54 protein-coding genes (2 of these 54 cut by a window edge) are annotated in these 57,038 nt (G+C 66.2%); 31 read left to right on the forward strand and 23 right to left on the reverse strand.

Features of this window, described 5'->3' with window-relative positions; translation table 11 throughout:
* A protein-coding gene (locus tag FBY28_RS19270; RefSeq protein WP_019510201.1) for a WhiB family transcriptional regulator crosses the window boundary here: on the reverse strand, positions 1-95 show its 5' portion. Its footprint begins 196 nt before the window's first position; only the first 95 of its 291 coding nucleotides appear in the window; the start codon lies at positions 93-95; its stop codon lies off the left edge, out of view.
* A 400-nt stretch (positions 96-495) separates the two neighbouring features.
* On the opposite strand from FBY28_RS19270, the gene FBY28_RS19275 reads away from it, so the two are divergent.
* From FBY28_RS19275 to FBY28_RS19285, 3 genes are all read left to right on the forward strand, one after another.
* The gene (locus FBY28_RS19275) at positions 496-1,278 is read left to right on the forward strand and encodes a hypothetical protein (RefSeq protein WP_216847821.1); all 783 of its coding nucleotides are present in this window, start codon (positions 496-498) and stop codon (positions 1,276-1,278) included.
* A gap of 88 nt (positions 1,279-1,366) precedes the next feature.
* Complete coding sequence (locus FBY28_RS19280) at positions 1,367-1,945, forward strand: sigma-70 family RNA polymerase sigma factor (RefSeq protein ID WP_141868950.1); 579 nt, start codon at positions 1,367-1,369, stop codon at positions 1,943-1,945.
* Positions 1,938-3,161: an anti-sigma-D factor RsdA gene (locus tag FBY28_RS19285; RefSeq protein ID WP_141868951.1), complete on the forward strand. Its 1,224-nt coding sequence runs from the start codon at positions 1,938-1,940 to the stop codon at positions 3,159-3,161. Before FBY28_RS19280 ends, FBY28_RS19285 begins: the two co-directional genes overlap by 8 nt.
* Before the next feature lie 7 nt (positions 3,162-3,168).
* On the opposite strand, the gene FBY28_RS19290 is transcribed toward FBY28_RS19285, so the two are convergent.
* On the reverse strand, positions 3,169-3,573 hold the full coding sequence (locus FBY28_RS19290; RefSeq protein ID WP_023985376.1) for a DUF5319 domain-containing protein: 405 nt from the start codon (positions 3,571-3,573) through the stop codon (positions 3,169-3,171).
* 134 nt (positions 3,574-3,707) lie between these two features.
* On the opposite strand from FBY28_RS19290, the gene guaB reads away from it, so the two are divergent.
* The 3 genes from guaB to FBY28_RS19305 all read left to right on the forward strand — a co-directional run bounded on the left by guaB (position 3,708) and on the right by FBY28_RS19305 (position 8,319).
* Entirely contained in the window at positions 3,708-5,249 is a 1,542-nt protein-coding gene (guaB, locus tag FBY28_RS19295; protein WP_141868952.1) for an IMP dehydrogenase, read from the forward strand.
* A gap of 33 nt (positions 5,250-5,282) precedes the next feature.
* The gene (locus FBY28_RS19300) at positions 5,283-6,431 is read left to right on the forward strand and encodes a GuaB3 family IMP dehydrogenase-related protein (RefSeq protein WP_141868953.1); all 1,149 of its coding nucleotides are present in this window, start codon (positions 5,283-5,285) and stop codon (positions 6,429-6,431) included.
* Between the two features lie 142 nt (positions 6,432-6,573).
* Entirely contained in the window at positions 6,574-8,319 is a 1,746-nt protein-coding gene (locus tag FBY28_RS19305) for an FAD-dependent oxidoreductase (RefSeq protein WP_141868954.1), read from the forward strand.
* Between the two features lie 80 nt (positions 8,320-8,399).
* On the opposite strand, the gene FBY28_RS19310 is transcribed toward FBY28_RS19305, so the two are convergent.
* A complete protein-coding gene (locus FBY28_RS19310) occupies positions 8,400-9,866 on the reverse strand; it encodes a catalase (protein WP_141868955.1) in 1,467 nt (488 codons plus the stop codon).
* Between the two features lie 182 nt (positions 9,867-10,048).
* Between FBY28_RS19310 and FBY28_RS19315 the strand changes: the two genes are divergently transcribed.
* From FBY28_RS19315 to FBY28_RS19335, 5 genes are read left to right on the forward strand one after another with little or no spacing between them, the layout of a single operon-like run.
* Positions 10,049-11,299: a GTP cyclohydrolase II gene (locus tag FBY28_RS19315; protein ID WP_141868956.1), complete on the forward strand. Its 1,251-nt coding sequence runs from the start codon at positions 10,049-10,051 to the stop codon at positions 11,297-11,299.
* Positions 11,296-12,492, forward strand: a complete 1,197-nt coding sequence (locus FBY28_RS19320) for a URC4/urg3 family protein (protein WP_141868957.1) — start codon at positions 11,296-11,298, stop codon at positions 12,490-12,492. The genes FBY28_RS19315 and FBY28_RS19320 overlap by 4 nt, the downstream gene beginning before the upstream one ends.
* 19 nt (positions 12,493-12,511) lie before the next feature.
* Positions 12,512-13,147 (forward strand): uracil phosphoribosyltransferase, encoded by a 636-nt coding sequence (upp, locus tag FBY28_RS19325; protein WP_036459869.1) that lies wholly within the window; start codon positions 12,512-12,514, stop codon positions 13,145-13,147.
* 16 nt (positions 13,148-13,163) lie between these two features.
* A complete protein-coding gene (gene guaA / locus FBY28_RS19330) occupies positions 13,164-14,723 on the forward strand; it encodes a glutamine-hydrolyzing GMP synthase (RefSeq protein WP_036459871.1) in 1,560 nt (519 codons plus the stop codon).
* 57 nt (positions 14,724-14,780) lie between these two features.
* The gene (locus FBY28_RS19335) at positions 14,781-15,596 is read left to right on the forward strand and encodes a hypothetical protein (RefSeq protein WP_141868958.1); all 816 of its coding nucleotides are present in this window, start codon (positions 14,781-14,783) and stop codon (positions 15,594-15,596) included.
* Position 15,597: 1 nt separating this feature from the next.
* Here FBY28_RS19335 and FBY28_RS19340 read toward each other — a convergent pair whose 3' ends face one another.
* From FBY28_RS19340 to FBY28_RS19360, 5 genes are all read right to left on the reverse strand, one after another.
* A complete protein-coding gene (locus FBY28_RS19340) occupies positions 15,598-16,530 on the reverse strand; it encodes a MerR family transcriptional regulator (RefSeq protein WP_036459874.1) in 933 nt (310 codons plus the stop codon).
* Positions 16,531-16,584: 54 nt separating this feature from the next.
* Complete coding sequence (locus tag FBY28_RS19345) at positions 16,585-17,568, reverse strand: alpha/beta hydrolase (protein WP_141868959.1); 984 nt, start codon at positions 17,566-17,568, stop codon at positions 16,585-16,587.
* An 83-nt stretch (positions 17,569-17,651) separates the two neighbouring features.
* Positions 17,652-19,583, reverse strand: a complete 1,932-nt coding sequence (locus tag FBY28_RS19350) for a DUF2339 domain-containing protein (RefSeq protein WP_216847822.1) — start codon at positions 19,581-19,583, stop codon at positions 17,652-17,654.
* Positions 19,583-21,208 (reverse strand): S53 family peptidase, encoded by a 1,626-nt coding sequence (locus tag FBY28_RS19355; protein ID WP_141868960.1) that lies wholly within the window; start codon positions 21,206-21,208, stop codon positions 19,583-19,585. Before FBY28_RS19355 ends, FBY28_RS19350 begins: the two co-directional genes overlap by 1 nt.
* 83 nt (positions 21,209-21,291) lie before the next feature.
* Positions 21,292-21,540 (reverse strand): hypothetical protein, encoded by a 249-nt coding sequence (locus tag FBY28_RS19360; protein ID WP_030134623.1) that lies wholly within the window; start codon positions 21,538-21,540, stop codon positions 21,292-21,294.
* A 443-nt stretch (positions 21,541-21,983) separates the two neighbouring features.
* Between FBY28_RS19360 and imuA' the strand changes: the two genes are divergently transcribed.
* Together imuA' and FBY28_RS19370 are read left to right on the forward strand one after the other, a co-directional pair.
* Positions 21,984-22,544 carry a DnaE2-dependent mutagenesis accessory factor ImuA' gene (imuA', locus tag FBY28_RS19365; RefSeq protein WP_216847823.1) on the forward strand — a complete coding sequence of 187 codons (561 nt, stop codon included), beginning with the start codon at positions 21,984-21,986 and terminating at the stop codon, positions 22,542-22,544.
* Between the two features lies 1 nt (position 22,545).
* Positions 22,546-24,105 (forward strand): DNA polymerase Y family protein, encoded by a 1,560-nt coding sequence (locus FBY28_RS19370; RefSeq protein WP_216847824.1) that lies wholly within the window; start codon positions 22,546-22,548, stop codon positions 24,103-24,105.
* On the opposite strand, the gene FBY28_RS19375 is transcribed toward FBY28_RS19370, so the two are convergent.
* Positions 24,096-25,148 (reverse strand): nucleoside hydrolase, encoded by a 1,053-nt coding sequence (locus FBY28_RS19375; RefSeq protein ID WP_286178269.1) that lies wholly within the window; start codon positions 25,146-25,148, stop codon positions 24,096-24,098. The two genes, FBY28_RS19370 and FBY28_RS19375, sit on opposite strands and share 10 nt — an antisense overlap.
* A 23-nt stretch (positions 25,149-25,171) precedes the next feature.
* Entirely contained in the window at positions 25,172-27,175 is a 2,004-nt protein-coding gene (locus FBY28_RS19380; RefSeq protein WP_216847825.1) for an SDR family oxidoreductase, read from the reverse strand.
* Between the two features lie 216 nt (positions 27,176-27,391).
* Here FBY28_RS19380 and FBY28_RS19385 point away from each other — a divergent pair, with 216 nt between their 5' ends.
* From FBY28_RS19385 to FBY28_RS19395, 3 genes are all read left to right on the forward strand, one after another.
* Positions 27,392-28,006 (forward strand): LysE family translocator, encoded by a 615-nt coding sequence (locus FBY28_RS19385; RefSeq protein WP_141868961.1) that lies wholly within the window; start codon positions 27,392-27,394, stop codon positions 28,004-28,006.
* 434 nt (positions 28,007-28,440) lie between these two features.
* On the forward strand, positions 28,441-28,917 hold the full coding sequence (locus FBY28_RS19390) for a putative immunity protein (protein ID WP_216847826.1): 477 nt from the start codon (positions 28,441-28,443) through the stop codon (positions 28,915-28,917).
* A gap of 273 nt (positions 28,918-29,190) precedes the next feature.
* The gene (locus FBY28_RS19395; RefSeq protein ID WP_174241681.1) at positions 29,191-29,946 is read left to right on the forward strand and encodes an alpha/beta fold hydrolase; all 756 of its coding nucleotides are present in this window, start codon (positions 29,191-29,193) and stop codon (positions 29,944-29,946) included.
* A 202-nt stretch (positions 29,947-30,148) separates the two neighbouring features.
* On the opposite strand, the gene FBY28_RS19400 is transcribed toward FBY28_RS19395, so the two are convergent.
* Together FBY28_RS19400 and FBY28_RS19405 are read right to left on the reverse strand one after the other, a co-directional pair.
* The gene (locus FBY28_RS19400) at positions 30,149-30,763 is read right to left on the reverse strand and encodes a class I SAM-dependent DNA methyltransferase (protein WP_141868962.1); all 615 of its coding nucleotides are present in this window, start codon (positions 30,761-30,763) and stop codon (positions 30,149-30,151) included.
* A 572-nt stretch (positions 30,764-31,335) separates the two neighbouring features.
* Positions 31,336-32,115: a MerR family transcriptional regulator gene (locus FBY28_RS19405; RefSeq protein ID WP_286178270.1), complete on the reverse strand. Its 780-nt coding sequence runs from the start codon at positions 32,113-32,115 to the stop codon at positions 31,336-31,338.
* Positions 32,116-32,276: 161 nt separating this feature from the next.
* Here FBY28_RS19405 and FBY28_RS19410 point away from each other — a divergent pair, with 161 nt between their 5' ends.
* The 6 genes from FBY28_RS19410 to FBY28_RS19435 all read left to right on the forward strand — a co-directional run bounded on the left by FBY28_RS19410 (position 32,277) and on the right by FBY28_RS19435 (position 38,117).
* A complete protein-coding gene (locus FBY28_RS19410) occupies positions 32,277-33,323 on the forward strand; it encodes an ABC transporter substrate-binding protein (RefSeq protein WP_141868963.1) in 1,047 nt (348 codons plus the stop codon).
* Positions 33,324-33,334: 11 nt separating this feature from the next.
* The gene (locus FBY28_RS19415) at positions 33,335-34,378 is read left to right on the forward strand and encodes a FecCD family ABC transporter permease (RefSeq protein WP_141868964.1); all 1,044 of its coding nucleotides are present in this window, start codon (positions 33,335-33,337) and stop codon (positions 34,376-34,378) included.
* Positions 34,375-35,151, forward strand: coding sequence for an ABC transporter ATP-binding protein (locus FBY28_RS19420; RefSeq protein ID WP_141868965.1), 777 nt, complete (start codon positions 34,375-34,377; stop codon positions 35,149-35,151). Before FBY28_RS19415 ends, FBY28_RS19420 begins: the two co-directional genes overlap by 4 nt.
* Entirely contained in the window at positions 35,148-36,407 is a 1,260-nt protein-coding gene (locus FBY28_RS19425; RefSeq protein WP_141868966.1) for an MFS transporter, read from the forward strand. Before FBY28_RS19420 ends, FBY28_RS19425 begins: the two co-directional genes overlap by 4 nt.
* Positions 36,408-36,501: 94 nt before the next feature.
* Positions 36,502-37,596, forward strand: a complete 1,095-nt coding sequence (locus FBY28_RS19430; RefSeq protein WP_141868967.1) for a catalase family peroxidase — start codon at positions 36,502-36,504, stop codon at positions 37,594-37,596.
* On the forward strand, positions 37,593-38,117 hold the full coding sequence (locus FBY28_RS19435; protein ID WP_141868968.1) for a cytochrome b: 525 nt from the start codon (positions 37,593-37,595) through the stop codon (positions 38,115-38,117). The genes FBY28_RS19430 and FBY28_RS19435 overlap by 4 nt, the downstream gene beginning before the upstream one ends.
* Before the next feature lie 31 nt (positions 38,118-38,148).
* Here FBY28_RS19435 and FBY28_RS19440 read toward each other — a convergent pair whose 3' ends face one another.
* Complete coding sequence (locus FBY28_RS19440) at positions 38,149-38,766, reverse strand: TetR/AcrR family transcriptional regulator (protein WP_160145510.1); 618 nt, start codon at positions 38,764-38,766, stop codon at positions 38,149-38,151.
* A 68-nt stretch (positions 38,767-38,834) separates the two neighbouring features.
* On the opposite strand from FBY28_RS19440, the gene FBY28_RS19445 reads away from it, so the two are divergent.
* From FBY28_RS19445 to FBY28_RS19455, 3 genes are read left to right on the forward strand one after another with little or no spacing between them, the layout of a single operon-like run.
* A complete protein-coding gene (locus tag FBY28_RS19445; RefSeq protein WP_216847827.1) occupies positions 38,835-41,000 on the forward strand; it encodes a molybdopterin-containing oxidoreductase family protein in 2,166 nt (721 codons plus the stop codon).
* Complete coding sequence (locus FBY28_RS19450) at positions 41,000-42,670, forward strand: 4Fe-4S binding protein (RefSeq protein WP_141868971.1); 1,671 nt, start codon at positions 41,000-41,002, stop codon at positions 42,668-42,670. The genes FBY28_RS19445 and FBY28_RS19450 overlap by 1 nt, the downstream gene beginning before the upstream one ends.
* Positions 42,667-43,431: an acetoacetate decarboxylase family protein gene (locus tag FBY28_RS19455; RefSeq protein WP_141868972.1), complete on the forward strand. Its 765-nt coding sequence runs from the start codon at positions 42,667-42,669 to the stop codon at positions 43,429-43,431. The genes FBY28_RS19450 and FBY28_RS19455 overlap by 4 nt, the downstream gene beginning before the upstream one ends.
* Before the next feature lie 67 nt (positions 43,432-43,498).
* Here the strand turns inward: FBY28_RS19455 and FBY28_RS19460 are convergent, their stop codons facing one another.
* From FBY28_RS19460 to FBY28_RS26480, 5 genes are all read right to left on the reverse strand, one after another.
* Complete coding sequence (locus FBY28_RS19460) at positions 43,499-44,281, reverse strand: sulfite exporter TauE/SafE family protein (protein ID WP_141868973.1); 783 nt, start codon at positions 44,279-44,281, stop codon at positions 43,499-43,501.
* A 66-nt stretch (positions 44,282-44,347) separates the two neighbouring features.
* A complete protein-coding gene (locus FBY28_RS19465) occupies positions 44,348-45,541 on the reverse strand; it encodes an NAD(P)/FAD-dependent oxidoreductase (RefSeq protein ID WP_141868974.1) in 1,194 nt (397 codons plus the stop codon).
* Positions 45,542-45,562: 21 nt separating this feature from the next.
* Positions 45,563-46,942, reverse strand: coding sequence for an MBL fold metallo-hydrolase (locus FBY28_RS19470; protein WP_141868975.1), 1,380 nt, complete (start codon positions 46,940-46,942; stop codon positions 45,563-45,565).
* Positions 46,943-47,053: 111 nt separating this feature from the next.
* Entirely contained in the window at positions 47,054-47,413 is a 360-nt protein-coding gene (locus FBY28_RS19475) for a rhodanese-like domain-containing protein (RefSeq protein WP_141868976.1), read from the reverse strand.
* Between the two features lie 13 nt (positions 47,414-47,426).
* Entirely contained in the window at positions 47,427-47,885 is a 459-nt protein-coding gene (locus FBY28_RS26480; RefSeq protein WP_524912026.1) for a DUF8730 family Cys-rich protein, read from the reverse strand.
* On the opposite strand from FBY28_RS26480, the gene FBY28_RS26440 reads away from it, so the two are divergent.
* Entirely contained in the window at positions 47,806-48,687 is an 882-nt protein-coding gene (locus tag FBY28_RS26440) for a YeeE/YedE thiosulfate transporter family protein (RefSeq protein WP_353618557.1), read from the forward strand. The genes FBY28_RS26480 and FBY28_RS26440 overlap by 80 nt on opposite strands.
* Here the strand turns inward: FBY28_RS26440 and FBY28_RS19485 are convergent.
* Genes FBY28_RS19485 through FBY28_RS19495 form a run of 3 tightly spaced genes read right to left on the reverse strand, consistent with a single transcriptional unit; the run spans position 48,578 to position 52,232 of the window.
* Positions 48,578-48,847, reverse strand: coding sequence for a metal-sensitive transcriptional regulator (locus tag FBY28_RS19485; protein ID WP_019510149.1), 270 nt, complete (start codon positions 48,845-48,847; stop codon positions 48,578-48,580). The genes FBY28_RS26440 and FBY28_RS19485 overlap by 110 nt on opposite strands.
* A gap of 17 nt (positions 48,848-48,864) precedes the next feature.
* Complete coding sequence (locus tag FBY28_RS19490; RefSeq protein ID WP_216847828.1) at positions 48,865-51,705, reverse strand: MMPL/RND family transporter; 2,841 nt, start codon at positions 51,703-51,705, stop codon at positions 48,865-48,867.
* Positions 51,702-52,232 (reverse strand): MmpS family transport accessory protein, encoded by a 531-nt coding sequence (locus FBY28_RS19495; RefSeq protein WP_216847829.1) that lies wholly within the window; start codon positions 52,230-52,232, stop codon positions 51,702-51,704. Before FBY28_RS19495 ends, FBY28_RS19490 begins: the two co-directional genes overlap by 4 nt.
* 142 nt (positions 52,233-52,374) lie before the next feature.
* Between FBY28_RS19495 and FBY28_RS19500 the strand changes: the two genes are divergently transcribed.
* The 4 genes from FBY28_RS19500 to FBY28_RS19515 are packed head-to-tail and all read left to right on the forward strand — an operon-like array spanning position 52,375 to position 55,794.
* The gene (locus tag FBY28_RS19500; protein ID WP_160145511.1) at positions 52,375-52,575 is read left to right on the forward strand and encodes a hypothetical protein; all 201 of its coding nucleotides are present in this window, start codon (positions 52,375-52,377) and stop codon (positions 52,573-52,575) included.
* 7 nt (positions 52,576-52,582) lie between these two features.
* Positions 52,583-53,890: an alpha/beta hydrolase gene (locus FBY28_RS19505; RefSeq protein WP_141868980.1), complete on the forward strand. Its 1,308-nt coding sequence runs from the start codon at positions 52,583-52,585 to the stop codon at positions 53,888-53,890.
* A 4-nt stretch (positions 53,891-53,894) separates the two neighbouring features.
* The gene (locus FBY28_RS19510) at positions 53,895-54,695 is read left to right on the forward strand and encodes a response regulator (protein ID WP_286178272.1); all 801 of its coding nucleotides are present in this window, start codon (positions 53,895-53,897) and stop codon (positions 54,693-54,695) included.
* Positions 54,685-55,794 (forward strand): sensor histidine kinase, encoded by a 1,110-nt coding sequence (locus tag FBY28_RS19515; protein WP_141868981.1) that lies wholly within the window; start codon positions 54,685-54,687, stop codon positions 55,792-55,794. Before FBY28_RS19510 ends, FBY28_RS19515 begins: the two co-directional genes overlap by 11 nt.
* 39 nt (positions 55,795-55,833) lie before the next feature.
* On the opposite strand, the gene FBY28_RS19520 is transcribed toward FBY28_RS19515, so the two are convergent.
* Both FBY28_RS19520 and FBY28_RS19525 read right to left on the reverse strand, forming a co-directional pair.
* Complete coding sequence (locus FBY28_RS19520; RefSeq protein ID WP_141868982.1) at positions 55,834-56,187, reverse strand: hypothetical protein; 354 nt, start codon at positions 56,185-56,187, stop codon at positions 55,834-55,836.
* Between the two features lie 101 nt (positions 56,188-56,288).
* Positions 56,289-56,864: a TetR/AcrR family transcriptional regulator gene (locus tag FBY28_RS19525; protein WP_160145512.1), complete on the reverse strand. Its 576-nt coding sequence runs from the start codon at positions 56,862-56,864 to the stop codon at positions 56,289-56,291.
* Positions 56,865-56,940: 76 nt separating this feature from the next.
* Here FBY28_RS19525 and FBY28_RS19530 point away from each other — a divergent pair, with 76 nt between their 5' ends.
* Positions 56,941-57,038 carry the 5' end (the start) of an ABC transporter ATP-binding protein gene (locus tag FBY28_RS19530; RefSeq protein ID WP_141868984.1) on the forward strand. The gene runs 1,729 nt beyond the window's last position, so 98 of the gene's 1,827 nt are visible here — the first part of the coding sequence; the start codon lies at positions 56,941-56,943; its stop codon lies off the right edge, out of view.

The raw sequence follows: 57,038 nt of genomic DNA on the forward strand, positions 1-57,038 counted from the left end.
AAGAACATCGAGGAATCGACGCCTCGGCAGTGGCCCTTCATCTGCCAATCCCAGATGTCGGCGTTGGGTCCGGGCAGTTGCTGCGGCTGTGGCATGTCAAAACCTCTCTCTTCGAACCCATTTCGCGAGACCACCTGAGTGCGTGATCCGCGGAACTGAACCGAGTCCGTGTCGCCGATGACTGCTCGTGAACACAAGGTAGAAGCGCGGGAGAAAAATCGTCAATAGGCGACCTCACCGCGCAAACGCATAACTGCAGGGTGCGAATTTACGTCACGTTCATCATGTTCACTTGCGAGAAATCCGAAGAGTGCTTCGCGTCGGGGTGTCTGGCGCCCAACGCCTCGGTTTTCCCTGCTCGCGTCGATACGGCCGGTTTGCCACATCGTGCCCGGTTGATCTGTTCGTAACGTGGCGACCATCAAGTGTTAACCAAGGTCGAATTGGTCACGTTTTTGCCCGCATTGATAGCGTCCGAAGGCGATGGCGACCCCGATGATCACCCCTTCCGCCCTGCTGATGGACGCAGCCTTCGGCGCCCAACCGCAGCTCTGGCCGCTTCCGCAGGCGCACGATCCACAGCAGCGATGGCTGCGCGCGGTCGCCGCCGGCGGCCAGGGCCACTACGGGACCGCCTTCGCCGAACTCGACGAGATCATCCGGCAGCGCTGTGACGAGCCGACCACCGCATTGGCCTACAGCACGAGGGCGTCCTTCCTGCGACAGCTCGGGGGGCATCGCACGGCGCGCCGGTGGGACGGTCACGCGCTGGTGTCGGCCGGAACCGACCCGCAGGCGCGCGCCGACGCGCTCGTCGGGCTGGCGGCCGATGCGCTCGGAATCGGCAGGTTGGCCGCCGCTGCCCGGCTGCTGCAGCGCGCCACCGGTGAGCCCGGCGAACCCCGGCAATCCGTGCGCAGGCACTGGGTATCGGCCGAGTTGGCGATGGCGGGCGCCGACGGGCCGGCGGCGATCGGTCATGCCGAACAGGCGGTGCAGGAAGCCGACACGCTCGGGTCGGTGCGACACCGCGCCAAATCGCAGGTGGTGCTGGCCGCCGCCCTGTGCTGCACCGGTGACCTGAACGCGGCGCGTCGCGTCGCGGACGCCGCCTACACACTCACTGCCGAGTTCGGGCTGGTCCCGCTGCATTGGGCGGTCGGTTGCCTGCTCGCCGACATCGGCAGCGCCGTCGGATCGGCAGCCGCCATCGCGGCCGCGCGGGACCTGGCCGCCGAGACCATCAGAAACCGCGGCGGCGTGTGGTCGCGCCACTGAACCGTTCCACCCGGTTGCGATCGTTAATGTTTGTGTGGCGCACCCGCCCGGTTGCGTCCCATCCGTAACGCTGGAGAGATCACCCACGATGACCATTTCGGGAGAACGTCTCGATGAAGTCGTCGCTGATGCTGTGGCGGGGGACAGGGACGCTCTCAGGGTGGTCTTGGAGACCATCCGCCCGATCATCGTCCGGTACTGCCGGGCACGGATCGGGTCCGCTGAACGAAGTGGTCTGTCCGCAGACGACATTGCGCAGGAGGTGTGCTTGGCCGCCATCACGGCGTTGCCGCGTTACAGAGATCAGGGACGACCGTTCCTGGCCTTTGTGTACGGCATTGCTGCGCACAAGCTCGCCGACGCGCACCGGGCGTCGGCACGCAATCGCGCCGAGCCGACCGACAACGTGCCGGAGCGACTCTCCGGTGAGGCCGGGCCCGAACAGCTCGCGCTCGACGCCGACGCTTCGGCTCGGATGGAGAAGCTGTTGGCCATTCTGCCCGAGAAACAGCGCGAGATCCTGATCCTGCGTGTGGTGGTCGGGATGAGCGCGGAGGAGACCGCCGAGGCGGTCGGCTCCACACCCGGTGCGGTGCGGGTCGCCCAGCACCGCGCACTGGCCAAACTCAAGACACAGATTTCGGGAGGAGGGGAAGAATATGCCTGATTTCGGTCGCTGGACCGCCAACGGCGGTGACCCCTCACTCAACGACATCAACCGCGCCGATCGGTTCCTGGACGCGCTCGCGGGCGAACAACCCGTGTACTCCACCGACCGCGGCGACGCCGAACTGGCCGCCCTGCTGTCCGGCTGGCGCGACGAGGTCCGGCACGTCCCGATGGACCATGTCGTCTCGCCCTCGCAGGCCACCGCCGCACTGGTCGACGCCACCAACCGGCCGACGACCCGAAACCGCTTCGGGCTGGCCGTCGTCGGCTCCGCGGCGGCCGCCGTGCTCTGTCTCGGCGGGTTCGGCACCGCGGTGTTCGCCGCAGGCCCCGGTGACGGGCTGTACGGCATCCGCACCATGATCTTCGGCGAAGAGCGCGCCACCCGCGACGATGCCGTGGTGCTGGCCGCCCAGACCGAGCTGGCGCAAGTGCAGCAGCTCGTCGACAAAGGCCAGTGGGACCAGGCCCAGGAGAAGCTCGCCGCGCTGTCGTCGACGGTGCAGAGCGTGGGCCCGGTCGAACAGAAGCAGGACCTGATCCAGCAGTGGAATGCGTTGACCTACAAGGTCGTCGAGCAGAATCCTGCCGCGACGCTGCCGCCCCCCGGTGAGCCGATGCCGGTCCTGCCGCCGTCGCCGCTGACCCTGCTCCCGGTACCGGTGATCGAGGAGACCCTCACCACCACGCCGGGTCCCGAGGTGCCGGCCACGACGACGACCACCGAGACCACCGGGCCGTCGACCACCGCGACGACCACCGAGACCAGCCCGTCCGGTACCAGCTCCACCGAGACGAGCCCGGCCACGACGAGTCCATCCGAGGGGAGCACGTCCGAGCCTGCGACCAGCACGCCGGACGCCGCCACCACGTCGCCGGCACCGTCGAGTGCACCGACCACCACCGCGCCGGCCACGTCCTCGACGACGTCGGCACCCGCTGCGACGACGACCACTGCACCGTCGGCGGCGACGACGACCACTGCACCGGCGGCGACGACGACGGTGGCACCGACCACCAGCACCAGGACGACGGTCACCACCACCAGCACCACGGTGGCACCGCCGGCGACGAGCGCCGCACCGGAGCCGCAGCAGGAGGCGCCCGCTCAGACACCGGCGACCACGGCGCCGGCGGTCACCACCGAACTCGAGCAATCAACGTCGACGGTCGTGACGACCACCACAACGGTGCCGGCCGGCGAGGGCGGATAACCGCCGGTCAGCGGAAGCCGTCGTGCTCCGTCGTCGCCTCGTTCAGCGATGCGTCGGCGTAGCCGCGGCAGTAATCCCAGGTGACGTAGGCGTCGGGCTCGGGATCGTAGGCAGGCTCGTGCGGGCGGACCGTGCCGTCGACCAGCAGCTGCAGCAAGTTGGCCCGCAGCATGTCCCAGTCGTGATAGTGATCCTGCTGGCAATCGTCGCAGCAGACGACCAGACCGCGAATGCCCTTGTGCGCCAACAGTGCTTCATACACCGCCAGATCGGCCAGATCAGCTTCGACGGCGCTGCGCTCCTGCGGGTCGAGTGGGAGACCGGGCTCGATCGCATCAAGAGCCGCCGAAGGATCGGACGGGTCATCGGCGAACGGGTCAGGTGGCAGGCCCGGCGGGAGGTCATCACGCACGGATCTAGCCTACGCAGCCGCGCTGGCTTCGCGCCACCGGTTGCGCGGCGTGCCGCGCCCGGGCCGAGCCTGGAGGTCATTGCCGATAGGATGGCCTCTTAGATTCACGACTGTTGCTAGTGGAGGCTCCACCCATGTCGATCGCTGAAAGCAGCGTCCCGCTCGCCTTACCGGTCCCTACCGGCGGTGACGATCCGACCAAGATCGCAATGCTGGGCCTCACCTTCGATGACGTGCTGCTGTTACCGGCCGCGTCCGATGTCGTGCCCGCCAACGTCGACACGTCCAGTCAGCTCACCAAGCGCATCCGGTTGCGGGTGCCGCTGGTCAGCTCGGCAATGGACACCGTCACCGAGTCGCGGATGGCCATCGCGATGGCTCGCGCCGGCGGTATGGGCGTGTTGCATCGCAATCTGTCGATCGCCGAGCAGGCCGGACAGGTCGAGACCGTCAAGCGGTCCGAGGCCGGCATGGTCACCGACCCGGTGACCTGCTCGCCGGACAACACCCTCGCCGAGGTCGACGCCATGTGCGCGCGCTTCCGCATCTCCGGTCTGCCCGTGGTCGATTCGGCGGGCGCACTGGTCGGGATCATCACCAACCGGGACATGCGCTTCGAGGTGGACCAGTCCAAGCCGGTCTCGGAGGTGATGACCAAGGCGCCGCTGATCACCGCCCACGCCGGGGTCTCGGCCGAGGCCGCGCTGGGGCTGCTGCGCAGACACAAGATCGAGAAGCTGCCGATCGTCGACGGCAACGGCAAGCTGACCGGACTGATCACGGTCAAGGATTTCGTCAAGACCGAGCAGTTCCCGCTTTCGACCAAGGACCGCGACGGGCGGCTGCTCGTCGGCGCCGCCGTCGGTATCGGCGACGACGCCTGGACGCGCGCCATGACTCTGGCCGACGCCGGTGTCGATGTGCTGATCGTCGACACCGCGCACGCGCACAACCGGCTGGTGCTCGATATGGTGAGCCGGCTCAAGGCCGCCGTGGGTGAGCGGGTCGACGTGGTCGGCGGCAACGTCGCGACACGCGCCGCCGCAGCCGCGTTGTGCGATGCGGGCGCCGACGCGGTCAAGGTCGGCGTCGGCCCCGGCTCGATCTGCACCACACGCGTCGTCGCCGGTGTCGGAGCGCCCCAGATCACCGCCATCCTGGAAGCCGTCGCCGCCTGCTCGCGCAAGGGCGTGCCCGTCATCGCCGACGGTGGCCTGCAGTACTCCGGTGATATCGCCAAAGCGCTGGCCGCCGGCGCCTCCACCGCCATGCTCGGATCCCTGCTCGCGGGCACGGCGGAATCCCCGGGCGATCTGATCTTCGTCAACGGCAAGCAGTTCAAGAGCTACCGCGGGATGGGCTCGCTGGGTGCCATGCAGACCCGCGGACCGCAGAAGAGCTTCTCCAAGGACCGCTACTTCCAGGACGATGTGCTCTCCGAGGACAAGCTGGTGCCCGAGGGCATCGAGGGCCGGGTGCCGTTCCGCGGACCGCTGTCCACGGTGATCCATCAGCTGACCGGCGGGTTGCGTGCCGCGATGGGCTACACGGGTTCGGACACCATCGAGCATCTTCAGCAGGCGCAGTTCGTGCAGATCACCGCGGCCGGGCTCAAGGAGAGCCACCCGCATGACATCACGATGACTGTCGAAGCCCCGAACTACTACGCCAGATAAGGCGCCCGATCAGGCCCGAAAGGGGCTTTCCACATGCGTGACATGGTCGAAATCGGCATGGGCAGAACCGCCCGCCGCACCTACGAACTCGACGACATCAACATCGTCCCGTCCCGGCGCACCCGGTCGTCCAAGGACGTCTCGACGGGCTGGCAACTCGACGCCTATCGGTTCGAGATCCCGGTCGTCGCACACCCCACCGACGCGCTGGTGTCGGTCGAGTTCGCCATCGAGATGGGCAAGCAGGGTGGGCTCGGTGTGCTCAACGGTGAGGGCCTGATCGGTCGGCACGCCGATGTCGAGGCCAAGATCGCCCAGGTCACCGATGTTGCGGCCGGGGCGTCCGATGAATCCGCCGCGATCCGGCTGCTGCAGGAACTGCACGCCGCACCATTGGACCCCGAACTGTTGGGGGCCGCGGTCGCGCGCATCCGGGAGTCCGGGGTGACCACGGCGGTGCGGGTTAGTCCGCAGAACGCCGCCGCGCTGACGCCCTCGCTGGTGGCGGCCGGGCTGGACCTGCTGGTCATCCAGGGCACCATCATCTCGGCCGAGCGCGTCGCCAAGGACCACGACGACGCGGGCGAGCCACTCAACCTCAAGACCTTCATCTCCGAGCTCGACGTGCCGGTGGTGGCCGGTGGCGTACTCGATCACCGCACCGCACTGCACCTGATGCGCACCGGAGCCGCCGGCGTCATCGTCGGGTACGGGTCCACCTCGGGGGTCACCACCTCCGACGAGGTGCTGGGCATCAGCGTGCCGATGGCCACCGCGATCGCGGATGCCGCGGCAGCCCGGCGCGAGTATCTCGACGAGACCGGCGGCCGCTATGTGCACGTACTGGCCGACGGAGATATCCATACCTCCGGCGACCTGGCCAAGGCGATCGCCTGCGGCGCCGACGCGGTGGTGCTGGGCACGCCGTTGGCGGTGGCCGAAGAGGCCCAGGGCGGTGGCTGGTTCTGGCCTTCGGCCGCGGCGCATCCGTCCTTGCCGCGCGGCGCACTCCTGCAGGTCGGCCTGGGGGAGCGCCCGCCGCTGTCGAAGGTGCTCAACGGTCCCTCCGATGATCCGTTCGGTTCGCTGAACCTCGTCGGCGGGCTCCGCCGCTCGATGGCCAAGGCGGGCTACTGCGATCTCAAGGAATTCCAGAAGGTCGGTCTGACCGTCGACGCGTAGTCGGTCGGGCGGCCGGCGGACGGGATCGCGCAACCACATCGCGCAACCACATCGCGCAACCACGAGTCTTTACAAGTGAGGTCTTTACAAGTTAGGCCTCCCTGTCTAGCTAGTTACCCGTCGGTAGTCCCATAATGGTCGGATGAAGCCTGACTATGACGTCTTGATCATCGGTTCGGGATTCGGCGGCAGCGTCAGCGCGCTGCGCCTCACCGAAAAGGGCTATCGGGTCGGCGTACTCGAAGCCGGCCGGCGATTCGCCGATGAGGACTTCGCGAAGACCTCGTGGAACCTGCGCAAATTCCTGTGGGCGCCGCAGTTCGGTATGTACGGCATCCAACGCATCCACCTGCTGCGCAACGTCATGATCCTGGCGGGTGCGGGTGTCGGCGGCGGATCGCTGAACTACGCCAACACTCTCTATGTCCCGCCGGCGCCGTTCTTCAACGATCCGCAGTGGAAGGACATCACCGACTGGCAGGCCGAGTTGATGCCGCATTACGACCAGGCCAAGCGGATGCTCGGTGTGGTCACCAACCCCACCTTCACCGATGCCGACCGGATCATGAAGGAGGTCGCCGAGGACATGGGCGTCGGGCATACCTTCGTGCCCACCCCGGTCGGGGTGTTCTTCGGTCCGGACGGTGAGAAGACGCCCGGCAAGACCGTGCCCGACCCGTACTTCGGTGGGGTCGGTCCGGCCCGCACCGGCTGCATCGAGTGCGGTGAGTGCATGACGGGCTGCCGGCACGGCGCCAAGAACACCCTGCTGAAGAACTATCTCGGGCTGGCCGAGCGGGCCGGCGCGCAGGTGCACCCCCTCACCTCGGTGCGGGAGTTCTCGCAGCGGCCCGACGGCGTCTGGGAGGTGCACACCGTGCGCACCGGGGGCAAGCTGCGGCGCCGGAAGAAGACCTTCACCGCCAACCACCTGATCCTCGCGGCAGGCACCTACGGCACCCAGAAGCTGCTGTTCCGGATGAAGGACCGGGGGAAGCTGCCCGGCTTGTCCGACCGGCTCGGCGTGCTCACCCGGACCAACTCCGAATCCATCGTCGGCGCCGGGCGACTCACCGTCGGTGACGACCTGAACCTCACCCACGGGGTGGCGATCACCTCGTCGATCCACCCGACGGCCGACACGCACGTCGAACCCTGCCGATACGGCAAGGGCTCGAACGCGATGGGTCTGCTGCAGACGCTGATGACCGATGGCACCGGGCCGGAGGGCACCGACGTGCCGCGCTGGAAGCAACTGCTGGAAACCGCGCGCAACGACCGTCGCGGCACCCTGCGCCTGCTCAACCCGCGCAGGTGGAGCGAACGCACCATGATTGCGCTGGTCATGCAGCACCTGGACAACTCCATCACCACGTTCAGCCGCAAGACCTGGTTCGGCTACCGCATGCTCGACAGCAAGCAGGGCCATGGTCTACCCAATCCGACCTGGATCCCGGCAGGTAACGAGGTGACCCGACGGATCGCCGAGAAGATCGACGGGGTCGCCGGCGGCACCTGGGGCGAGCTGTTCAACATTCCGCTGACCGCCCACTTCCTCGGTGGTGCAGCCATCGGCGACAGCCCGGAGCACGGCGTCATCGACCCCTACCAACGGGTCTACAACTATCCGACGCTCTACGTCGCCGACGGTGCGGCCATCTCGGCGAACCTCGGGGTCAACCCGTCACTGTCGATCACCGCGCAGGCCGAGCGGGCCGCCGCGTTGTGGCCCAACAAGGGTGAGGCCGACCTGCGGCCCGCCCAGGGCGAGCCCTACCGACGGCTGGACCCCATCGAGCCGGTCAAGCCCGTCGTCCCGGTGGAGGCGCCCGCCGGACTGCGCCGGCTGCCCATCGAACCGGTGTCCAAGCTGTCGCCCTCGGCGTAAGCGGTGCGCGACGGTGCGCTCAGATCGACATCCTTGCGGGTTTCTCGACCTGAGCGCACCGTCGCGGCTGTGTGCGGTGGCTACTTGACGGCCGCCTCGACGCGGTCGCCGAGGTCCTTGTCGACATTGCGCCAGTATTCGAATGCGCGCTGCAGCACCGGCTCGGACACCCCGTCGGACAGATGCCCGGCGATGTTGGACACCAGCCGATCCCGGGCCGCGGCATCGAGCACATCGCGCACGAGCGTCCCGGCCTGGCCCCAGTCGTCGTCCTCGGCGTGCAGGCTGTACGCCGCCCGCACCATATCGCCGTCGGCATGCCAGAGCGCTTCGGCAGTGCGGGCCGGATCGGCCGCCGGACCGCCGTAGGAGTTCGGCGCGTACACCGGGTCGGTGACGTTGGTGACCCGCATCGCGCCGTCCTTGGAGTAGCTGTGCACCGCGGTCTTCGGCGAGTTGACCGGGATCTGCTTGTAGTTCACCCCGAGCCGATGCCGGTGGGCATCGGCATAGGCGAAGTCCCGCGCGAGCAGCATCTTGTCCGGGCTCAGTCCGGTGCCCGGCACCGCATTGTTGGGCTCGAATGCCGCCTGCTCGATCTCGGTGTGGTAGTCGGTGACGTTACGGTTGAGCGAGAGCTTTCCGACGTCGATCAAGGGATAGTCGGCGTGCGGCCACACCTTGGTCAGGTCGAACGGGTTGAACCGATAGTCCTTGGCATCCTCGAACGGCATGATCTGCACCTTGAGTGTCCAACTGGGGAACTCGCCGCGCTCGATCGCGTCGAAGAGGTCGCGTTGGTGGACATCGCCGTCCTTGCCCGCCATCTCGTCGCCCTCGTCCTGGGTGTAGAACTCGATGCCCTGATCGGACTTGAAGTGGTATTTGACCCAGAAGATCTCGCCATCGGCGTTGATCCAGCTGTAGGTGTGGCTGGAGTACCCGTTCATGTGCCGCCAGGTGCGCGGAATGCCGCGGTCACCCATCAGCCAGGTCACCTGATGCGCGGATTCCGGTGAGAGGGTCCAGAAATCCCACTGCATGTCGTGATCGCGCAGATTGTTGGCGGCGCGACGCTTCTGCGACCGGATGAAGTGCTGGAACTTGAGCGGGTCGCGGATGAAGAACACCGGGGTGTTGTTGCCGACCATGTCGAAGTTGCCGTCCTGGGTGTAGAACTTCACGGCGAATCCGCGCGGGTCGCGCCAGGTGTCCGGGCTGCCGCGCTCGCCCGCGACGGTCGAGAACCGGGCCAGCGTCTCGGTCTTCACGCCGGGTTGCAGGAAGGCGGCCTTGGTGTAGGCGCTGACATCGTTGGTGACCTCGAAGCTGCCGAACGCGCCGCCGCCCTTGGCATGGGGCTGGCGCTCCGGGATGCGTTCGCGGTTGAAGTTGGCCATCTGCTCGATCAGGTAGTGGTCCTGGAGCAGGATCGGTCCATCTCTGCCGATGGTGAGCGAATGCTCGTCGCTGGGTACGGGAATTCCGGCATCGGTGGTCGTGGGCTTGGGCTGGGTGTTGGTCACCGGGCTGTTCCTTTCGCGCATGGCTGCAGGCGTCAGGGTCGGGTACCCCACCCCGGCGGAATTGACACAGGCGTTCGTGGATCGTCGAATACCGTTCTCGGACTGAAATATTCGCGTACCCTGTGCGTCTTCCATCTCGCTGATACGATGCGAGGGACAAAGCAGTCTCTGGTTGCGCGATGGTGTTCTGCTAAGGAGTCGACGTGGGAACGGATCGCACCGACGCGCGCCACATCCGGTTGACATCGCACAGCGGTGGACCGCTGGCGCCACCCATCAGGTGGGGGGCGCCCACGGCTGCCGAGCGCGGACCGATCGTCGGTACCACCGGTAACCGCGCACATCGCAACGTGATCGGCACCCACAGCGGGTCGTACGGTGTCTACCGTGCCCTGGCCGTGGCCGCCGGGGCGTTGTCCCCGCAGCACCGCGCCGATCTCACCAACACCATGCCGACCGATGTCATCGGTCCCCACCCGCAGTGGCAGAACTCCGAGGCGATCGTCAGCCTCGATCCCTGGGGTGCGGCGGTGGCCGATGTGTTCGCCGACCAGCTGGCCGCCGATCACGACATCCGGCCGACGATCGCTGTCACCAAGGCCCACGTGATGCTGCCCGAGGTCGCCGAGGCGATGCAGAAGGGCAGGCTCGTCCCGGACGGGACGGTGCTGCTCGACGGGGGTGCCGCGGTGGTGACGAAGGTGGCCGTCGAACCGGTCTGGTATCTGCCGGGGGTTGCCGCCCGGTTCGGGTGCACCGAGGCCGCGCTGCGGCGGGCGTTGTTCGAGGAGACCGGCGGGATGTATCCCGAACTGGTCACCCGTGGCGACCTGGAGGTGTTCCTTCCCCCGATCGGCGGTCAGACGGTCTACATCTTCGGCGACCCGCGACACCTCGCCGATCCGACGGTCGAGCTGACCGCCCGGGTACACGACGAATGCAACGGTTCCGACGTGTTCGGCTCGGATATCTGCACATGTCGGCCCTACCTCACCCACGCCATCGAGGAGTGCATCGCGGGAACGCAGCGCGGCGGCGTCGGGTTGGTCGCCTACTCGCGCAAGGAAGGCCGCGCCCTCGGTGAGGTCACCAAGTTCCTGGTCTACAACGCCCGCAAACGTCAGGAGGGCGGCGACACCGCAGACCAGTACTTTGCGCGCACCGAATGCGTTGCGGGCGTGCAGGATATGCGCTTCCAGGAGCTGATGCCCGACGTCCTGCATTGGCTGGGCGTCACCCGCATCCACCGCCTGGTCTCGATGAGCAACATGAAGTACGACGCGATCACCGGATCGGGGATCAGTGTGGGGGAGCGGGTCAACATTCCCGATGAGCTGATCCCGGCCGACGCCCGTGTCGAGATCGACGCCAAGATGGCCGCCGGCTACTTCACCCCCGGCCCGGTGCCCGATGCCGACGACCTGAAGAGGACGATCGGTCGGGGGTTGGTGTGAATCCGGCGCAGACCCTGCGCAGCACCACCGAGATCCGCGCCAGGGCCGGTCATCTGCTGGCCCGCGCCCGCGCCGGTGACTCCGCGTGGTTCACCGTGCATGACGATGCGCTGCCCGGCGCGGCCGCCGAGGTTGCCGATCTGACCCTGCGCCGCTTTCCCGACCTGGACATCCCGTTCCACAGCCGGTGGCGGCACTTCGAGGCCGGCGGAGTTCGGCGAACCCTGGATCTCGACGGCCTCGACGCGGCGGGACGCGCCCGCGCGATGATCGATCTGGCGGTGGTCAGCGTCCTGCTCGACGCCGGTGCCGGGCCCGACTGGCGCTATCGGGAGGACGGCCGGGTGTTCAGCCGGTCCGAGGGGCTGGGCGTCGCCAGCTGGCACGCCTTCACCGCCGGGGTGTTCTCCTCGGACCCGGACCGGCCGCTACAGGCCGACGCGGCAGGTCTGCTCGGCCTGGACACCGCGGAACTGGCCACCGCGATGCAGGTGGGCCCGGCCAATCCGCTGGTCGGCTTCGACGGCAGGGTCGACGTGCTGCGCCGCCTCGGTGCGGCCCTGGCCGAGAGGCCCGACGCGTTCGGCGAGCCCGGTCGCCCCGGCGGACTGTACGACCTGCTGATCACCGATCCGGCGGCACCGACGATCGCCGCGCACGACATCCTTGCCGTGCTGCTTGCCACACTGTCGCCGATCTGGCCCGCTGACAACACCATCGACGGCGAACCGCTCGGGGACTGTTGGCGTCACGGTGCGGTTCCCGGCCTCGGGGCGACCGCCGGCTGGATGCCCTTCCACAAACTGTCCCAATGGCTGACCTACTCGCTGCTGGAACCGTTCACCTGGGCGGGGGTGCAGGTGACCGGCATCGACGCCCTGACCGGGTTGCCGGAGTACCGCAACGGCGGCCTGTTGCTCGACACCGGTGTGTTGACGCTGCGCGATGCGGGCTGGGCATCGCAGACCTGGGCACCGGCGGATGAGTTGGTGGTCGAATGGCGGGCCCTGACCGTCGCGTTGCTCGACGAGGTGGCCGACCTGGTGCGCGCCCGGCTGGGACTCGGGGCGGACCGGCTGCCGCTGGCCTGCGTACTGGAGGGCGGAACCTGGGCCGCAGGCCGCGAGCTGGCGCAACGGTTACGCGGCGGGCTGCCACCGTTGACCGTCAGCAGTGACGGCACCGTCTTCTGAGAATCCGAAAGGAGCGTCGATGTCCCTGCCCTCCCAGGTGCATGTGATCGACCACCCGCTGGTCACCCACAAACTGAACACCCTGCGCCAGAAGGACGTCTCCACCAACAGTTTCCGACGATTGGTCAGCGAGGTGTCGGCGCTGATGGCCTACGAGGTGTTGCGTGACATCCCGCTGCACACCGAGCAGATCGAGACGCCGCTGGAGAGCATGACCGCGAGCGTGATCGACGGCAAGAAGTTGGTGTTCGTCTCCATCCTGCGCGCCGGCGGCGGAATTCTGGACGGCATGCTGAGCCTGGTACCGAGCGCCCGGGTCGGCCATATCGGCCTCTACCGTGACCCGAAGACTCACGTCGCCGTCGAGTACTACTTCAAGGTCCCCGATGACCTTCGCGAACGCGATGTCGTCGTGGTCGATCCGATGCTGGCCACCGGACACACCGCGATCGCCGCGATAGACCGGATCAAGGAGCACAGCCCGCGTTCGGTCAAGTTCGTGTGCCTGCTCACCTGCCCGGAAGGGCTGGCCGCCCTGCACGGAGCGCACCCCGACATTCCCGTCTACACCGCGGCCATCGACCGTCAACTCGACGAACACGGCTATATCGTTCCGGGCCTCGGCGATGCCGGGGACCGGCTGTTCGGGACCTGAGCACTAGACTGTCCGGGTGGAATCAGCCTCAGTACGTCCGGTGCTTGTCATCGACTTCGGTGCGCAGTATGCCCAGCTGATCGCGCGACGGGTCCGCGAGGCGCGGGTGTTCTCCGAGGTGATCCCGCATACCGCGACCGTCGAGGAGATCAAGGCGCGCAACCCGCAGGCGATCGTGCTCTCCGGCGGGCCCGCCAGCGTCTATGCCGATGGCGCGCCACGGTTGGACCCCGCGCTGTTCGATCTGGACCTGCCGGTCTTCGGTATCTGCTACGGCTTCCAGGCCATGGCCCAGGCGCTCGGCGGCACGGTGGCCCACACCGGCACCAGCGAGTACGGCCGCACGGAGCTCAAAGTCACTGGCGGGGAACTGCATTCCGAACTCCCCGGGATCCAGCCGGTCTGGATGAGCCACGGTGACGCCGTCACCGAGGCGCCGGAGGGATTCGACGTGGTGGCGGCCAGCTCGGGAGCTCCGGTCGCGGCCTTCGAGAATCGGGCGCGGCGGCTTGCGGGCGTCCAGTACCACCCCGAGGTGCTGCATTCGCCGCACGGACAGCAGGTCCTGAGCCGGTTCCTGCACGAGTTCGCCGGAATCGGGGCCAGCTGGACCCCGGCCAATATCGCCGACCAGCTCGTGGCGCAGGTGCGCGAGCAGGTCGGCGACGGCCGCGCCATCTGTGGTCTGTCCGGTGGGGTGGACTCCGCCGTCGCCGCCGCGCTGGTGCAGCGGGCCATCGGTGACCGCTTGACCTGTGTGTTCGTCGATCACGGACTGCTGCGTTCCGGGGAGCGGGCGCAGGTGCAGCGTGACTTCGTGGCTGCCACCGGCGCCAAGCTGGTCACCGTCGACGTCGCCGACCGGTTCCTGGAGGCGTTGAGCGGGGTGACCAACCCCGAGGGCAAGCGCAAGATCATCGGCCGCGAGTTCATCAGGGCGTTCGAGGGTGCGGTCCGCGATGCCGTCGACGTATCCGGTGGCGAGGTCGACTTCCTGGTGCAGGGCACGCTCTATCCCGATGTCGTCGAGTCCGGCGGCGGCTCCGGCACCGCGAACATCAAGAGCCATCACAATGTCGGCGGACTGCCCGACGACCTGAAGTTCACCCTCGTCGAGCCGCTGCGGCTGCTGTTCAAGGACGAGGTGCGCGCGGTCGGTCGTGAGCTGGGTCTGCCCGAGGACATCGTTGCGCGGCAACCCTTCCCGGGGCCGGGACTCGGAATCCGCATCGTCGGGGAGGTGACCGCCGAGCGGCTGGACACGTTGCGACGGGCCGATGCCATCGCCCGCGAGGAGCTGACCTCGGCCGGACTGGATCACCAGATCTGGCAGTGCCCGGTGGTGCTGCTCGCCGATGTGCGGTCGGTCGGGGTGCAGGGTGACGGGCGCACCTACGGTCACCCGATCGTGTTGCGGCCGGTCTCCAGCGAGGACGCCATGACCGCGGATTGGACGCGGGTGCCCTACGAAGTGCTGGAACGCATTTCGACGCGGATCACCAACGAGGTACCCGAGGTCAACCGGGTGGTGCTCGATGTCACGAGCAAGCCGCCGGGCACCATCGAGTGGGAGTGATCGCGCTGCGCTCCTGAAACGTCCCGGCTGACGAACGGGATCTGCTAATTTGCCGTCATGGTCAATAAGTCGGTTCGTCGAGGTGTGCTCACTCTTGCCGTGTTGGCACTGCTTGGGGCCGGTTGCTCGAAGAAGGCCGCCGAGCCGACCGCCGAGCCGACCGCCGCGCCTGCCAGTTCGGTTGCGGCGGAATCGCATTCGGGCTGCAGTACGCGCGCAACGCGTCCGGTGCAGGTGCGTGTCAAGCAACAGGAGCAGGCGCCGGAACCGGAGGCCAAACCCGAACCGCCGGACGGTGTCTACGGAGACCCGGAGGCCGCGAGCCGCTACTGGGTCCAGCAGTCCCAGGGTGATTGTGGGCTGATGGCCACCCGGATGGTCATCGGCGAGGTCAACGGCAACCCACCCTCGGAGCGGGAGATGATCGATCTGGCGGCGGCCACACCCAGTGAGTGCAGTCCCGGCGAGCCCGTCTACGACGAGAGTTTCGATCCGAGCGACGGCGGCATCGGGCACGGCACCTGCACGACCGACCTGCTGCTTCTGCTCGATCACTTCGGGATCGAGGCCGACTACACCAACGATTCGGTCGCTTCCGAGGGCGGACTGGACACCGGGATGGACGCGCTGCTGGATTATCTCAACGATGACCGGCAGGCCATCGTGTGCGTCAACTCGAAGATCATCTGGGACACCGAGGGGGATCGGACCGGTTGTGGTCACCTGATCACCGTTGCGGCAGTGGATGTTCCGAACGATATCGTCTATCTGGGCGACAGTGGCGGTGATGACACGCGCGGCGAACAGGTCAGTACGGAAGTGTTCGAGCAGGCGTGGAGCGCAGGCGACCACGAGCTGTTGGTCACCGGTTGAGCTAGTCGGATTGCTGCTCGGCCTCTTTCTCGATCAGGTCGCCGAGAATCTGGCCGACCGCCGACTCGATCGTCGACTCGATGGAGAACGAGAGCGTCGAGGAGACCGCGGAGACGGCCTGGGTGCGAAACCGTACCAGCGTGGTCAGCAGTTCGGCGATCTCGGTGTCCGGCGGCAGTGCCGCACCGGGGTTGATGCGGTGCAGCACCTCCTCGATCCCCGCCTGAACCAGGATCGCGCTGATCTGGTCCACCAGCGGGGCGATCTGCTCGTGGAGACCGATGAGCTTCTCGGGTGCCACGCCGTACTGGCGGAGCTCGTTGAACGTCTCGATCAGCTTGGGGCGCACGATGATCGCCACTTCTTCGTCCTGCGCGGGGTCGGCATCCTCGATCTTGACGATCCCGAGGTCGACCATGCGGGCGAACCCGGCATCGTCGTCGACGAGGTCACGCGCATCCGACAAGCTCATCCGTTCCGGCTTCTCGGCGGCCCAGCTGCCCGCGATCGCCGATTCCAGTCCGAGCAGCTCACCCACACCCTTGCCCTGTTCCCACGCGGAGAGCATCTCGTGCACATGGGCGATGTTGTAGCCGCGATCCAGCAGCGAGGTGATCAGCCGCAACCGGGTCAGATGGGTGTCGTTGAACAGTGCGATCCGGCCCACCCGCAGCGGTGGGTGGAGCAGCCCGCGGTCACGGTAGACCCGGATGTTTCGGGTGGTGGTTCCGGCCAGCTGGGCCAGCTCCTCGATGCGGTACTCGCCGGAGGCGGCGACGCCGTGCGGTTGCACGGCGGCATCGAAGAGTTGGGTCACCGCGTTCTCGACGACATCGCGGGAACTGCGCCGGATCTGGCGCGGTGCCCGGCGCAGTCCGAGCAGAATGGTCGAGATCGCGCCTGCGGACTGCCGCGGGGGTTTGGGCGCCGTCATGCGATCGCCGTCATGAATCGGACACCCCGCATCAGTCGAAGATACCTCCCGGCCTCAGCCGACGGCGCGGACCGCGTTTCGTTGCAGCGCCTCGGTGATGAAGGCCGTGATGATGCGCATCGCCGGTACCGCCTCGGGGGCGAGTCTCGGCAGGGCCTGGAAGACGTGCACCTGGTCGGGCCATATCTGCAGTTCGCTGGTGCCACCGGCGGCACGGATATCGGCGTGCAGGGTGCGGGCATCGGATTGCAACATCTCCGCGCCGCCGGCCTGGATCAGCGACGGTGGCATCCGCCGGCCGCCCGCGACGTCGAGAGTCAACCGAACGTCGGCGACGTCCGCCTCGGCGCAGTACAAGTTGATCAGCCGGGCGGCGTCGGCGGCGCGGATGGCGGGATCGGCACGCAACACCTCCCGAGTGCGCGCCAATCCGAAGGTCAGGTCGACCAGTGGCGAGAGCAGCACCATGGCGGCCGGATGCGGCACGTCGGCCTGGAGCAGCATGTCGACGGTCAGGTGACCCCCTGCGGAGTCCCCGGCGATCACCATCTGGGCCGGGTCGAATCCGCCCTCGGTACACAGCCAGTCCCATCCCGCGCGCACATCGTCGGCGGCGGTGGGGAAGCGGTGTTTCGGCGCCAGTCGATAGTCGACGCAGAACACCGGCAGCCCGGTGAGTCGGGCCAGCCAGCCGGTCAGTCGGCGGTGCGTGCGCGGGGAGCACAGCGCGTAACCGCTGCCGTGCACGTAATAGATGGCTTGGTGTGCCGTGCGGTCGGAACCCTTGGAGCCGTGCACCCATTCGCCGACCACACGCCGGCCGTCGGCCAGCCGGATGTCGACGGGCTCGGCCTCGACACCGTGCAATGACGGTCCGAAGGTGTCCATGACGCGTGCGATGATCTGCCGGGACGCCCACAGTCCCCACGCTCGTTCGGGTGGGAGAACCGCGCTGATCTGCCGCAGGGTGAGGCAGCTGATGGCCGCGGCACCGCGGGATCGCAGCGAACCGCGGGTGGGGAGAGCGTGGTCGGGCATCCGGACCTCCGTGGTGGGAACGTCCGACGAGTACACCGTCAATTGGTGACATTTGTCAATGTCACAATCTCGCGTGTGGGCGGTTACCGGGGTGGGTCGCCGCGCCAGCTGAAGCTGTTGACGTACTTGCCCATGTCCAAGGCAAGCTGCAGGTTCGCCGCCGACGGTTTGCCCGACCCGAAATCGGGGCCGAATGCGCGATATGGGCCGATGGCACCCGCGACCAACGCGAGGTCGTTCTTGACCGCGACCATGACGATGATGCGCATCCTGGCCGAGCTGCTCATTGCGCCCTGCGGCCAGTAGTCGGCGGCCATCCCGTAGCCGAGCTGGTATCCGACCATCGTGTTGGGGATCTCGTAGGCGGCCTGGGTATCGGGGAAGGTCTTGTTCACCAGATCGACCGCGATGTCCTTCGGTCCGCGTCCGGCGGCCGGTTCACTGAACAACTGCATGGTGCCGCCGTCGCCGGCCTGCAGCACCGCGGTGATCCCGTTCGGATTCTTGGTGACCCGGTAGGCCGCATTCTCGACCGGGTAGGACACCGAGAACGATCCGTCGGCGGCGGTGAACCTCGGGTTGATCTCCACCCCCCTACCCATCGGCGGGCTGCCGCAATCGGGCGGACAGGCGTAGCGGGCGGCGGGTTCGGTGATCAGTCCGGAAAGCCCGACCAGGCCCGAGGCGACCACCACGATGACGGTGCCGAGGATCAACGACACGTTGCGGAACGACGTCTTGGGCGGTTCGGTGACCGTGAAATCACCGGTGTAGAGCGAGTATCCGGGCATCAGTCCCACCACGATCTCGCCGTCGGCGGGTTTCTCCTCGAGCCTGATCGGCCGTTCCTCGCGGCGGGTCCGCCGCGAGCGGCGCGAGGATGCGTGCATGGCCGCACCGCACCGGGCGCAGAACGGTGCGTCCGGCACGACGTGGTTGCATTCGGTGCACAGGATCGGCTCGTCGGGGCGGATCTCGTCCTGGGCCTCGTTGAGAAGCGCGAGTTGTAATCCGATCCGCAGCGCGAACAGCGCGAGCACGGAGAGCGTGAGATGACCGGCCAATTGCAGGAACTGGGGGACACGTGCGACGTCGACCAGGCCGAGGGACAGGTAGATGACGTTGACGATGACCGCGAACAGGATGAGGATCCCGCGGACCACGCCGCGGTGCTTGGTGATCTTGCTCGGTGGCCGGGTGAACCACAGCGCGATACCGATCAACCCGCCGACCGCGGCGGCGGTCAGGGGCATCGCGATACCGCGGATGCCGGCTTCGACCAGCAACCCGTCCAGTGGCCGGGAACGGTTGATCATGCCGGTGCTGAACTGGGGCGCCAGCCGGGTCAGGGTGGCCGCGGCGGTGAACGTGACGGCACTCAGCGCCCCGATGGCGTAGCCGTCCAAGGATTCCCGGTCACCACGCCAGGACAGCCGGACAGCCACCGCCGGTGCCAGCATGAGCAGCATGCTGCCCAGCGGGATACCCATGCCGTCGCGCAGGATCCGCGCACCGGCGACACCGGCCCCGAGTGGCACACCGTAGGCGCGGGCCACCGCCGCACCGGTCAGCAGCACCCACCCCACGCCGAGTCCGATGGCGAGCACGACGGTGAGTATGAGCGATGAACGCGGGATATCGCGGGAGACCCCGGATTCGTGGATGTACAGACCGAACAGCAACGGCAGCCCGAGGGAGGCCACCGTGATCAGTGCGGCGGGCATCCGCAACAGGGTGGCCGCGGTGAGGGCGACGGCCAACAGCACCAGCCCCATCAGGAACACCCGGCGTGCCCGTGGCGAGAGGTGCGGGAACAACGAACTCGTCAGCGCGGGGGACAACAGCGATTGTCCGGGTGCCGCGCTGAAAGTACGCGCGCGCAGCCAGTGCGGACCTTCACCGCTACGGTGCTCGGCGAGCGGGACGCCGCACAAACCGCAGTATTCGCCGTCCGGTACGTCGACCCGGCAGACCCGGCACTCCACCATCCCCGGCGCGGGTGCGGTAGCGGTCATCAGGCCTGGACTTTCTGTGCCAGTTGGAGATTGCGGACCAGATTGTCGACATCGGGACTGCCCAGTCCGGTGACCAGGTCATACCCGGGGCCGGCGACGTCGACGGCATTGCCGCCGAGGGTGATGTCGCGGAAGGCGGGTCGGGGCGCGCCCTCGGCGATGCGATAGAGCAGTGGGTTGATATCGCCGATCAGCTGGCCGTCGTGTTCGAGCAGCCACTGGTTCATCACCGCGGTCAGCCCGGCCCAGATGGGCGCCGATTGCGAGGTGCCACCACCGGTGACGAACTGACCGTTGAGCACGATCTTGACTCCGGTGAACGGATCGGCCACGGCGGCGACGTCGGGCGTCATCCGGCGGCCGATATCACGTTCCGGCGCAACGAGTCCGACTGCGCTGCGCTGCCAGGGCGGCAGATCGAAGAGGTTGGAGACCCCGCCGCCGGTGCCCTGGGACAGCGGAACATCGAACCAGGTCTGCTCGGAGATCCATTGGCCTTGGGCATCGGTGGACAAGGTGGTGCCGCCGACACTGGTCATCTCGGGAAGTGAGGCGATCGAATCGAGGCCGATGTCCTGGGCGCTCGGTGGTGAAGACCAGTCCTGTCCGCCGCGGCATTCCATCCCGGCGAGATCACCGCTGGCATTGAAGGCGGTGGTGCCGCGCGATTGCGCCGCGCGCAGTGCCGAACGCACCGGGGCCACGTCCGCGGCGGTGATCAGCTTGTCGCAACCCCAGCCGATGGAGAAACTCCAGACCGCGCCGGGGAATCGGCGGTCGGTGTCTTCGAGCATCTCGCCGATCTTGCGGTAACCGCCCCCGCCCTGGACGGTCGGATGCGCATTGACCACGACCTTGCGGGCGTCTGGAGCAATGGCGTGTGCGACTTGTAGGTCCATTGACAATTCGCCGCGTGTTTCACCGGGCATTCCGCCGATGATCTCCGGCGTGAATTGCGGCAATTCGAATGCAGAACTGAATTTGTCCAGATCGGATTGATTGAATCCGTCGAAGGCAAAGATGACAATGGTGATTCCCTTGCCGGTGAACCCGTCTGCCGCGAGATCGTCTGCGTTGTAGGTGTTCAGCAGCGCGGCCGGTGTCAGGCCCTGGGCGGGAACGTCGAGTGGGATGTGATCGGGGCGCGACATCTTGTGTGGGGTGTAGCTCAGGATGCGGCCGATCTCGGCGACCTCGTGGCGCAGTTGGTTGGGCACCAGCGGTTGCTGCGGGGAGGCATAGAACTGCTGACCGCGGCGGCCGCGGTAGTCGCGCACGGAAACATCGAAGGCGCGCTCCACGTCTCCGGGCGCGCCCGTGACGATCGCCCAGTCGTCGCCGGGGCGCCACTGGACCTCGAGGGCCCGGTCGGCAGCCCAGTCGATGAACGCGTCCGGTTCGGCATCGTCGGTGAGGCTGGCGGTGAACTCGATGTGCTGTTCACGGGCCGGCCCGAGATCGGTCGAGGCTTCCAACAGCGAGGCGTAAGGGCCGTCGATGGGGCCGTTGGTCCCGTCGTCGCCGACATGCCTACGGTCCAGGACCAAGGTCGTGCCGAGGACGAGCATGCCTGCCAAGGCCAACGCGGCCAGCGAGCGAACCGAAGAAGCAGCCCGAAAGGTCATGGTTGAAGTGTGCTCGCTAAAAGTGGGTTCTCAACGGAAAGCGGGCCCAGAAAAGATCTGGACCCGCTTTCCGCGTGGGTGGGTCAGTCGTGGTAGTTCGGGTCGAACTGCGGGGCCGTCGGCGGCGGGGTGAAGACGGTGATGCCGGGGTTGACCGACTTCTCGGTGGGCGCCACGGTGGGCTCCGTCGTGGTGGTCGTCGTCGTGGTGGTGGTTTCTTCGGCAGGCTTGTCGCTGTCGCTGCTGCACGCGGCGGTGAAGCCGATCATCGCGAAGATGGCGGCACCACCAATCGCAGCCGAAACCTTACGACTCAGAAGCGTTGATGCCATTTCTTTCGGTCCTTTTCCTTTTCCATCGGGGTGGATCCTCGGTCGGCGCGTGGTTCGCGAAAACCGTGTGCAGCAGTCCCATTCCGTCGGGATCTGGTGGCAGAAACTGTAACGCAATGGCGGTATCGGTGCATTCCCTTACCGAGGGCTGCTCTTTTCGTGTTCACCGCAATCCCGGCCTCCTACCGGTGCGGCAGACGGCTTGACGCTGTCGCGGGCTAGGTGTTTACTCGAGCAATCGAACATGTGTTCGAAACCGGTGGGTTACTGATGATGCTGGAGGTGCTGCTGTGACGGTGGCGATGGACCTGGAGCAACATCGAAAACAGCGTGCTGAACAGGTAGAACAGCTTCGTCGCAGGATAGCCGAAGTCTCCGACAGGATGGGCGCCGGACCCACCGGCGCAAGGAGTGCGCAGCCCTCGTCGCACCCGGAAAATAGTTTGCCAGCACCGGACGAAACGCCGCTCGGACCCGGCGCGGACACGTTGCCGGTACCGGTACTGGCGAAGGGGTCGGTGGCGGTGCTGTCCGGGGCCCGGTCGCTCGGACTGCAGTTGGTGGCCGCAGCCACCGCCGCGGGTGGGCACGTGGCCATCGTCGGGCAACCCGATATCGGTCTGCTGGCGGCGGTCGAGATGGGTGCCGACCTCAGTCGGATCGCGGTGATACCCGATCCGGGGCCGGACCCGGTGGAGGTGGCCGCGATCCTGCTCGACGGTCTGGATCTGGTGATGTTGGCATTGCACGGCCGGTCGGTGCCGATCAGCCGGGCGAGGGCGGTGACCGCACGGGCCCGACAGAAGGAGTGCACGCTCCTGATCACCGACGGGGACTGGCAGGGGGCATCGGTCCGGTTGGATGCCAGGGTGCACGGCTACGACATGGCCGCCGCGGGTCCCGACGGCCCGGTGCCGGGCCGGGGACGGATAGCCGGGGTCCGGTTGGCCACCCGAACCAGAGGGCGGATGCCCGGCCGACCTCTCCTTGCCGCGGGGGGCTGACGTGTCCAGGGTGCTGGCGCTCTGGTGCATGGATTGGCCCGCGGTCGCCGCGGCCACCGCGGCCGGACTGGGTGCCACCGACCCGGTGGCGGTGACCCTGGCCAACCGCGTCATCGCATGCTCGGCGGCGGCCAGGGCCGCCGGGGTGCGCCGCGGCCTGCGCCGCCGGGAGGCTCAGGCGCGCTGTCCCCAGTTGCATGTCGCCACCGCGGATCCCGCCGGGGACGCCAGGCACTTCGAGGCGGTGACCGCCGCGGTCGATGACGTGGTGCCGCGGACCGAGGTGTTACGGCCGGGACTGCTGGTGGTGTCCATCCGCGGGGCCGCCCGCTATTTCGGTTCCGAACAGGCCGTCGCGGAACGGTTGGTCGATGCGGTGGCCGCGGTGGGTGCGGAATGTCAGACCGGTATCGCCGACCAGCTGGGCACCGCGGTCTTCGCGGCCAGGGCGGGCCGGATCGTCGAACCCGGTCAGGACGCGGCGTTTCTGTCCGCGCTGTCCATCCGACAGCTGGCCGCCGAACCGAGTCTCGCCGGCCCGGGTCGTGAGGAATTGGCAGATCTGCTGTGGCGGATGGGGATTCGGACCATCGGCCAGTTCGCCGAGCTGTCCCGGACCGATGTGACCTCCCGGTTCGGTGCCGATGCCCTGCAGGCACACCGGTTCGCCCGCGGGGAGGCCGACCGCGGCCCCTCGGGACGTGAACTGCCCGCAGATCTGGACGTGGTCATGAACTGTGACCCACCGATCGACCGGGTGGATGCCGCGGCCTTCGCCGGCCGTTCGCTGGCCGGTGAACTGCATCGCAGCCTGGAGTCTGCCGGTGTCGGCTGCACGCGGTTGGCCATCCAGGCCGTCACCACCAACGGTGAAGAGCTGAACCGGGTCTGGCGATGCGCCGAGCCGCTGACCGAGGATGCCACCGCCGACCGGGTGCGCTGGCAGCTGGACGGCTGGCTGGCCCGACGGCATGGCGGGCAGGGGCCCACCGCGCCGATCACGGTGCTGCGTCTGCATCCGGTCGAAGTGGTCTCGGCAGGGGCGCTGCAACTTCCGCTGTGGGGGTCCTCCGGTGATGACGACCGGTTGCGGGCCCGCCGGGCATTGGTACGGGTGCAAGGTCTGCTGGGATTGGAGGCGGTGCGGGTGCCGGTGCTCAGCGGTGGCCGGGGCCCCGCCGAGCGCATCACCTTGACCGCACTCGGAGACGAACCGGTGCCCCGGTTCGACCCCGAGCAACCCTGGCCCGGTCAACTGCCCGAACCGTCACCGGCGGTGCTGCTCGATGATCCGGTGGAAGTACTGGACGCCCAAGGCGAACCGGTCCGGGTGACCCGGCGCGGGATGTTCTCCTCGTATCCGGCGCGGCTGGAATCGGCCAGCCACGGAGGGGATCTCACGTGGTGGGCCGGTCCGTGGCCGGTCGACGAACGCTGGTGGGATCCGGCGAGTGCGAAATCCGGGCACACCGCCCGAGCCCAGGTGCTTACCGCGCCCGGGCGGGCGATGTTGTTGTGCTACCGCCAACGCCGGTGGTACGTGGAGGGCATCTACGAGTAGCGCGCGGCGAACGGCCCGACCCGTTCGACATAGCGATCGAAGAATTCGGCCGGATCGACCTCGACCCCGATGCGGGCGTTGGGTTCCCGTCCCCAGTGGCCGCGCCAGTCGACCACGGTCATCGCCCTGGTGAGGGTACCGGTCAGCTCGACATCGACGGTCGCCTCGCGGCAGCGGACCAGATCCGGATCCAACGCGACCGCGGCCGCCAGCGGATCGTGCAGATGCGCCAGATACCCCTCGCCCTGGTCGAAGTGGAACTCGAAGTAGAACCGCATGGCGTCTTCGAGAACCCGGATCACCGGATTGGCCGCCGTCGACCGCGTGCCCCGGTCGTCCAGGACGCTCAACGGTGCCGAAGGCGAACCGGCCGCGGCGGACAGTCGGGCCAGGACGGACGGTGTCATCGCGATGTGCTCGGTGATGTTGAGGCCCAACACAATCGGTAGATGCGTCGGAGTGCTCAGCCCCCAGGCGGCACTCCACACCGCAAACACCTCGGCGGCGGCCTCCGGGTCGACATGGGTGTTCCACTCGGCCACCGGGGTGGTGTTACCACGGTAGTCGAAGGCGCCACCCATGATCACCAGTCGCCGCAGCAACCGGGGGAGTGCGGGCTCCACCCGCATGGCCAGCGCCAGATTGGTCAACGGTCCGGTGGCCAGGCCGATGAGCTCACCGGGATGTGCGCGGGCCGCCTTCACCCAGGCGTTCGCAGCGTCATGCTCGGTGAGCACCCGGTCACCGGCAGGCAGGGTGGCGTACCCGAGACCTTCGGGTCCATGGGTGTCCTCACAGGTGCGCAACGGGATGCTCAGTGGCCCCGCGGCGCCCGTGGACACCGGGATGTCTGCCGCATCGAACAGATCCAGCAGTCGCAGGTTGTTGATGCTGACCTGCTCGACCGGGACATTGCCCGCCGTCGAGGCGATACCGACCAGCTCGGCGTCGGGGCTGGCCAACAGATAGGCCAGCGCCATCGCATCGTCTACGCCGGTATCGACATCGGCGAACACCGGCTGGCGCGTCTGGGGCCCTGTCACGTCACCACGATAGGTGTGGCCCGCTACCAGTGCACACCCGGAATCGCTCGGACCGCGCGCTTGACCGGTCGCGGCATCCGCACAGCGCGCACAGCGCGCGCCGGTCGCCGGGGCTGGCGGGCTGGCACGGCCACCTCTTCCTCGGGTGCCTGGCCGCGGGCCGCTGCGGAATCCGGGTAACCCAGATAGAGCTGATGCAGCACGCGCCGGGACAGTCGTGGCGTGAAGTAGGTGCCCAGATCGGCCAGCGTGCCCAGTGGGGTGTCGATGCGTGACGGCTTCTCGATCAGCCCGCGCACCACCATCGCCGCGGCGTGCTCAGCGGTGATGGGTGGAACCGGATTGAGCCGGCGCGATGGCGCGATCATCGGGGTGCGCACCAACGGCATGTGGATGTTGGTGAAAGTGATGTGATCGGACAGTGTTTCGGTGCCGACCACTTCGGAGAACGCGTCAAGGGCCGCCTTGGTCGGCAGGTAGGCGCTGTACTTGGGGCTGTTGGCCTGCACGCCGGCGCTGGACACGTTGACCACGTGTCCGAACCGCCGTTCCTGCCAGTGCGGCAGCAGCGCAAGCACCATCCGCACGGCGCCGAAATAGTTGACCGCCATCACCCGCTCGTAATCGTGCAGCCGGTCGGTCGAGGCCGACACCGACCGCCGGATCGACCGGCCGGCATTGTTCACCAGGTAGTCGACGTGGCCGAAGCGCCCGAGGATGTCCTTGATCGTGTGCTCCACCGAGCCGGAATCGGTGACGTCGCAGGTGAATGCGTGGGCGTCCCCTCCCTCGGCGCGGATCTCGGCGATCAGTTCGTCGAGTGCATCGGCGTTGCGGGCCAACGCAAAGACCGTGGCGCCGCGGCGTGCCACGGCGACGGCCGAGGCACGCCCGATACCGCTGGACGCACCGGTGATCACGACATGCCTGCCCACCAACGGGCCTTGCGGGTCATCGCGACGGGCGCGGTCCGGGTCGAGATACTGTGCCCAGTAGCGCCACAATTTCGGTGCGTACGAGGCGAAGTCGGGCACCTCGATGCCGGTCCCCGCGAGTGCGGACGTGGTGCGGTCGGCGACGAACGTCGGTGCGAGATCGACGACATCGAGGATCTCGGCGGGCACCCCGAGTTGGGTGGCCGCCATATTGCGCACGATCTTGGCGCGACCGGTCGCCTTGAGGACGGGGGCCACGGCGGTCCCGGGCAGTGAACCGACCAGCGGTGGCAATCCGGCGGCCTTGGCCACACCACGGTAGATACCGCGCAGCCCAATGGTTTTCGAAGCCGTCAGATGGAACGTGCGGCCATCGCCGTCGGCGATGTGCATCAGGTGGACCATGGCGTCGACCACGAAGTCGACCGGGACGATATTCGTCCGACCGGTATCGGGCAGCACCATCGGGGTGAAGCCGGGCAGTACAGCGAGCTTGGCCAGGATGGGAAAGAAGTAGTACGGCCCGTCGGCCTTGTCCATCTCGCCGGTGCGGGAATCGCCGACCACCACGGCCGGGCGGTAGATCCTCGCCCGCAGGCCGGCTTCGGCGCGCACGAGTGCCTCGGCCTCGAACTTGGTTTGGTGATACGGGGTGGGCAGATACTGGCCGACGTCGAAATCGTCCTCGGTGTACTCGCCGACGAAATCGCCGGCCACCGCGATCGAGGACACGTGGTGCAGGGTCGCTCCCCATGCGCGGGCTGCCGCGATGACCGCGCGGGTGCCCTCGACATTGGCGGCGCGCTGGATGCCCTCGGGTGCGGTCATGTCATAGATCGCGGCACAGTGCACGACGTGGTCGACGGGGTCGACCTCGGCGCCGTCCAGACCCAGATCTGGAGCTGTCAGGTCGCCTACCAGCGCATTCACCCGCGGACCCCACCCCGCGGTGAGCCTTTCGAAGCGGTGCAGCGATCCGCGTCGCACGAGCACCGAGACCCGCGCGTCGGGATCTCGTGCCAGGAGTCGGGCGATGACCCGACTGCCGATAAACCCGGTACCGCCGGTAACGACATAATGCATGTCGGTCATAGTCGTCTGCCTGGCGGCGTACGTCAACAGTGGGTTTTCGGGACTCGCGTCATATTCTCGCGATGAGCGTCGCTCGATGTCAGACTGCCACGACCACGGGGCAACTTCCCCGGGGCACCTGCCCGCGAAACGGGTTGACTGCTCGGGAAAATGCCCGGCCAGGAGGGCTACATTGGCGAGCGAACGAAGTCAACGAAGGCGAATGGGGCCCTGCCGATGAGCATCGCATTTCTCATCACCACTCTTGTTGTCGTGGCCACCCCTGGAACCGGGGCCGTCTACTCGATAGCGACCGGGCTCGCCCGCGGAGCCAAGGCCGGCATGGTTGCGGCTTTCGGGTGCACACTCGGCGTCTTACCTCACATGATTGCCGCGATCACCGGGCTGGCTGCACTGCTCAACTCCTCGGCAGTCGCGTTTCAGACGGTCAAGTGGGTTGGTGTTGCGTACCTGCTCTACCTGGCTTGGCAGACCTTGCGCGATAAGTCGGTTCTCGACGTCGGTGACATCGGGCAACCACCCGCCTCAGCGTTGCGGATCATCGCCACCGCCATTCTGATCAACCTCCTCAACCCCAAGCTGACCATATTTTTCTTCGCGTTCCTGCCCCAGTTCGTTCCCGTAGGGACGCCCAATGGCACCTTGCTGATGGTCGGACTCAGTGCGGTGTTCATGGCGCTCACCTTCGTGGTGTTTGCGCTCTACGGCGTCTTCGCCGCCACCATGCGCGCACAAGTCATCACTCGACCCAAAGTCGTTGCGTGGCTGCGCCGCACGTTTGCCGCCACCTACCTGTTGATGGCAGGCCGGCTCGCGTTCGAGAGCCGTTAGCGCCGACCCAAGATCTGGTCGACCGTGACCGCCGCTACCAGTAGGCAGGCCAGTCACTAACCCCACTGCAACTGATGGCCTACCGAGGAAATCTCTGCTGCTGATCGAATCCCGTTTTCGTCGAGCATGGTCTGCGTGTCGAGACCATCGGATACGGTGGCGAAGACTTTCCGAGGGCTCGGAACACGCGATTTCGTGATGGTCAGCCCTGGGGCGGCCTCAGCGCAATCGCCCGCGGCTGGTTTCATGCTGCTCACCTCCGCGCCGCAGGCTGTTGGCGCAACGGGCAGCCGTACCAGCCACGCAACACCGCTCCTCGCCGCCGCGCACCACTTCGTCGATCGGCAGACCAGGATCAACGCCGCCCGTCATCAACACGGTAGAACCATCGCGGCCCAACAACGCCGCAGGGACGTGGGTGGGAGCATGACACGGTGACCGACCCTGCAAAGAAGGGGACGAACCCCGATCCACTCACGCACAAGGCGCTCGCGCGGTGGGCCGCCGAATGCGCAGAGCGCGCGCTCCCGATCTTCGAGACCACTCATCCCGGCGATGCTCGACCGCGCACGGCCATCGGCACACTGCGAGCCTGGATCGAAGACAAAGTCCCCATGACCGCATGCCGCAGTGCAGCGTTCGCAGCCCACGCCGCTGCACGCGATGCCGAACAAGCCGGTGATCCCGCAGCTGTAGCAGCCGCGCGAGCAGCAGGTCAAGCAGCAGCGGTCGCACACATGGCCAACCACGCTCAGCACGCCGCAACCTACGCGGCCAAAGCCGCCGGCCTGCACGCCTCCGACAGCCAGAGCAACCAAGCCGAACGCGACTGGCAATGGACCAACATCGACCCAGAGTTTCGCCCGCTGGTATTCCCGAAGAGCATTCACCAGCCGCGTGACTCGGGCTAGGAACTTTTCATCTCGCCCGACTCGACCGTACCCACCAAAACCGCACTGGGGCTTCCTCAGTCTGGGGCCGCTACCGGGGCAATTCTTGTCGGGAACCCACGTTCGCATGCAGTGAGGCCATAGTCTCCCCATACGATCCAGGCAATGAAGACGCCTCATTTACCGTCTCGTCATATCGGACAAACCGGCTTGGTGTTGTTCACGACGAGTTTCTGGGTCGAGGGCAGTCAACCTTGGTGACAAGCAACAGGCTGTCGATGAAGGAGGACCTGCATGGTGACGATCCCACTGCACCACGAACGCTATGGTGCCGCTGAGGGAGCGACACCTCTGGTGCTCGTCCATGGCGGCGCAGGCAGCATCCAGACCGACTGGGAATTCGCTATACCAAGGTTTTCTCGCGACAGAGTGGTATTTGGCGTCGATTTACAGGGCCACGGCCACACCCCGCACGTCGACCGGGCCTACACATTCGAGAACTCCGCCGACGACATCGCCCACTTGGTGCGAGAGCTGGGATTCGACTGTATCGACATCATGGGCTTCAGCAATGGAGGTCCTACCGCTCTGCGGTTTGCACAGCGCCACCCGGAGTTGGCTCACCGAGTCGTTGTCGCGTCGGGAATGACTCGACGAGACGGAATGGTCGACGGCTTCTGGTCCAACTTCGAGGACCCGCAAGTTGAAGACATGCCAAGCGATCTCGCCAATGCCTATCGCCGAATCAATCCTGACCCTGACGATCTGCGGCGCATGTTCGAACTCGACATTGCCCTCATGCGCGGGTTCGTGGACTGGAAAGATGAAGAAATGGCCGCAATCAAGTCACCCGTTCTCTTCATCGGGGGAGATCGTGATGTGGTCACTCCGCAGCATGTGGTTTCGATGGCTGCGGCGGTGCCAGACGGACGGCCATTGGTGATGCCGGCGGGCCATGGCGACTACCTGGGCATGTCCCATCTGAACGAGCTCGACTCCGATCTTGCTGACGCCTGCCTCACAATCGTTCGACGGTTTCTATCCGAGTAGTCCGAAGCCGAAAGAGGTCCTCATGGCACGGGCTCCACCTGGGTCTTGGTTTCTGAGGATTCGAGCTCGTTCAGTTCCCGGCTCACCCGGAGTACGGCCCTCCTTGGGAATGCAAGTCGGCAGCGACGTGGAAAACGACTCCCCATCGACGAGCTCGTTCGAAGAGTCTGCCACCGATGAGATCCCGCCACTCCCTGCGGGACTAGGTGGTCCGTGCGAGCCAGATGGTGCGCCGCCCGCAGGTCGGGTCTTCGGCAGCGTGAGCGATGACCGCGAAGCCGTTGTCGGCGAGCAGAGTGCGGTATTCAGCCGGGTCGAGGCTGGCGTGGTAGAGCGGTTCGCCTCGGTAGTTGCCGATCTGTTCGCCGGCTGATGGGCCGGTGTTGAACATGAGCGCGGCGCCAGATGCCGCGTGTCGCGCAATGATCGGGAACATGCTCCGTTGATGGTGTGGTGAAAGATGAAAGAGGCTGTCCCATGCGATGATCCCACCGTATCGGCCATTGAGCGCCAGCGAGCGCATGTCGGCGACATCCCATCGATGGTCCGGGAAGCGCGTCCTGGTCATCGTGATCATTTCACCGGAAGAGTCGACCCCGTGAAGCCGGCATCCCTGATTGATCAGGTACTGGCCGATCGGCACTGCTGTCCCGCAGCCCACGTCCAGGACGGTGCGACACTGATCGGGTAAGCACGCCACGAATCGGTCCAGCCACGCGCGTTCGATCAGCCGGTCACCCCGGTCACGCGCCCACGCCTTGGCGTGACGGTCGTACAACGTGATCACCTGATCGGCGTCGGGATGCTCGTCAACCACACTGCCCAGTATGGCCAGGTCGAACGTGGAGCTCCGGCTGATCGGCTGGCGAAAACCGCCAGATGGCGGATCGCGGATGTGGCACCGACGAGGCGACGATCAGGTGGTGACAACACGGTTCGAGAAACCATCCATTACCGCACGCACGATGCGTCATGCGTCCAGAGGCGGCCACTTCACCAGCATCGACACGGCGCGGGTTCGGACACGGGGCAGTCGACTGCTGGCCACCGTCGCCGTTGCGTGCGGGTTGTTGGCGTCGACTGCCGGAGTGGCCCATGCAGACGATGTAAAGCCGGATGCGGCCACTCCTGTCGCGGGTCCGGTGGCCAAGGACGGTGTCCGCACCGCGAAGCCCGGAATCGTCAACGGGGGGACGTCAAAGATTCGCGTGGCTGGATCGGGAAAGCCTGTGGTCCCGGTTGGCGGGGTGGTGCGGGAATCGCAGCGCGCAGTTCCCGCTATCAAGGGCGGCTCGGGGGCCTTCCGGCCTGGGCCGTTCCGAAGGAGCCCAGCGCTCGGGAAATGGTAGAGCAGCCAAACTGGGTTTCCGATCGTGCGCGCAGATGTGCTCAGTCCCCGGCACGGTCTGCGTTCGCGTGGATGGCGTCGCGACAATACGCTGCCAGGCCCGGTAAACCGAACGTATCATCGTATGTTGCAACGTAATTCGGGTCACTGACGTACTGATCGCCGAGATTGCGGTGGAAGGCCGGCGGGCAGTCGTAGAACCAGCGATTCACGTGGAGCCGGTGCTGCTCGGCGGCATCCATCGCTTCGTTCGAGTCGGCGGCCAGGCCCGCGCGGAAGGCATCGGCCAGTGCTTTCTCGACGGCGGTTCCTTCTGCCTTGATCTGAATCCATTCGGCCTTGCCGTAGGTCTTGGCGCGGCGCTGCGATTCCTGCCACTGCGGGGTCTGTCCCCACTTCTGCTCGGCCTCGGCCTGGTAGTCGTCGAAGCCATCGCCGAACAGTTCACGCATGTCCTCGTCGGTCATGGGGGTATTCGTCATCGCTTTCTCCAATGCGTGATCGATTGCCGTGATGAGGTCCCGCATCTCGTCGAGTCGGGACATGACGCGCTCGCGCTGCCGTTTCAGGTGGCTGACCTCGTTGCCCTCGGCCAACAGTCGAGCGATCTCGTCCAAGGACAGTCCGAGCCGGCGGTAGACGATGACCTGGGACAAGCGGGTCAGGTCACCCGGAACATAGACCCGGTATCCCGAGGCCGTGCGCCGGGCCGGGGTCAACAACCCGATCCGGTCATAGTGGTGAAGCGTGCGGACCGTGATACCGAACCGCTGCGCGACCTCACCAACGGTGAGTTCGTCCATCTGCACCTCCTGCGTCACGCCCACGAGCTTGGCGCCTCACGTCGCGTCAGGGTCAAGTGTTCCGGGCCACCTGTGTCGCGCAACGCACGGCGCGGAGCAATCGGGCCGACCGGTAAGGTAAGCCTTCGTTCATAAGGGCCGGCGGGGCGGTCCGAGTCGAGTCGAGACAGGGGATATCCGTGTCGTTGTACACCCGCGCGCTCAGTTTCTTCGTGGTCGCGCTGCTGACCGCAGGCGCGGCCATCGCGTGTGGCGCATCGGAGACGGTGGAGAAGACGTCCGTCGACGCATCCGGTGAGGGACGGACCACCTACCCGCTGACCATCGAGAACTGCGGGATGACGCAAACGTTCGACGCCGTACCGTCCCGGGTGGTGTCGCTGGACCAGGGGTCGACGGAATTGCTCCTTTCGCTCGGGTTGGCCGATCGCCTCGTGGGCACGGCCTCGTGGACCGACCCGGTGCGCGAGGACCTCGCGGAGGCGAATGCCGGAGTCACCCGGCTGGCCGACAACGCCCCCACCTATGAGGCCGTCATGGGCACCAATCCGGATTTCGTCACCGCATCGTTCGGGCGCCACCTCAAGGAGCAGGGCGGTGTCGCAACCCGTGACCGGTTCGCCGAGACCGACATCGATACCTACCTTTCGCCTACCGATTGTGAAGCAGGGGTATCGATCAACGGCGGAGGCAAGCGCTCGACACCCCTGACGATGGACTCGCTCTACCAGGAGATCACCGAGCTGGCCGCCGTCTTCGACGTGCCCAGTCGCGGTGAGCGGTTGGTCAACGAGCTCAAACAGCGGGTTGCCGGTGCCACCGCCAAGGCGGCTGACTCGGACCGGACGATCGCGTTCTGGTTCGCCGACACCAAGACCCCCTATATCGGTGGCGGCATGGGGGCGACGAACCTGATCGCGCAGACCGTCGGCGCGCAGAATCCGTTCCGGGACATCAAGGATGACTGGAGCCCACTGACGTGGACATCGTTGGTGGAGCGCAACCCCCAGGTACTCGTTCTCGGCGACCTCGCCCGCAATCGCTTCCCCGGCGACCGCCTGGAGGACAAGAAACAGTTCCTCGCCACGGATCCGGTCACCGCCGTTCTCCCGGCCGTCGCCGGTGAGCAGTACGTCGCGTTGCACGGCGCCGAGATGAATCCCTCGATCCGCATCGTCGACGGCATCGAGAAGCTGGCCGACTGGCTCGCGGCGAACCCGCAGTAGCCCTCCGCACCATGAACTTTCGTACCGTTGTCGATCGTCGACCCGGCGTGGCGACCGCCGCACTGCTCACCCTCGGCGGGGGAGTGCTGCTGTTCTCCATGCTGGCCGCCATCTCTCTTGGCGGGGAGGGGATCAGCCTTGTCAATGTTCGCGACATCCTTGGCAACCACCTTCGGTTCACCGATATCGACGTCATGGCCTACAAGGACGCGATCGTCTGGCAAGACCGGGTGCCTCGCACGGTGGTCGCCGCCGCCGTCGGCGCCGGGCTGGCCATCTGCGGCGTGATCCTGCAGTCGTTACTGCGTAATCCGCTCGCCGACCCCTTCCTGCTCGGTATCTCTTCGGGAGCGTCCACCGGCGCCGTCGTGATCGGGATCCTCGGCCTCGGCGGTTCGGTGCTCGGCCTCTCGGGTGGCGCTTTCGTCGGGGCACTGGTGTCGTTCGGTACCGTGCTGCTGCTGGCCCAACTCGCCGGCGGCAGTACCGACCGGGTCATCCTGGCCGGCATCGCGATGACGCAATTGTTCTCCGCCCTCACGTCATTCGTGATCTTCGCCTTTGCCGACTCCGACGAGACCCGGGGAGTGCTCTTCTGGCTGCTCGGATCCCTTGAGGGTGTCCGCTGGGACGATGCCTGGTTGACCGCAGCGGTCACCGTGGTGGGCCTCGCCTGCTGCTGGGCCGCGGCCAGAGCGCTGGACGCGTTCAGCTTCGGTGACGAGGTCGCCGCATCGCTGGGGATCTCGGTGACGCAGGTGCGCGGCGGTCTTCTGGTGCTGACGGCGGTGGTCACCGCCGCACTGGTCAGCGTCGCCGGTGCGGTCGGATTCGTCGGACTGGTCCTTCCGCACGCGGCCCGGTTTCTGGTCGGACCGGGACACACACGTCTGGTCCCGGTCAGCGCATTGCTGGGGGCGATCTTCCTGGTATGGGTGGATGCCCTGTCACGGTTGGCATTCCACCCCACACCGCTTCCGCTGGGCGTCGGTACGGCACTGATCGGTGTTCCCGCGTTCGTCGCGATCATGTTCTCCAGAAAGGGCAGAGCATGACGCTGCACGCAGATCGGGTGAGCTGGGACCGCGGCGGCACCCTCGTCGTGGACGGGGTCAGTGTGCGCCCGGAGCAGGGACACACGGTGGGATTACTCGGGCCCAACGGTTCGGGTAAGTCATCGCTGCTGCGGTTGCTCTCCGGATATGTCACGCCCACCTCCGGTGTGGTCGAACTCGACGGACAGGACATCGCGGGCCTGCGTCGTCGCACGGTCGCCCGCCGGGTTGCGGTGGTGGCACAGCAGGTCGACACCGATGTCGACCTGACGATCGGTGCGATCGTCCGGCTGGGCAGGCTGCCGCATCGGGGCACCTTCGGTGCCGACCGGGCGGTCGATGATGCGGCCGTCGCCGCCGCATTGGCGCAGACGGGTCTTGCCGAGATGGCGGATCGGCTGTGGCACAAACTCTCCGGCGGTGAGAAGCAACGTGTGCAGATCGCCCGGGCCCTGGCCCAGGAACCACGCGAACTGCTCCTCGACGAACCGACCAACCATCTCGACATCCACCATCAGCTCGAGTTGATGTCCCTGATCGCCCGGTTGCCGGTCACCTCCATCGTCGCGATCCACGACCTCAACCTCGCGGCGATGTTCTGTGACCACCTCATGGTGCTGCAGAACGGTCGTGTCGTCGCCGCGGGCACCCCGCGAGAAGTATTGACCGCCGACCTCATCGGCGAGGTGTATCGAGTCCGTGCCCATGTCATCCAGACCCCGACGGGATTGAACATTCAGTTCTTGCCGAATGACCACGGCGTATCGGAATGACCGACGCCGGCGCACGGCGACCGGGTTTGATCCGGGAGTTCATCCGAGCGAGCCCGGCGGTCCGGTTGCTCGTTCTGACCCAGCTCGCCTTCAACGTCGGATTCTTCATGGTGTTGCCCTATCTGTCGGTGCACCTGAGCTCCGATCTCGGACAGGCCACCGCCGTGGTGGGGGTGGTGCTCGGATTGCGGACCGCTTCCCAGCAGGGCATGTTCTTCATCGGTGGCGCGATCGCCGATCGCATCGGCACCAAACCGGCCACGCTGACCGGTTGCGCGATCCGGGTGGCCGGCCTGCTCACGCTGGGTCTGAGCACATCACTGACCGGTGCCGCGATCGGTGCGGTTCTCACCGGTTTTGCCGCAGCCCTGTTCTCACCGGCGGTGGAGGCGGCGCTGGCGCGCGCCTCGGCCTCACCCGACGATCCCGACCGCGTGTCGACGTCCCGGTTGGATGCGTTCGCGCTGTTCAACGTGTTTGGGCAGATCGGCGCGTTCACCGGTCCGCTCATCGGCGCACTGCTCCTCGACGTGAATTTCGCGACCGTCGCGGTGACCGGCGCGGTGGTGTTCGTCGTGATCGGTCTGGCGCATCTGCGCTGGCTGCCCGACGAACGCCCATCACCGACAGATCGGGCCGTCCTGCACGGTTTCGCCAGCATCATCCGAAACCGCGCGTTCCTCTGGTTCGCCACCGTGTTGGCCGTGCAACTGGTCGCTTATAACCAGCTCTACCTGCTCTTGCCACTCGAACTCGACCGCGGGTGGGGCGACCAGCAACCACTGGGTGCTCTGCTGGCGTTGTCCTCGGTCGTCGTGGTCGTCGCACAGCTGCGGGTGGCGGCATGGACGAGCCGCCGTCCGGTTGGTCGCGCGCTTCGTGCCGGCTTGCTCCTGACCGCGGTCGGGACCTTGTCGGCGGCCGCCGCGGCAGCGGTCGGTGGGCGCCCCGCCGTGCTGGCCGGGACCGCTGCCTTCGTGCTGTTGATGGCACTGGGGCAGATGATCATTTCTCCCGCCGCTCGTGCCGCGATCCCTGGTTTGGCAAGGGAACAGCATCTGGGGTCCTACTACGGGATGTACGCATCCATCGGCGGAATCCTGGTGTTGCCCGCCTCGGCGGCGCTGGGCGCGGTCGTGGACGCGGTGCCCGACACCGGCGCGGGCCGGGCAGCACCATGGCTGGCAACGGCGCTGGTGCTGGCAGTGGCCGCCACCCTGGTGCAGCGGATAACCGGTCGTCCATCGGCGCCCTGATTGTGCGCGGTCCGGCAATCGGTAGTGCTAGCCGGTAAGTGCCGTGACAGTCAGCGGCAGTGACACGGGCTGATGAAGTTGCGAAAATTCTGCGATGGGGAGCAACGCGCACGACCCGCTCTTTCGTTGGCGTGACAATCCGGTCACCCGACGATCGCTGTTGGCCGGGCTCGGCGCCGTCGGCGTCTTCGCCGCGGTCGATCTCGGCAGCATCGCCGCGGCCAAGGGCTGGATCGGGTGGGGCGCCTCGCTCACCCGGCAGTCGTTCATCGACGGTTTCACCACCGTGTACGGCAGGCACCCCGGATTCCGCCGCAACCATGCCAAGGGCCTCGCACTGACCGGATATTTCGACAGCAACGGTCGCGGCACGGAATTGTCCACAGCGGAAGTGTTCACGGCCGGGCGTACCCCGGTCGTCGGCAGGTTTTCCCTCGCCGGCGGTAATCCGTTCGGTGCCGACACCCCGGGTGCCGCCCGCGGCCTGGGCCTCGCCTTCGGGTTTCCCGGGGGTGAGCAGTGGCGTACCGCGATGCTGAACACCGCGGTGTTCCCGGACAACTCGCCGCAGGGCTTCTACGACCGGCTTCTCGCGTCGAAACCTCAGCCCGACACCGGCAAACCCGATCCCGAGGCCATGAAGCGGTTCTACGCGGCACATCCCGAGACCGTGGCGGCCACCGCGGTCAACAAGCAGCACCCGCCGACGACGGGCTTCGCCGACAGCATCTTCTCCAGCCTGAACGCCTTCATGTTCGTCGATGCCGTGGGGGAGCGCATGCCGGTGCGTTGGTCACTACATCCCGACCAATCCGCGCTGCCGCCCGGGCGCGGGGACAATGGACTGTTCGATGCGGCCGCGCGACAGCTCCGATCGGGGCCCCTGAGCTGGCGGCTGCTGTTGACCGTCGGTGAGCCCGGCGACCCGACCGACGATGCCACCCTGCCCTGGCCTGCCGAACGCCGGTCCATTGAGGCAGGCACGGTCACGCTCACCGGCGCATCGACCGAGGCGCCGGGCAACGCCCGCGATGTGAACTTCGATCCGTTGGTGCTGCCCGACGGTATCGAACCATCCGGTGATCCTCTGCTGAGTGCACGATCGGCGGTGTACGCCGCCTCGTACCGCGCCCGTGCCGGTGAGGCGTATTCGACCCCGGCCGTCGTCGTCACGGCGGACCGACCGTGAGCGCTTTCGTGCGGCACCGGTTGCGTACCCGGGTTCTGCACTGGGTGACAGCGGTTCTCGTGTTCGGCACCCTGTTGATCGGTTTCACCATGACCGTCCTGCTCGGCCCGTACGCGGCGTTGCTGGCCGTGCACATGACGCTGGGTGCGGTGATCCTGGTGATCGTCGTGGCGCGAATCGCGAACCGGTTCACCCACCGGGCGCCGGCACTGCCGAACACGGTGCCTCCGGCGGAACGGGTGCTGGTGTTCGGTTCGGAGATCGCGATGTATGTGGTGCTCGTCTGCCAACCGCTCGTCGGTTGGGCGATGGTGTCGGCATCCGGTCGCCCGGTCGTGCTGTTCGGCAGCTTGCGTCTGCCGAGGATCGCGCCATTCGACGCCGATCTGTATTCGATTCTGCGACAGACTCATTCCGTGCTCGCCTATACACTGGTCGTGTTGATCGCCACGCATGTCAGCGCGGTGCTGTTGCACACGCTGACGCTGCGCGACGGGATGCTGAAGCGAATGACGTTCTAGGACGCCCCGGTCGGGTGATCGGCGCGCGTGTCTACCCGGGCCGGACGGCAAGCCAGAGCAGGTGACCCAGCGTGGCGGAGAAGGCCTCGTCGCGGGCGGGGTCACCGTGGGCCAGCTGATCCAGGATGGATGCGCGGGTGGTGACCAACATGAGCCGCCCCAGCTGTGTGGGGTCGAGCGCATCGGAAATGTTGCCCACCCGCTGTTCGGCCGAGATCCGTGCGGCCATCTGGGAGACGTATTCGCGCACAAGGGTCTCGATTCCGGCGGCGGCGTCCGGATCCCGGTCGGCAATGTCGAACACCGCAAGCCAGGCGACGCGGTGTTCGCGGCCCTGCGCCATCAATGTGCGCACGATGTCCACCATGTCCTCGGGGCCGCCCCAGGTGGGTTCGCCCCACCATCGGTCGGCGGCGGCGCGGGCCGCGGTCATCGCGGGGGTGGCCAGTCGGAATGCCAGCTCGGTCTTGCTCGAAAAGTATTGGTAGAACGTGGATCGTGATACGCCGGCCGCGTCGATGATGTCGTTCACCGCGATATCGGGCAGGCGCTGGCCCGCGCGCAGCAGGGCGGCCGTGGCATCGAGGATCTGCTGTTCGCTGGTGGTGCGACGCTGCCGCGGAGCAGCCGCACGTCGGGTCGGCGCCATGGGTGAAAACTCTAAGCCACGATTCCTTGCGCGCTTAATCGAACATAGTGTACGAATAAGAAATGACAATGACGTCGGATGTGACGCAGGAGAAGACGTTCTGCGGCATCTGTGAGGCATCGTGCGGATTGGTCGCGACGGTGGCCGACGGTCGGCTCGTCGAACTGCGGCCCGACCCCGACCACCCCTCATCGCGAGGTTTCGCCTGTTCCAAGGGTGTGCAGTTCGGCAAGGTGGTCGATGACCCGGACCGGGTGACCGTACCGTTGCGCCGCACCCCCGCCGGCGAGTTCGAGGCCGCCAGTTGGGATGAGGCGTTCGACGATATCGGCACGCGGCTGCGCACGATCCGTGACCGGCACGGCACCGAGGCGATCGGTGTCGCGTGGGGTAACCCGATCGCCTGGAACTACTCGGCCACCGTCGTCATGAACGGCCTGGCCGCGGCGTTGAAGACCAAGCATCACTACACGTCGGCATCGATCGACGTGAACAACTACTGGGCCGCCGCCGACATGATGTACGGCAACTCGACCGTCAACCCGCTACCCGATTTCGCGGCAAGCGATTTCGCGCTGATCGTCGGCGCCAACCCCGTCGTATCCCACGGCAGTCTGGTCACCACGGGCCGCATCCGCGAGGTGCTGCGCGACATTCCCCGGCGAGGTGGTCGTGTCGTGGTGGTGGACCCACGCCGCACCGAGACGGCCCGCCTCTTCGAACATGTGGCGATCAAACCCGGTGCGGACGCGTGGCTGCTGTTGGCGATGCTGCGAGTGATCTTCGACGAGAATCGCCATGATGCGGTTGCACTGGCGCGGCAGACAACCGGCATCGAGGGTCTGCTTCGCCTTGCCGGCAAGATCGACCTGGCTCGGGCCGCCGCGGAGACCGGTATCGACGTCGAGGCCATCACCGAGCTGGCGCGGGCGCTTGCTGCCGCTCCGGCCGCCAGCGTGTACGGCCGCTGCGGTGCGTCGTTGGGGCAGTACTCCACACTGGTCAAGTACCTGCTCGACGCGCTGGCCATCGTCACCGGGAACTTCGACCGGCGCGGCGGCATGGTCCTGGGTGATCCGATGGTGGATTTCGAAACCCTCGGCGCACGGTTCGGGATCGCGGGGAGGGGGCGTTGGACGACGCGCGTGGACGGCGTGCCCGAGGTGATGGGCACCTCGCCGTTGGCCTGTCTGCCGCGCGAGATCACCACGCCGGGGCGCGGCCAACTGCGGGCACTTATCGCGATGTCGAGCAATATGGTCACCAGCGCACCCGAAAGCTCCACCACCGCCGGTGCATTGGCGCAGTTGGATCTGATGGTGTCGCTGGACCCCTACGTCACCGAGACCTCGCGGCTGGCGCACTGGATCCTGCCGCCGACGCTGTGGCTGGAACGCGAGCAACTCCCGGTGTTCACCCAGGCGCAGTCCACCGTGCCCAATGCCCAATGGGTGAAGCCGATTCTGCCGCCGCGAGGACAGTCCCGCGACGATTGGTGGATTCTCGACCAGATCGCACGGCGCATCGGCATCGTACCGTCGGTGGCTCCCGTCGCGAGAGTGCTGGGGCGGGTGGGATTCCGTCCTTCACCGTCGACAATCACGGACTGGGTGCTGCGTACCGGTCGCCACGGTGACCTGTTCGGCCTACGTCGCTCCGGACTCAACAAGGCCACATTGCTCGCCCACCAGGGTGCGGTCAAACTCGCCGACGCCTGCCCGGTCGGGGTGTTGGAGCGCAAGTTGCACACCCGCGATCACCGCATCCATCTGGATATTCCGGAGCTCGCCGCCGAGGTCGACCGGATGGTCGCCGACGCCGGTGAGGTACCGGGATTTCCGCTGCGGCTGTTCAGCATCCGCGAGCTCCGGTCGCACAACTCGTGGCTGCACAATGTGCCCGAGCTGATGGTCGGCAGGCGTCGTTGCCACGCGGTCATCCATCCCGAAGATGCGAGCACTGCCGGTGTGCACGACCACGACGACATCGTGGTGACCTCGCCCTGGGGGCAGGTGCGGGTGCCGGCGCGGGTCAGTGACGACGTCGCGGTCGGCGCGGTCGGGATGACCCACGGTTGGGGACACGACGGACTGTGGAAGACCGCCAAGGCTGCCGGTGGAAGCAGTTACAACCTGTTGACGCCCAACGGCGCCGACCACATCGACCGGCCCTCGGGCAACGCATTCTTCAACGGTATCCCGGTGTCTGTCGCCGCGGTCGAGTCGGTGACCTGATGGCCTTCGTGATCACCCGGTCGTGCTGCAGTGACGCGCTGTGTGCGGCCGTCTGTCCGGTCAACTGCATCCACCCCACGCCCAACGACCCCGATTTCGGGCATGCCGAGATGCTCTACATCGATCCGCAACGATGCATCGACTGCGGCGCGTGCGCCGACGTCTGCCCTGTCGATGCGATCTTCGCCGACGACGAACTTCCGCCCGCTGAGGCCGCCTATGCCGCCATCAACGCCGACTACTTCGGCAAGGCCGAGCATCCGGCAGCACCGGCTGTACCGCCGGCGACACCCGTGCCAACCAGCGCAGCGCTTGCCGTCGCGGTGGTGGGCGCCGGTCCGAGCGGCTTCTACGCCGCCGCAGAACTGCTCGATGCGGGCCCAGAGGTCACCGTCACTCTGATCGACAGGTTGCCCACGCCCTATGGTCTGGCACGAGCCGGGATTGCGCCCGATCACCAGGACACCAAACAGATCACGACGACCTTCGCCGCCACCGCCGCGCACCCTCGCCTGAAGTGCCACTTCAATGTCGAGGTGGGCACGGCTATCAGCCTCGATGACCTACTCGCGCATCATCACGCGGTCCTCTACGCCGCGGGAGCTCCCGTCGGCAGGCAACTGGGTGTGCCGGGCGAGCATCTGCCCGGCAACTTCACCGCGGCCGAGGTCGTCGGTTGGTACAACGGTCATCCCGACCACGCCGACACCATCGTGGCTGCCACCCATCCGACGGCTGTGCTCGTCGGCAACGGCAATGTCGCGCTCGACGTCGCACGTGTCCTCCTGCTCGGCGGCCGGATGGGGCATACCGATATCGCCGACCACGCCCGGGATGGTCTGGCTGACGGTGCAGTTCGCGAGGTCGTCATTCTGGGCCGCCGCGGCCCGGAACACGCCGCCTTCAGCTTCAGTCAACTGCTGGCACTGACCCACCTCGACGGAGTCGATATCATCGTCGACCCCACCGATCTCGTCGACGTCGTCACGCCGCCCGATCGACCACACCCGGCTGCGTTCGCCGGCGAGCAGAAGCTCGCGCTGTTGCGCGAGCTCGCCACCCGTCGCCCCCGGCACGACAGGCGAATCCACCTCAGGTTCTCGGCATCACTGCACGCCGTGTCGGGCTCAGACCGAGTCGAGACCGTCACCATCGTGTCCGCCGCACAGGGTGAGTCATCGCTCGCCGCCGGCATCGTGGTGTCCTGTATCGGATTCGATGCCCGGCCGATCGACGGGCTCGCCTTCGACAACGGCGCCCAACGCATTCCCAACCAGGGTGGCCGCGTCCTCGACTCCGCGGGCCAGGTCCTCACCGGCCGCTACGTGACAGGGTGGGCCAAGCGGGGTCCGAGCGGAGTCATCGGCACCAACAAGCTGTGCGCCGCCGAGACCGTCGCCGCGCTGCTCGACGATCATCGACAAGGCCTGCTGCCGACGCCCCGTGATCTGCCTCAGTCCTTTGTCGACACGCTCGACGGCAGCTCGATCGCCCATGTCGATCGGGGTGGTTGGCAGCGCATCGACGAGCATGAGCGCCGCGCGGGACGCGTATCCGGGCGGCCACGGCGTAAGTCGGTTCGCCGCAGAGAGATGGTCGAAATCGCTTATCTGGAAGAGGAAATCAGATACCACGAACAACCGGTCGATAAACCCAGGAGAAACTCATGACGCGCCGAGGACTGCTCACCAAGGATCGCTTCGCCCCCGTCGTTCCCGTGCACGCACCGGCCTACCAGATCACACCCACCATCGACTTCGGTGATGTGGACATGCTGTCCATCACCTACCTGACCGACGCGGACAGTGCCGCATCGATCATCCCCGATGCGTTGGAACTCGATGACCAGCCGGTGGTCACGCTGTCGTTTCTGAACTACGGGATCAGCGGCGCGGGCTCCTACCGTGAGGTGGTGCAGAGCATCGCCTGCAGTCATGGTGGTCAGTCCGTGGGCTACGTCCCGCACATCTATGTCACCAACGAGCCGGCGATGATCGCCGGGCGGGAATGGCTGGGTTGGCCGAAGATGCTGGCCGACATCACCTTCTCCACCCACACCACCACGCTGGACGGTCTGATCACCGCCAGGTTGGAGCGTCCCGCCGGCCTCGACCTGGCCGTAGCCCAGTTCGTTCCCACCCAACGGCTCGACAGCCAGGTCCTGACCGCCGCGGGCGATAACGTGACGATGAACCTGCGCGTGATCCCGTCACCGATCCCGGGCCAGGCACCGTCGATCACCGAGCTCGTGCCGTCCACGATGACGGCGCTGTCTGGTGAGGTGTGGGCCGGCCAGGGCAGCGTGCACTTCAGCGGTGCCTCAGAATTCACGCCCCTGCACCGATTCCCGGTCGTCCAGACCCTCGGTGCGATGCTCATTCGCCGTGCCGATATGCGGCTGACCGCACCCACCGAGACCTACCCGCTGTGATGCGGCAGGACCCCGAATCACGCCCGCTCCACGCCCGGATGTGCAGCGCTCCCACGGTCGAGGCCGGTCACGCTGGGAGAGCGGTCAGGCATGTGTCGACGATGAGATAGGCAGCGACGCCGAAAATCAGAACGGCGAACCAGCGGTTGAGACGTTGCGTATCCAGTCGGACCCCCCAATGCCCGGCGAGAAGGGACCCGAGGATGGCCGTGGCGGCGAATGCGGCGGCGATGGACCAGTCGATCGGTGTCCCGAGATGGGACACGACTCCGGCGGCCGAATTTGCGGTGATTATCAGCAGCGATGTGCCGATGGCGGTGGGCATCTCGACACCGAGTAGCAGGACCAGGGCCGGGATGATGAGGAACCCACCTCCGACGCCGAACGCGCCGGTGAGCAGCCCGACGAGGACGCCGACCGGGATGGAGCGTCCGGCGCAGCGCCGCCAATCGATGCGGCCGTCGGTGAGCTGGCACGCCGTTCCCGTGCTGTCTCCACCCCGCAGCATGCGCACGCCGGCAATCACCATGATGAGGGCGAATCCGACGGTCAATACGTTCTGGGGGAGGTGCTTGCCGATCGTGGTTCCCACAACCGTCGCAGGCATACCGGTCAGGGTGAAGATAGCCACCAATCTCCATTGCACCTGACGGTGCCGGATCTTCGGCAGCGCGCCGACCGCCGATGCCAACCCGACCACGATGAGGGACAGCGGGATCGCCTGCGCGAAGCTGAGTCCCAGCACATAGACCAACGCCGGCACGGCCAGGATCGAACCACCGCCGCCGAGCAGGCCGAGCAGCACGCCGATGACCGCACCCAGCGCCAGCGCCAGTGCGACGGTACTCACGGCGCCGAGACCAGGGGTTGTGTGAGCGGAATGATCATCGCGAATCCTTCGGGCCGGGGCCGGGCTCTACGCCAGCCCCTTCAACATCAAGTTCCAATACATCAGTGGTAACCCGTGCTTCTTGACGTACCAATAGGGCCGGTGCGGCACGCTCGGGTCGAGCAGCGGAAAGCTCGGTCTGAGCGTGAGGTCGTAGTCGAATTCCGCCAGCAGCATGGACTTTGACGACGTGACGATGGGGCATGACGAATACCCGCCGTAGTTGGCCGTCGCGGCCCGCCCGTTCAACACCGCGTCGATGTTGTGCACGACCACGGGTGCCTGCTTTCGGATTGCCGCGCCCGTCTTGGAGTTCGGCGTCGACGCCACGTCACCGAGTGCGAACACGTTCGGGTAGCGCACATGCTGCATGGTGTGTTTGTCGACGGCGACGTATCCGTTGGCGTCCTTGACAGACAGCGGGCTCGCCTTGATGAAATCCGGCGCCGACTGCTGGGGGACAGCGTGCAGGAAGTCATAAGACATTGTCGTGGTGCCGCTTTCACCGGCGATCTGCACGGTACGAGCCGACGGGTCGACAGCTGTCATCTCGGAGTTCACATGAAGCGAAATCCCGTAATCGTCGATGACCTTGTCCAGGCTGTCGGCGATGGACGTGATCCCGAACGGTCGCGGTGTGGGCATGATCAGATGGACGTCGATGTCATCGAGAACCCCCTGCTTGCGCCAATAGTCGCTGGCCAGGTAGGCGATCTTCTGAGGGGCACCGGCACATTTGATGGGTCCGCTCGGCACCGTGAACACCGCGGTGCCGGATCGGAGTCCCCGAATCATCTGCCAGGTGCGGGGAGCCAGATCGTAGCGGTAGTTGGAGGAAACCCCATCGTGTCCGATGGCACGGGACAGACCGTCGGTTTTGCTCCAATCCAGCTGGATACCGGGGCAGACGACGAGCGCATCGTATCCGTGGACGGACCCGTCGGCGCATGTCACGGAGTTGTTGTCGGGATCGAAGGTGCGCACGCTCTGTTTGATCCACGTGGTGGATGGTGGAATGACCGAGTGCATCGGTCTTTGCGTGCTCGCGGCGCGCGCTTGTCCGCCACCGACCAGGGTCCACAGGGGTTGGTAGTAGTGGGTGTCGGACGGTTCGATCAGTGCGACATCGCTATACCCCCGGCGGTGTAACCGCGCCGCGACCGTGATGCCTGCCGTTCCCCCTCCGATGATGAGGACACGATGCGTGGTGACATTCGACATGGATGTGAACCCCCTCGGTGATCAGGCGTGCTGATGCGACTCGGCCCAGGCGCCGTAGCCGCCGAGGATGTCGCTGACGTCGGTGAAGCCCTCCCTGCGCAGCAGGCTGGCCGCGGCCGACGAGCGATAGCCGCCGGCGCAGTACACGACGGTCGGTCGTTGCGGATCCAGCTCGTCGAGCCTTCCCGGCAGATCGCCGACGGGAATGTTGAGCGCCTGGGCGACTGCCCCATCTGCCACTTCGGTCGGTTTGCGGACATCGACCACTTGCAGGTCCGGGATCGACGTGATGCGCTCGTCGAACGCCGCAGCGGTCAATCGGGATGCTGTCCGAACCTCCTCGGCATGGGTGAACATGGCCTCTTCGGGATCAGCGAGATATCCGATCACGCGGTCGAACCCGATACGCGCCAACCGGTTCTTGCCTTCGCGCTCCTGTCCGGGGTCGGTCATCAGAACGATATCGGCGTCGTGGGGCAACACCGATCCGCCATACTCGGCATAGCGGCCGGCGAGACCGATGTTGATCGCGCCGCGCAGATGCCCGAGCGCGAAATCCTCCGCACTACGCGCGTCGACGAGGACCGCCCCGGCGGCCAGCGCCGACTGCACCTGGTCAAAGGACAACGCCGCGGGCATCTCGTCCTCGTCGAGCAGGGCCCGGTTCTTCCGGTTGAGTATCGCGTCATAGGCGAAGTAGCCCGGCGCGGGCGCCTGGCCCTCGGTGACCAGTGCCATGAAGGTGGCTTTGTCCGGTGCCCGGAGTGCGTAGTTCGTCGCTTTCTGCTCACCGATCGTCGATGACAGTTCGGTGGAGAGGTTCTTACCGCATGCCGAGCCGGCGCCATGCGCGGGGAACACTCGCGTCTGGTCCGGCAACGTCATGAGCTTGTCGTGCAGGGAGTCATAGAGCGCGCTGGCGAGTTCTTCGCGGGTGTGTCCGATCGAAGCCAGCAGATCCGGCCGGCCGACATCACCGATGAACAGCGTGTCGCCGGTCAGCACGCCGAATGGCTCTGTCTCCGCGGCATTCTCGAACACGACGATGCTCATCGACTCCGGTGTGTGGCCCGGTGTGTGGCGGAACTCCAGAATCACCTGGCCGAGTGCCAGCCGCTCTCCGTCGGCCACGCCCACCGACTCGAACTCGGTTTGTGCGACGGATGAGTAGACGATCTGCGCGCCTGTGGCCTCGGCGAGCTCTAGATGCCCGGAGAGGAAGTCTGCGTGAAAGTGCGTCTCGATCACCATCTCGATCGTCAGACCGAGGCGGTTGGCGTCTTCGACATAGGCCGAGACATCGCGCTGCGGATCAACCACGACCGCCCGGCCGGTGGTCTGATCGCCGATGAGATACGAGGCGTGCGAAAGGCATTCGAGATAGTACTGCTCGAAGATCATGATCTGGCTCCTTCTGTAGCCGGGTGTGAGCGCCCTGTGCGCGATCTCTTTTATACCCCTATGGGTATAGGAACGGCGGTCTGGGCGTCTGTATTCCGGCGGCGGTGTGCGCTATGCGACGGTCCCGGCGGACCCGTCGTCGCGGACGACGGCACGTCCGGTCGCCTGCCAGGCGGATATGCCTCCGGTCAGGTTCACCGCAGTGATTCCTGCTGTACACAGTGCGTCGGCGGCCTTCTGTGATCGGCCTCCGGATCGGCACATGACCACGACGGTCGATCCGCGGTAGCGCTCGGGAGTGAGTTCTGCCAGTGCGCAATGGGTGGCTGCGGGTGCGTGACCGGCGACCCATTCGAAGTCGTCGCGGACGTCGAGTAAGAGTGCCCGCCCCTGGTTCACCAGCGCCCGCCCCTGGTTCACCAGCGCTTCGGCATCGGCGACGTCGATCTGGGGTGCGACGGAACCTGTCATCAGGTCTTCTCCCTCAGTTAGGGTTGCGGCGGAACGGGTTCCACCTGCTTCGGGGCGGGGGTGGCGAGGTGTGGCCCTCGCACCAGTCGTCGGGTCGTACGGTGCGGCGCACGGCGTCAACATGCGCTCCGCAGCCGGCCCAGGTGGTCTTGCCGCAGTTGCGGCATTTGACAGAGCGACACACGGTAATTCCTTTCGGTGGTGAGAAACGAGCATCGACCGGCGGCACGGCCCGGTGGATCGGTGAACTCGAACTGCCGATTGTCCGCTCGCTTTTTACCATACCCCCTACGGTATATTTAGGCCAGAAGGTCGGCCGTGAGCGAGGGGGTACCAGCGATGAGGTGCGATGACGAAGCGCAGGCGAGGTCATGAACGCGATCACTGCCCCGATGTGGGTCGGTCTCCCGCTGGGGGTCGGGTTCGGCGCCATCGCCTCGCTGTGGGGCATCGGCAATCCCGAGACGATCATCAGGGCTGCACGACTGATCGACCGGCTCCTGCCGGCCTGCTTCCTGCTGGTCACCGCGCTGGGTTCGGTTCTGCTGTACGGCCTGCACGCTTCCGGACTTGCCATGCACTTCTCGCCCAAGCCGACCTACATCTACGGTGTGGTGCTGGGTGGGATCTTGTTCGGAGTCGGTCTGGCGCTCAGCGGCTACCTGCCGGGCACTGCGCTGATGGCGATCGGAGAAGGTCGCCGAGATGCCCTACTGGCGATTCCCGGCGGGCTGTTGGGCGCCTCGGCGTGGACCGCCCTGGCGGATACCGGCTTCGGCCGATGGATCGTCTCCGAGGCGAACTTCGGAGACCTGGTGGCCGGCGGGAACATCCATGATGTGCCACCGGCCCGCATGGTGGCCATCGCGCTGGTCTACGCCGCGGCGGCGCTGGGTGCGTTGTACTTTCTTCCGCGGTATCGCGCGAGCCGACATTGCTGCCTCCGGAGTATCCGGGGAGCTGACCCCGATGCCTACGACCGGCAGATGGCGCTGGATACCACCCGCTACCTGAACGAAGGCGCGCGTGAGCCGGCCGCGCGCAGAATCCGACTCGCGCTCCGTCGGTGCTTGGCTTTTCACCGCGTCGCTGGCGGTTGCGGCGGTGCTCACGGCGCGCTTGGTCTATCGCGACGCAAGTTGGCGGGTCGACGGCTGAGACTGCTCAGGCCAGCGCCAGGAACAGCTTCTCCAGTTCGGCTTCCGACATGGGCGCGGTGCCGCCCTCCTTGTCTGCGACGATGCATTCGCGCATACCGGTGGCCACGATCTTGAAACCCGCTCTGTCCAGCGCCCGCGATACCGCGGCGAGCTGTGTGACAACGGCTTTGCAGTCTCGGCCCTGTTCGATCATGTTGATGACACCGCCGAGCTGCCCTTGTGCGCGTTTCAGCCGTGCGAGGATCGCCTCGATGCTCTGCTGATCGTCGATCATGCTCAACGCCTTCCCGCCTATCCTGTGGTGGTTGTCACTATACCCGTGTGGGTATGTGTCGCTCGGTTGTGGACCCTCATCGGCCACCAGAACCATCGTCCGAGCAGTGCCGCGATGGACGGTGTCATGAGCGAACGCACGATGAGTGTGTCGAAGAGCAGTCCGATGCCGATCGTGCTGCCCGCCTGACCGATCGAACTGAGATCGCTGGCCACCATGGACATCATGGTGAAGGCGAACACCAACCCCGCGGCGGTGACCACGCTGCCCGTCTCACCCATCGACCGGATGATTCCGGTGCGCAGCCCGGCGCCGATTTCTTCCTGGAACCGTGACACGAGCAACAGGTTGTAATCCGACCCGACGGCCAACAGGATGATCAGACCGAACACCGGGGCGATCCAGTTGAGTTCGAGTCCGAACCCGTACTGCCATATCAGCACCGTCAGCCCGAAGGCGGCGCCGAGGGACAGCAACACCGTGCCGACGATCACCAGCGAGGCGACCAATGCTCGGGTGATCAACAACATCACGATGAAGATCAATGTCAGTGCTGCGACGCCGACGATCAACAGGTCGTAATGCGCCCCGGACTGGATGTCGCGGTAGATGGCCGCGGTGCCGGTCAGGTAGAACGTCGCTTCGGTGAGACTTGTGCCCTTGACGGCTTCGTGGGCGGCTTCGAGTTCTGGCGTCACGGCTGCAATACCGGCGGGGGTCGCCGGATCCTTTTCGTGGGTGATGATGAATCGCGCGGCCTTACCGTCCGGTGAGAGGAACAACTCAAGTCCGCGCTGGAAGTCCGGGTTCTGGAACGCCTCCGGGGGGAGGTAGAAGTAGTCGCCGCCCTTGGCGGCATCGAAGGCCTGGCCCATGGCGCTGGCCGTGTCGGTCATCTGCGTCATCTGAGTGACCAGTCCGGAGAAACTGCTGTGCATGGTCAACAAGGTGCTGCGCATCGATTCGGCGATCGTGATCATCGGCCGGAACTGGGCGAGCATGTCGGGGACCACGGCACTGACATCACGCGTGTCGTCCACCAGGACACGCATATCGTCGCTGAACTTGTCCACGCCGTCGATGGCGTCGAAGATCGATCGGACACCCGAGCACGCCGGAATGTCAAAGCAATGCGGCTCCCAGTAGAAGTAATTGCGCAACGGTCGGACCACGTCGTCGAAATTGGCCAGATGATCGCGTACCTCGTCGAGTGTGGCCTTGGCTGTGGTCATGTCGCCGACCATTCGATCGGTGGCTCCACCCATCCGAGAGAGTGCGGCCTCCAATTTTTTCATCGACGTGATCATGGCGCCGAGGTCATCGCTCATGGTGAGCATATCGGCGGTGCGATCCTTCATGAACTGCAGGTTTTGTTGGATCGGGACTGACTGGGCGCTGATCTGGAACGGTATCGAACTGTGATCCATGGGCCCACCCAAAGGGCGGGTGATGCTCTGCACCATCGCAATCCCGGGCGTTCGGAAGACTTCCTTGGCGATCTTGTCCAGTACGAGCATGTCGGCGCTGTTACGCATATCGTGGTCGGTCTCGACCATCAGGATGTCCGGGTTCATCGTGGCCGCGCTGAAATGACGCTCGGCGGCCGCATAACCCACGTTGGACGGGAGGTCCTTGGATATGTAGAAACGGTCGTTGTAGTTGACCTCCATCGTCGGCACGAACGCGATGCCGAGAAGCGCGATGGCGAGCGTCGCGGCGAACACGGCGCCAGGCCAACGCACGGTGACGGTGCCGATGCGCCGCCACCGTCGGACGTTCGGCTCGCGCGTGGGGTCCAAAAGTCCGAAGCGACTGGCGACGACCACGACCGCCGGCGCGGCTGTCAGTGCTCCGGCGACCACCACCACCAGCCCGATCGCCGAGGGTATGCCCAGTGCCTTGAAATACGACAGACGCGCGAAGTGCAGGCACAGGGTTGCGCCGGCGATGGTGAGTCCCGAACCCACGATGATGTGCGCCGTGCCGCGGAACATGGTGTAGTAGGCCGACTCTCGGTCCTCGCCGGACCGGCGTGCCTCCTGGTAGCGGCCGATCAGGAAGATCGCGTAATCGGTACCGGCCGCGATCGCAAGAGAAGACAGCATCGCGACCACGAACGTCGAGAAGCCGAGTACGCCCATATCACCCAGCAGTGCGACGACCCCTCTTGCCGTGCCCATTTCGAACCCGACCATGACCAGCACGAGCAGCATCGTGACGACCGACCGGTAGGTGATGAGCAGCATGATCATGATGACCACGCCGGTGACGCCCATCATGAGCAGCATGCTTTGGTCGGCTGCCTCGTTCATATCTGCGGTTAGCGCCGCTGAGCCGGTCAGATAGACCTTGAGTCCCGCCGGTGGCGGCGAGTGCTCAAGAATGGTGCGTACCGCCTCGACCGACCGGATACCTTCCGTACTACCTTGGTCGCCGGCCAGGTTGACCTGTACGTACGCGGCTTTACCGTCTCTGCTCTGCACGCCGGCCGCCGTCAGCGGGTCTCCCCAGACGTCCTGTACGTGTTGAACGTGTGCACTGTCGGCGCGTAGGGCGCGCACGAGGTCCTGGTAGTACGTGCGCGCCTCGTCGCCCAGCGCTGTGTCACCTTCCAGCACAACCATTGCCATGCTGTCGGAGTTGAACTCGTCGAAGGTCGCGCCGATGTGGCGAGTGGCGATCATCGCGGGTGCGTCGTGGGGCGACATGGTGACGGCGTGCTCGCGGGCCACGGTCTCGATCTGCGGGACCAGAACATTGATTCCCAAGGTCAACAGGAACCAGCCGATGAGTATCGGGACAGCGAACCGGCGGATGAACCGCATGGCGGCCGGCCGGGTCTGCGTGTCGTGGGTCATGCGGCTTTCGCCAGACACGAGATCTGTGCGTCGTGCCCGGCGGCCGACTGTTCGGCCTTCACCACACCGTTGACGGTTATCCGGCAGCTGATGTTCGAACCGTCGCCCTGGGCAACCACGCTTGCCAGTACTGCGGGTGTGGTCGTTGTGATCGTCAATGTCCATGGCAGAGAGGTGAAATCGACCTGGTGCGTCGTGGCGCCCATATCGAGGTAGTTCACGCTCCCCGCCGTCCCGGCGGGGCCGTAGACGTCGTAGGTCACATGCTTGACGAAGGTGGGATCAAGCGGCTGGGCACCCCGTCCGGTGGCGGTGAAGATCGGCTCGGACCCGAACGCATCGCGCAGGTGTACCACGGCCACACCACCGATGGCGACGGCGATGGATACCGTGATCGGCACCCACGCCTTCACGAGCATGTTCACAGCGATGTTCCCTTCGTTGCTGCGGTTTGCGCACAAGCGATGACGAAAAGCGTTGCGCCCTGGCTGTGCCACGTTCGGCCGCGCGCGGACGGTCGGGTGCACCGGGACGGACAGATCGGGAATGGCGATCCGATTTCAGATTTATACCATACCCCCTAGGGTAATGTTAGGGAGCGGGTGGCCGACTGTATCGACCGACGAACGAGATTCAGCCAGTCGGCGGAGGGAGATGGCCGGATGGCCGATGCCGGGGCGCGTTGTGGGCGACAAGGCTGGCGTCGTGAAGAAAACCAGGCACCCGGCGACATCATCCCCACAGTCGGACGCACGTGCGCGCGCTGCTGCCATTGCGGTGGTGGTCGCCTCGATGGTCATCACACTGGCGATAGTGATCGGCATTCATCTGCTGCGGGCGAACGGCTTGCTGGCGCCTGGTGCCCTGTAGCCGACCGATGCTCGAGTGGTCGTTGCTGAGCGGTCCGGCACCGGTGGCGTTGTCGGTCATGGCGATAGCGGCGGGGATGTGGCTCGTGGCGCAGGTGTATCGCGCTGCGCAGTCACCACGAGTGATCGTCAAGACATCCGTGGTGTGTGTGGCGACGGCAGTGGCGGTGCCGCTGATCGGCGTCTACCTGGTGCGTGACGTGTGGGCGATTTTTCCCGACCGATTGCCGGTCTCGGTGTACGTCTGGTTGGGGGCCATCGTCCTCGCGGTGTCCCTTGCCGTCGCGGTCATGATCTTGCGTGTCTCACCGGGACGCTCGGCCATCACCGTCCTGACCGCGGTGGTGGTCGTGGCAGCGTGTCTCAACCAGATCAATATGGTGTTCGCCGCGTATCCGACGGTGCGGGACGCATTCGGGATCACCCGTGTCGACGACATCATGCTTCCTGATCGACATCAGAAGTCCCTGCCGGTGAGCGCGCACGGTCCATTGGACAAGATGTGGGCGAGTCCGGCAGGGCTCAGCCGGCGCGGCAAGATCACCTCGGCGGTGATACCGGCGACCGTGTCGGGCTTCGCCGCACGGCCCGCCCGGATCTATCTGCCGCCGGCGTACTTCACCGACGTTCCGCCACGGCTGCCGGTGCTGGTCTTGATGGCGGGACAACCGGGAGGTCCCCAGGACTGGATCAGCGCCGGAAAGCTGCCCCAGATCATGGACGCGTTTGCTGGGTCACATGACGGCCTGGCGCCTGTGGTGGTGGTCCCGGACGCGACGGGAAGCCAGCTGGCCGATCCGCTGTGCCTCGATTCGCGCCGCGGGAACAGCGCAACGTATCTGGCCATCGACGTGCCCGCGTGGATCAAGGCCAGATTGACAGTCGATGTCCGACCGACGGCGTGGGCGGTGGCGGGGGCGTCCTATGGCGGTACCTGTGCGCTTCAGTTGGCCACCAACCATCCCACGGTCTATCCGACATTCATCGACATCGCCGGCGCCGCGGAACCGTCGCTCGGTGACCGGGCGCGGACCGTGATGGAGGCGTTCGGAGGTGACGAGCGTCGATTCGAACAGGTCAATCCAGCCGACATTTTGCGAAAGAGCCGCTTCTCCGGCTGCGCGGGTGCGATCGTGATCGGCAGCTCAGATCGGGACAACAGGCCCGATGCCGTCAAGGTGCTCGAGGCGACCAGAGCGGCGGGGATGGACAGCCACCTGACCGAGGTGCCGGGCGCTCATGACTGGCGAGCGTTCTCGGCTGGACTGTCGGTCGAACTGCCGTGGCTCGCACGCCGTATCGGGCTCACTGGTTAGCGCCGTGACCACCAGCCGCGTAGGTGAATCTCGCGACCATCCGGCTGTGAAGGCGGTGGACCGGGCAGGTGTGATCGTCGTCCGGGGTTACCGTGGGGGCCGGAGCATTCGCAATGGCGACTGCAGCGTGGAGGAGGTCCCCGTGCCCAGGGTGGTGATCGTCGACGACGAAGCGCTGATCCGATCCGGGTTCGAGCTGATTCTGTCGGCGGTTGCCGATATCGAGGTGGTCGGCACGTCCGACGGAGTGGGTGCTCTCGCCGTGATTCGTGAGCACCAGCCCGATGTCGTACTGCTGGACATCCGCATGCCGGGCAAGGACGGCCTGACCGTGCTGTCCGAGTTGCAGCAGCTGTCATCGCCACCGGCGGTGGCCATGCTCACCACCTTCAACGCAGACGAGTACATCGCCGCCGCGTTGCGCATGGGTGCCACCGGATACCTGCTGAAAGATACTGATCCCGAACAACTCCCGCATATGATACGCAGTCTGGCTGCTGGTGGTCTCGTACTGTCTGGCGGCGTCGGCCCGAAGGTGATCTCGGGCTACCTCGATGACCCCGTGGATCCAGACGCGGCGCAGCGGCTGCAGGCATTGACCGGTCGTGAAACCGAGGTGCTGCAATTGCTGGCACGGGGCCGTTCCAATGGTGAGATCGCGGGCACGCTCTACACCAGTGTCGGCACCGTGAAGGATCAGGTCAGTTCGATCCTGGCCAAGCTGCGGGTCAGAAGTCGGGTCGAAGCCGCCATTCTGGCTCAGCGCGCCGGCGTGCTCGACAGTGGCGACCGGCATGGCCAGTAGGTTGCCGCCGCCGGGCCAACGTCTCCTGATCGATGTGCTGCTCATCGGACTCGCCGGTGCCGATGTCGTAGTCAACGCCTTCGACGGCGGTTACTCGACGAGTGAGATGACCCTCGCGATCGTTGCTGTCGCAGTCCTGGCAGTGCGTCATCGCTTTCCCTATCTCGTCTTCGCCGCGACCATCCCGGCGCTCGTGCTGGGCTCGGCGGTTGTCGCGGCGCTCGTCGCGCTCTATACCGTCGCCGAGGAACGCACCAGCCGGGTGCGAATATATGGTTGTGCGGCAGTGGTTTTCGTGTGTTACACCAGCGTCTGGGAGACGCCGTACTCCAACGCCAGCCGCTTACTCGACATTGTCTACGCGATTTTGTTCACCGGTGCTCCGTTGCTTCTGGGTCTACTGATGCGAGCTCGGGCGGAGTTGTCGGCGAAATTGGTCGAAATCGACCGGGCCCATCGGCACGAACAAGAACTGATCGTCGACAAGGCGCTGGCGCGGGAACGCACCAACCTCTCCAGAGAGATGCACGATGTGGTGTCGCATCAGGTCAGCCTGATCGCGGTGCAGGCGGGTGCGCTTCAGGTGACGGCACCCGATGAGGCGACCGCGAGAACAGCGCGGACCATTCGGAAGCTCAGCGTGCAGACTCTCGACGAACTGCGGGACATGGTCGGGGTGCTGCGGGCATCGGGCGGGCAGCCCGAGGGCCTTGATCCGCCCCGCGGTATCGAGGACATCGACGCGTTGGTGGCCAACTCGGGGATCGCCATCGAGGTCAGCGCCGAAATCGACCCTGCGGTACGAACTCCCGCAGCGGTACAACGAGCCATCTACCGAGCGGTCCAAGAGGGTTTGACGAACATCGCCAAGCACGCGCCGGGGGCTCCCGCGGCACTCGAGCTGGGTATCAACGCCCAGCGAGTGAGTGTGACGCTGACGAATGCTGCGCCGACCCGGACACCCGATCGCTTGCCCAGCGATCGCTACGGTCTGCTGGGCTTGCGTGAACGTGCCGAACTCCTGGGCGGGTCGCTGTCGTCCGGTGGGCTGGCCGACGGGGGATACCGGCTGTCGTTGTATCTGCCGCTGCCCGGATGACTTCGGACCTCGGTTCCCCGCGGAGAGCCGTGTCGGCGATCAGCGGGCGGGTGCCGGCTGTGTGTTGTTCGGCGAACTCGGTTCGGCGTCGCCGGGTTCGTTCCACTCACCCCAGAATGCCGCGTCGTCACCGTCGAACATGCCCATGTGCCAATCGGATTCGTAGCCAATGCCGGTATAGCCGGGATCGTCCCAGCCCATGCTCGACTGACTGCCGATCAGAAGACCGAACATGAAGATCGCGCCGGCGATGATGACACCGCCGACGGCGATACCGACACCTGCCGCGACGCGGTAGATCCGGGTGGAGGCCCTTGATCGGGCCGGCGCCGCAGTGGCAACGGGACTCGTGATGGCATGTGTTTCTGCGGGGGCCTGGAGACTCTCTGACATGACAACAGCGTGTCAACGTGTCGAGCTGTGCGGAATCCGCCGGGCGGCGGTATGTCTCCGCCGACTGGACGCAGTTTGTCGCCGTATGGGCACGCCGACCGTCACATAGCCGGTTCACCCGCGCCGGCGACCTTCGCCAGTGCGTTGCGACACATGTCGCGGGTTTCCCGTCGGGGTTGCTTGCCATGCCGAATGTCCATGTGCGCCGCGGTCAGCAGCGACCACGTGGCGCCCACCATGAACAGCGGGGTGAAGTGGCTATCGACCGAGCCGTCCTGTTGCCCGCGTTGGATGACGGCGATGATGCCTGCGTCGGATTCGCAGTCGAAATCATCGGGGTCGGCATCCGCACCTGCCCGCATCCACCAGCCGAGGCTGTCGAGTCGCTCGAGCATTTCGTCGACGATGCGCAGGTAGGCGGCCAGCCCGGTGCCTTCGGATGTACGAGCGTCCCGGACGGCCTCTTCGTACTCGGCCTCGACGAATGCCTCGATGCCCTCGGTCAGAGCGGCGCGGTCGGGGAAATAGCGATTGAGTGTGCTTCGAGCGACGCCGGCGGCCTTGGCGATATCGCTCATCGACGCTGCCGCGTTGTCGGTCAGCACGTCGATGGCCGCCGTGAGCAAGGCCGCGCGGGTGCGGTCACGCAACCGTGGCGGGGGACCTGTTGTCGGCATGCACTCATGATGCCTCATTGACCGGCTATCGGTCATAACTTGACGAAAATCGGACATCTATGTCCTAATTTTCTGTATGGGTATCGATTCGACGACCGATCTCCCCGATGCGAAACGGCCGACCAGGCTGTCCGTGTTGTGGGGGTTCGCCCGTCCGCACCGCGGCAAGCTCGT

This window comes from Arthrobacter sp. SLBN-53 (assembly GCF_006715585.1).
In the GTDB taxonomy this organism is placed as follows: domain Bacteria; phylum Actinomycetota; class Actinomycetes; order Mycobacteriales; family Mycobacteriaceae; genus Mycobacterium; species Mycobacterium neoaurum_A.

Excerpts from the sequence above, each read along its gene's own strand:
- FBY28_RS19275 (WP_216847821.1), top strand. The coding sequence starts at position 496 with ATGATCACCCCTTCCGCCCTGCTGATGGACGCAGCCTTCGGCGCCCAA.
- FBY28_RS19280 (WP_141868950.1), top strand. The coding sequence starts at position 1,367 with ATGACCATTTCGGGAGAACGTCTCGATGAAGTCGTCGCTGATGCTGTG.
- FBY28_RS19285 (WP_141868951.1), top strand. The coding sequence starts at position 1,938 with ATGCCTGATTTCGGTCGCTGGACCGCCAACGGCGGTGACCCCTCACTC.
- guaB (WP_141868952.1), top strand. The coding sequence starts at position 3,708 with ATGTCGATCGCTGAAAGCAGCGTCCCGCTCGCCTTACCGGTCCCTACC.
- FBY28_RS19300 (WP_141868953.1), top strand. The coding sequence starts at position 5,283 with ATGCGTGACATGGTCGAAATCGGCATGGGCAGAACCGCCCGCCGCACC.
- FBY28_RS19305 (WP_141868954.1), top strand. The coding sequence starts at position 6,574 with ATGAAGCCTGACTATGACGTCTTGATCATCGGTTCGGGATTCGGCGGC.
- FBY28_RS19310 (WP_141868955.1), bottom strand. The coding sequence starts at position 9,866 with ATGCGCGAAAGGAACAGCCCGGTGACCAACACCCAGCCCAAGCCCACG.
- upp (WP_036459869.1), top strand. The coding sequence starts at position 12,512 with ATGTCCCTGCCCTCCCAGGTGCATGTGATCGACCACCCGCTGGTCACC.
- FBY28_RS19335 (WP_141868958.1), top strand. The coding sequence starts at position 14,781 with ATGGTCAATAAGTCGGTTCGTCGAGGTGTGCTCACTCTTGCCGTGTTG.
- FBY28_RS19340 (WP_036459874.1), bottom strand. The coding sequence starts at position 16,530 with ATGACGGCGCCCAAACCCCCGCGGCAGTCCGCAGGCGCGATCTCGACC.
- FBY28_RS19345 (WP_141868959.1), bottom strand. The coding sequence starts at position 17,568 with ATGCCCGACCACGCTCTCCCCACCCGCGGTTCGCTGCGATCCCGCGGT.
- FBY28_RS19350 (WP_216847822.1), bottom strand. The coding sequence starts at position 19,583 with ATGACCGCTACCGCACCCGCGCCGGGGATGGTGGAGTGCCGGGTCTGC.
- FBY28_RS19355 (WP_141868960.1), bottom strand. The coding sequence starts at position 21,208 with ATGACCTTTCGGGCTGCTTCTTCGGTTCGCTCGCTGGCCGCGTTGGCC.
- FBY28_RS19360 (WP_030134623.1), bottom strand. The coding sequence starts at position 21,540 with ATGGCATCAACGCTTCTGAGTCGTAAGGTTTCGGCTGCGATTGGTGGT.
- FBY28_RS19380 (WP_216847825.1), bottom strand. The coding sequence starts at position 27,175 with ATGACCGACATGCATTATGTCGTTACCGGCGGTACCGGGTTTATCGGC.
- FBY28_RS19385 (WP_141868961.1), top strand. The coding sequence starts at position 27,392 with ATGAGCATCGCATTTCTCATCACCACTCTTGTTGTCGTGGCCACCCCT.
- FBY28_RS19395 (WP_174241681.1), top strand. The coding sequence starts at position 29,191 with ATGGTGACGATCCCACTGCACCACGAACGCTATGGTGCCGCTGAGGGA.
- FBY28_RS19415 (WP_141868964.1), top strand. The coding sequence starts at position 33,335 with ATGAACTTTCGTACCGTTGTCGATCGTCGACCCGGCGTGGCGACCGCC.
- FBY28_RS19420 (WP_141868965.1), top strand. The coding sequence starts at position 34,375 with ATGACGCTGCACGCAGATCGGGTGAGCTGGGACCGCGGCGGCACCCTC.
- FBY28_RS19425 (WP_141868966.1), top strand. The coding sequence starts at position 35,148 with ATGACCGACGCCGGCGCACGGCGACCGGGTTTGATCCGGGAGTTCATC.
- FBY28_RS19430 (WP_141868967.1), top strand. The coding sequence starts at position 36,502 with ATGGGGAGCAACGCGCACGACCCGCTCTTTCGTTGGCGTGACAATCCG.
- FBY28_RS19440 (WP_160145510.1), bottom strand. The coding sequence starts at position 38,766 with ATGGCGCCGACCCGACGTGCGGCTGCTCCGCGGCAGCGTCGCACCACC.
- FBY28_RS19445 (WP_216847827.1), top strand. The coding sequence starts at position 38,835 with ATGACGTCGGATGTGACGCAGGAGAAGACGTTCTGCGGCATCTGTGAG.
- FBY28_RS19450 (WP_141868971.1), top strand. The coding sequence starts at position 41,000 with ATGGCCTTCGTGATCACCCGGTCGTGCTGCAGTGACGCGCTGTGTGCG.
- FBY28_RS19455 (WP_141868972.1), top strand. The coding sequence starts at position 42,667 with ATGACGCGCCGAGGACTGCTCACCAAGGATCGCTTCGCCCCCGTCGTT.
- FBY28_RS19465 (WP_141868974.1), bottom strand. The coding sequence starts at position 45,541 with ATGTCGAATGTCACCACGCATCGTGTCCTCATCATCGGAGGGGGAACG.
- FBY28_RS19470 (WP_141868975.1), bottom strand. The coding sequence starts at position 46,942 with ATGATCTTCGAGCAGTACTATCTCGAATGCCTTTCGCACGCCTCGTAT.
- FBY28_RS19475 (WP_141868976.1), bottom strand. The coding sequence starts at position 47,413 with ATGACAGGTTCCGTCGCACCCCAGATCGACGTCGCCGATGCCGAAGCG.
- FBY28_RS26440 (WP_353618557.1), top strand. The coding sequence starts at position 47,806 with ATGTGGGTCGGTCTCCCGCTGGGGGTCGGGTTCGGCGCCATCGCCTCG.
- FBY28_RS26480 (WP_524912026.1), bottom strand. The coding sequence starts at position 47,885 with ATGATCGTCTCGGGATTGCCGATGCCCCACAGCGAGGCGATGGCGCCG.
- FBY28_RS19485 (WP_019510149.1), bottom strand. The coding sequence starts at position 48,847 with ATGATCGACGATCAGCAGAGCATCGAGGCGATCCTCGCACGGCTGAAA.
- FBY28_RS19490 (WP_216847828.1), bottom strand. The coding sequence starts at position 51,705 with ATGACCCACGACACGCAGACCCGGCCGGCCGCCATGCGGTTCATCCGC.
- FBY28_RS19500 (WP_160145511.1), top strand. The coding sequence starts at position 52,375 with ATGCCGGGGCGCGTTGTGGGCGACAAGGCTGGCGTCGTGAAGAAAACC.
- FBY28_RS19505 (WP_141868980.1), top strand. The coding sequence starts at position 52,583 with ATGCTCGAGTGGTCGTTGCTGAGCGGTCCGGCACCGGTGGCGTTGTCG.
- FBY28_RS19515 (WP_141868981.1), top strand. The coding sequence starts at position 54,685 with ATGGCCAGTAGGTTGCCGCCGCCGGGCCAACGTCTCCTGATCGATGTG.
- FBY28_RS19520 (WP_141868982.1), bottom strand. The coding sequence starts at position 56,187 with ATGTCAGAGAGTCTCCAGGCCCCCGCAGAAACACATGCCATCACGAGT.
- FBY28_RS19525 (WP_160145512.1), bottom strand. The coding sequence starts at position 56,864 with ATGCCGACAACAGGTCCCCCGCCACGGTTGCGTGACCGCACCCGCGCG.